The 57,069-nt window shown below is 69.8% G+C and carries 51 protein-coding genes, 1 pseudogene and 1 riboswitch; of the genes and pseudogenes, 15 read left to right on the forward strand and 37 right to left on the reverse strand.

Translation table 11 applies throughout. The annotated features are described in order from the left end of the window. Positions 1 to 71 precede the first annotated feature (71 nt). The 11 genes from AB0G17_RS14325 to AB0G17_RS14375 form a co-directional block, all read right to left on the reverse strand. Positions 72 to 2,306: an MMPL family transporter gene (locus AB0G17_RS14325; RefSeq protein ID WP_361380884.1), complete on the reverse strand. Its 2,235-nt coding sequence runs from the start codon at positions 2,304 to 2,306 to the stop codon at positions 72 to 74. Positions 2,307 to 2,525: 219 nt separating this feature from the next. Beyond that, on the reverse strand, positions 2,526 to 3,038 hold the full coding sequence (locus AB0G17_RS14330; RefSeq protein ID WP_361380887.1) for a hypothetical protein: 513 nt from the start codon (positions 3,036 to 3,038) through the stop codon (positions 2,526 to 2,528). Between the two features lie 197 nt (positions 3,039 to 3,235). Continuing rightward, the gene (gene gatB / locus AB0G17_RS14335; RefSeq protein ID WP_361380890.1) at positions 3,236 to 4,744 is read right to left on the reverse strand and encodes an Asp-tRNA(Asn)/Glu-tRNA(Gln) amidotransferase subunit GatB; all 1,509 of its coding nucleotides are present in this window, start codon (positions 4,742 to 4,744) and stop codon (positions 3,236 to 3,238) included. A gap of 16 nt (positions 4,745 to 4,760) precedes the next feature. Then, a complete protein-coding gene (locus AB0G17_RS14340; RefSeq protein WP_361380893.1) occupies positions 4,761 to 5,000 on the reverse strand; it encodes a hypothetical protein in 240 nt (79 codons plus the stop codon). After that, positions 4,997 to 6,490 (reverse strand): Asp-tRNA(Asn)/Glu-tRNA(Gln) amidotransferase subunit GatA, encoded by a 1,494-nt coding sequence (gene gatA / locus AB0G17_RS14345; protein WP_361380896.1) that lies wholly within the window; start codon positions 6,488 to 6,490, stop codon positions 4,997 to 4,999. Before gatA ends, AB0G17_RS14340 begins: the two co-directional genes overlap by 4 nt. Before the next feature lie 4 nt (positions 6,491 to 6,494). Continuing rightward, entirely contained in the window at positions 6,495 to 6,791 is a 297-nt protein-coding gene (gene gatC, locus AB0G17_RS14350; protein WP_073772988.1) for an Asp-tRNA(Asn)/Glu-tRNA(Gln) amidotransferase subunit GatC, read from the reverse strand. Between the two features lie 240 nt (positions 6,792 to 7,031). After that, complete coding sequence (locus AB0G17_RS14355) at positions 7,032 to 9,149, reverse strand: bifunctional diguanylate cyclase/phosphodiesterase (RefSeq protein ID WP_361380901.1); 2,118 nt, start codon at positions 9,147 to 9,149, stop codon at positions 7,032 to 7,034. A gap of 254 nt (positions 9,150 to 9,403) precedes the next feature. Then, positions 9,404 to 11,596 (reverse strand): NAD-dependent DNA ligase LigA, encoded by a 2,193-nt coding sequence (gene ligA / locus AB0G17_RS14360; RefSeq protein ID WP_361380904.1) that lies wholly within the window; start codon positions 11,594 to 11,596, stop codon positions 9,404 to 9,406. 31 nt (positions 11,597 to 11,627) lie between these two features. Next, entirely contained in the window at positions 11,628 to 12,683 is a 1,056-nt protein-coding gene (locus tag AB0G17_RS14365; RefSeq protein ID WP_361380907.1) for a methionine synthase, read from the reverse strand. After that, positions 12,680 to 13,369 carry an SDR family oxidoreductase gene (locus tag AB0G17_RS14370; protein ID WP_361380910.1) on the reverse strand — a complete coding sequence of 230 codons (690 nt, stop codon included), beginning with the start codon at positions 13,367 to 13,369 and terminating at the stop codon, positions 12,680 to 12,682. The genes AB0G17_RS14365 and AB0G17_RS14370 overlap by 4 nt, the downstream gene beginning before the upstream one ends. Before the next feature lie 16 nt (positions 13,370 to 13,385). Continuing rightward, positions 13,386 to 13,925: a TIGR00730 family Rossman fold protein gene (locus tag AB0G17_RS14375; RefSeq protein ID WP_361380913.1), complete on the reverse strand. Its 540-nt coding sequence runs from the start codon at positions 13,923 to 13,925 to the stop codon at positions 13,386 to 13,388. 104 nt (positions 13,926 to 14,029) lie between these two features. Between AB0G17_RS14375 and AB0G17_RS14380 the strand changes: the two genes are divergently transcribed. Beyond that, positions 14,030 to 14,440 carry a DUF427 domain-containing protein gene (locus tag AB0G17_RS14380; RefSeq protein WP_361380916.1) on the forward strand — a complete coding sequence of 137 codons (411 nt, stop codon included), beginning with the start codon at positions 14,030 to 14,032 and terminating at the stop codon, positions 14,438 to 14,440. 55 nt (positions 14,441 to 14,495) lie between these two features. On the opposite strand, the gene AB0G17_RS14385 is transcribed toward AB0G17_RS14380, so the two are convergent. The 3 genes from AB0G17_RS14385 to AB0G17_RS14395 all read right to left on the reverse strand — a co-directional run bounded on the left by AB0G17_RS14385 (position 14,496) and on the right by AB0G17_RS14395 (position 19,486). After that, positions 14,496 to 15,230: a YgjP-like metallopeptidase domain-containing protein gene (locus AB0G17_RS14385; RefSeq protein WP_361380919.1), complete on the reverse strand. Its 735-nt coding sequence runs from the start codon at positions 15,228 to 15,230 to the stop codon at positions 14,496 to 14,498. A gap of 41 nt (positions 15,231 to 15,271) precedes the next feature. Then, positions 15,272 to 18,886: a type I restriction endonuclease gene (locus AB0G17_RS14390; protein ID WP_361380922.1), complete on the reverse strand. Its 3,615-nt coding sequence runs from the start codon at positions 18,884 to 18,886 to the stop codon at positions 15,272 to 15,274. Between the two features lie 99 nt (positions 18,887 to 18,985). After that, positions 18,986 to 19,486, reverse strand: coding sequence for an ATP-binding protein (locus AB0G17_RS14395; RefSeq protein WP_361380925.1), 501 nt, complete (start codon positions 19,484 to 19,486; stop codon positions 18,986 to 18,988). A 258-nt stretch (positions 19,487 to 19,744) separates the two neighbouring features. Between AB0G17_RS14395 and AB0G17_RS14400 the strand changes: the two genes are divergently transcribed. Further along, a complete protein-coding gene (locus tag AB0G17_RS14400) occupies positions 19,745 to 20,596 on the forward strand; it encodes a helix-turn-helix transcriptional regulator (RefSeq protein ID WP_361380928.1) in 852 nt (283 codons plus the stop codon). An 11-nt stretch (positions 20,597 to 20,607) separates the two neighbouring features. Beyond that, positions 20,608 to 20,805 carry a DUF397 domain-containing protein gene (locus tag AB0G17_RS14405; RefSeq protein WP_361380931.1) on the forward strand — a complete coding sequence of 66 codons (198 nt, stop codon included), beginning with the start codon at positions 20,608 to 20,610 and terminating at the stop codon, positions 20,803 to 20,805. Between the two features lie 44 nt (positions 20,806 to 20,849). Here AB0G17_RS14405 and AB0G17_RS14410 read toward each other — a convergent pair whose 3' ends face one another. From AB0G17_RS14410 to AB0G17_RS14445, 8 genes are all read right to left on the reverse strand, one after another. After that, complete coding sequence (locus AB0G17_RS14410; RefSeq protein WP_361380934.1) at positions 20,850 to 22,088, reverse strand: hypothetical protein; 1,239 nt, start codon at positions 22,086 to 22,088, stop codon at positions 20,850 to 20,852. Then, positions 22,081 to 24,663: a class I SAM-dependent DNA methyltransferase gene (locus AB0G17_RS14415; RefSeq protein WP_361380937.1), complete on the reverse strand. Its 2,583-nt coding sequence runs from the start codon at positions 24,661 to 24,663 to the stop codon at positions 22,081 to 22,083. Before AB0G17_RS14415 ends, AB0G17_RS14410 begins: the two co-directional genes overlap by 8 nt. 105 nt (positions 24,664 to 24,768) lie before the next feature. Further along, entirely contained in the window at positions 24,769 to 25,599 is an 831-nt protein-coding gene (locus AB0G17_RS14420; RefSeq protein ID WP_361380940.1) for an RloB family protein, read from the reverse strand. Continuing rightward, a complete protein-coding gene (locus AB0G17_RS14425; RefSeq protein WP_361380943.1) occupies positions 25,596 to 26,870 on the reverse strand; it encodes an ATP-binding protein in 1,275 nt (424 codons plus the stop codon). The genes AB0G17_RS14420 and AB0G17_RS14425 overlap by 4 nt, the downstream gene beginning before the upstream one ends. Before the next feature lie 108 nt (positions 26,871 to 26,978). Beyond that, positions 26,979 to 28,106: a tRNA 2-thiouridine(34) synthase MnmA gene (gene mnmA, locus AB0G17_RS14430; RefSeq protein WP_361380946.1), complete on the reverse strand. Its 1,128-nt coding sequence runs from the start codon at positions 28,104 to 28,106 to the stop codon at positions 26,979 to 26,981. A gap of 88 nt (positions 28,107 to 28,194) precedes the next feature. Further along, complete coding sequence (locus tag AB0G17_RS14435) at positions 28,195 to 29,364, reverse strand: cysteine desulfurase family protein (RefSeq protein WP_361380949.1); 1,170 nt, start codon at positions 29,362 to 29,364, stop codon at positions 28,195 to 28,197. Positions 29,365 to 29,444: 80 nt separating this feature from the next. Then, positions 29,445 to 29,714, reverse strand: coding sequence for a DUF4190 domain-containing protein (locus AB0G17_RS14440; protein ID WP_361380952.1), 270 nt, complete (start codon positions 29,712 to 29,714; stop codon positions 29,445 to 29,447). 2 nt (positions 29,715 to 29,716) lie between these two features. Next, a complete protein-coding gene (locus tag AB0G17_RS14445; protein WP_358833228.1) occupies positions 29,717 to 29,875 on the reverse strand; it encodes a hypothetical protein in 159 nt (52 codons plus the stop codon). A 109-nt stretch (positions 29,876 to 29,984) separates the two neighbouring features. On the opposite strand from AB0G17_RS14445, the gene AB0G17_RS14450 reads away from it, so the two are divergent. Then, complete coding sequence (locus AB0G17_RS14450) at positions 29,985 to 30,632, forward strand: TetR family transcriptional regulator (protein ID WP_361380955.1); 648 nt, start codon at positions 29,985 to 29,987, stop codon at positions 30,630 to 30,632. Between the two features lie 243 nt (positions 30,633 to 30,875). On the opposite strand, the gene AB0G17_RS14455 is transcribed toward AB0G17_RS14450, so the two are convergent. From AB0G17_RS14455 to AB0G17_RS14505, 11 genes are all read right to left on the reverse strand, one after another. After that, positions 30,876 to 31,721 (reverse strand): thioesterase family protein, encoded by an 846-nt coding sequence (locus AB0G17_RS14455; protein ID WP_361380958.1) that lies wholly within the window; start codon positions 31,719 to 31,721, stop codon positions 30,876 to 30,878. 87 nt (positions 31,722 to 31,808) lie between these two features. Continuing rightward, on the reverse strand, positions 31,809 to 32,468 hold the full coding sequence (locus AB0G17_RS14460; protein WP_361380961.1) for a trimeric intracellular cation channel family protein: 660 nt from the start codon (positions 32,466 to 32,468) through the stop codon (positions 31,809 to 31,811). 63 nt (positions 32,469 to 32,531) lie between these two features. Beyond that, positions 32,532 to 33,938 (reverse strand): M1 family metallopeptidase, encoded by a 1,407-nt coding sequence (locus AB0G17_RS14465; protein ID WP_361380964.1) that lies wholly within the window; start codon positions 33,936 to 33,938, stop codon positions 32,532 to 32,534. A 96-nt stretch (positions 33,939 to 34,034) separates the two neighbouring features. Next, the gene (locus AB0G17_RS14470; protein ID WP_361381188.1) at positions 34,035 to 35,390 is read right to left on the reverse strand and encodes a dipeptide ABC transporter ATP-binding protein; all 1,356 of its coding nucleotides are present in this window, start codon (positions 35,388 to 35,390) and stop codon (positions 34,035 to 34,037) included. Positions 35,391 to 35,434: 44 nt separating this feature from the next. Beyond that, a complete protein-coding gene (locus AB0G17_RS14475) occupies positions 35,435 to 36,529 on the reverse strand; it encodes an ABC transporter ATP-binding protein (RefSeq protein ID WP_361380967.1) in 1,095 nt (364 codons plus the stop codon). Then, on the reverse strand, positions 36,526 to 37,536 hold the full coding sequence (locus tag AB0G17_RS14480) for an ABC transporter permease (protein ID WP_361380970.1): 1,011 nt from the start codon (positions 37,534 to 37,536) through the stop codon (positions 36,526 to 36,528). The genes AB0G17_RS14475 and AB0G17_RS14480 overlap by 4 nt, the downstream gene beginning before the upstream one ends. A gap of 101 nt (positions 37,537 to 37,637) precedes the next feature. Next, positions 37,638 to 39,395 (reverse strand): ABC transporter substrate-binding protein, encoded by a 1,758-nt coding sequence (locus AB0G17_RS14485; RefSeq protein WP_361380973.1) that lies wholly within the window; start codon positions 39,393 to 39,395, stop codon positions 37,638 to 37,640. A 66-nt stretch (positions 39,396 to 39,461) separates the two neighbouring features. Then, positions 39,462 to 40,460 (reverse strand): ABC transporter permease, encoded by a 999-nt coding sequence (locus AB0G17_RS14490; protein WP_361380975.1) that lies wholly within the window; start codon positions 40,458 to 40,460, stop codon positions 39,462 to 39,464. Between the two features lie 309 nt (positions 40,461 to 40,769). After that, positions 40,770 to 41,567: an enhanced serine sensitivity protein SseB C-terminal domain-containing protein gene (locus AB0G17_RS14495; protein WP_361380978.1), complete on the reverse strand. Its 798-nt coding sequence runs from the start codon at positions 41,565 to 41,567 to the stop codon at positions 40,770 to 40,772. A 165-nt stretch (positions 41,568 to 41,732) separates the two neighbouring features. After that, complete coding sequence (locus tag AB0G17_RS14500; protein ID WP_361380981.1) at positions 41,733 to 42,500, reverse strand: enhanced serine sensitivity protein SseB; 768 nt, start codon at positions 42,498 to 42,500, stop codon at positions 41,733 to 41,735. A gap of 156 nt (positions 42,501 to 42,656) precedes the next feature. After that, entirely contained in the window at positions 42,657 to 43,286 is a 630-nt protein-coding gene (locus AB0G17_RS14505) for an AAA family ATPase (RefSeq protein ID WP_361380984.1), read from the reverse strand. Positions 43,287 to 43,414: 128 nt separating this feature from the next. Then, positions 43,415 to 43,509, forward strand: a riboswitch (glycine riboswitch). Positions 43,510 to 43,662: 153 nt separating this feature from the next. On the opposite strand from AB0G17_RS14505, the gene gcvT reads away from it, so the two are divergent. The 8 genes from gcvT (at position 43,663) to AB0G17_RS14545 (ending at position 51,474) form a co-directional block, all read left to right on the forward strand. Continuing rightward, positions 43,663 to 44,775 carry a glycine cleavage system aminomethyltransferase GcvT gene (gene gcvT / locus AB0G17_RS14510; RefSeq protein WP_361380987.1) on the forward strand — a complete coding sequence of 371 codons (1,113 nt, stop codon included), beginning with the start codon at positions 43,663 to 43,665 and terminating at the stop codon, positions 44,773 to 44,775. 69 nt (positions 44,776 to 44,844) lie between these two features. Further along, entirely contained in the window at positions 44,845 to 45,222 is a 378-nt protein-coding gene (gene gcvH, locus AB0G17_RS14515) for a glycine cleavage system protein GcvH (protein ID WP_361380990.1), read from the forward strand. 23 nt (positions 45,223 to 45,245) lie between these two features. Continuing rightward, positions 45,246 to 46,508, forward strand: coding sequence for a serine hydroxymethyltransferase (gene glyA, locus AB0G17_RS14520; RefSeq protein ID WP_361380993.1), 1,263 nt, complete (start codon positions 45,246 to 45,248; stop codon positions 46,506 to 46,508). Positions 46,509 to 46,656: 148 nt separating this feature from the next. Then, positions 46,657 to 48,027 (forward strand): L-serine ammonia-lyase, encoded by a 1,371-nt coding sequence (locus AB0G17_RS14525; protein WP_361380996.1) that lies wholly within the window; start codon positions 46,657 to 46,659, stop codon positions 48,025 to 48,027. A gap of 176 nt (positions 48,028 to 48,203) precedes the next feature. Continuing rightward, positions 48,204 to 48,908, forward strand: coding sequence for an HIT domain-containing protein (locus AB0G17_RS14530; protein WP_361381000.1), 705 nt, complete (start codon positions 48,204 to 48,206; stop codon positions 48,906 to 48,908). Continuing rightward, positions 48,901 to 49,566 carry a (d)CMP kinase gene (locus AB0G17_RS14535; protein WP_361381003.1) on the forward strand — a complete coding sequence of 222 codons (666 nt, stop codon included), beginning with the start codon at positions 48,901 to 48,903 and terminating at the stop codon, positions 49,564 to 49,566. The genes AB0G17_RS14530 and AB0G17_RS14535 overlap by 8 nt, the downstream gene beginning before the upstream one ends. Next, entirely contained in the window at positions 49,563 to 50,663 is a 1,101-nt protein-coding gene (gene thiL, locus AB0G17_RS14540) for a thiamine-phosphate kinase (RefSeq protein ID WP_361381006.1), read from the forward strand. Before AB0G17_RS14535 ends, thiL begins: the two co-directional genes overlap by 4 nt. Positions 50,664 to 50,706: 43 nt before the next feature. After that, on the forward strand, positions 50,707 to 51,474 hold the full coding sequence (locus AB0G17_RS14545) for a hypothetical protein (RefSeq protein WP_361381009.1): 768 nt from the start codon (positions 50,707 to 50,709) through the stop codon (positions 51,472 to 51,474). Positions 51,475 to 51,523: 49 nt separating this feature from the next. On the opposite strand, the gene AB0G17_RS14550 is transcribed toward AB0G17_RS14545, so the two are convergent. Both AB0G17_RS14550 and AB0G17_RS14555 read right to left on the reverse strand, forming a co-directional pair. Next, positions 51,524 to 52,081, reverse strand: a complete 558-nt coding sequence (locus AB0G17_RS14550) for an HIT family protein (protein WP_361381012.1) — start codon at positions 52,079 to 52,081, stop codon at positions 51,524 to 51,526. A gap of 221 nt (positions 52,082 to 52,302) precedes the next feature. After that, a complete protein-coding gene (locus AB0G17_RS14555) occupies positions 52,303 to 52,515 on the reverse strand; it encodes an EF-hand domain-containing protein (RefSeq protein WP_190090946.1) in 213 nt (70 codons plus the stop codon). Positions 52,516 to 52,625: 110 nt separating this feature from the next. Between AB0G17_RS14555 and AB0G17_RS14560 the strand changes: the two are divergent. The 3 genes and pseudogenes from AB0G17_RS14560 to AB0G17_RS14570 all read left to right on the forward strand — a co-directional run. Then, positions 52,626 to 52,721, forward strand: a pseudogene (locus tag AB0G17_RS14560) (GNAT family N-acetyltransferase); the annotation flags it as partial. A gap of 219 nt (positions 52,722 to 52,940) precedes the next feature. Continuing rightward, positions 52,941 to 53,660 carry a tRNA-dependent cyclodipeptide synthase gene (locus tag AB0G17_RS14565; RefSeq protein WP_361381015.1) on the forward strand — a complete coding sequence of 240 codons (720 nt, stop codon included), beginning with the start codon at positions 52,941 to 52,943 and terminating at the stop codon, positions 53,658 to 53,660. Continuing rightward, positions 53,657 to 54,847 carry a cytochrome P450 gene (locus AB0G17_RS14570; RefSeq protein WP_361381018.1) on the forward strand — a complete coding sequence of 397 codons (1,191 nt, stop codon included), beginning with the start codon at positions 53,657 to 53,659 and terminating at the stop codon, positions 54,845 to 54,847. The genes AB0G17_RS14565 and AB0G17_RS14570 overlap by 4 nt, the downstream gene beginning before the upstream one ends. A 56-nt stretch (positions 54,848 to 54,903) precedes the next feature. On the opposite strand, the gene AB0G17_RS14575 is transcribed toward AB0G17_RS14570, so the two are convergent. Next, the gene (locus tag AB0G17_RS14575; RefSeq protein ID WP_361381021.1) at positions 54,904 to 56,085 is read right to left on the reverse strand and encodes a YncE family protein; all 1,182 of its coding nucleotides are present in this window, start codon (positions 56,083 to 56,085) and stop codon (positions 54,904 to 54,906) included. Continuing rightward, positions 56,085 to 56,891 (reverse strand): polysaccharide deacetylase family protein, encoded by an 807-nt coding sequence (locus tag AB0G17_RS14580; protein ID WP_361381191.1) that lies wholly within the window; start codon positions 56,889 to 56,891, stop codon positions 56,085 to 56,087. Before AB0G17_RS14580 ends, AB0G17_RS14575 begins: the two co-directional genes overlap by 1 nt. Positions 56,892 to 57,069 lie beyond the last annotated feature (178 nt).

Here is a 57,069-nt window from a genome sequence, read left to right on the forward strand (position 1 = left end):
GTGTCGTCGTGTCCCGTACGGCCAGGACCCGTCCTTCCCGTACGGCCAGGGCCCGTCCGGTGGATCAGGCCCTAGGCCACGAGTTCGTCCACCGGCTCCGCCGACTCCCTCGGCCCCACCGGATCGCTCGCGCGCGGCGCGGGAATCGTCGCACGGCGGCACTCGGGCGGCTCGATGCTGATCCGGGGAAGCCGCCGGTCCAGCCAGCCGGGCAGCCACCAGTTGGCGCCGCCGAGCATGTGCATGAGGGCCGGTACGAGCAGGGTGCGCAGGACGAACGCGTCGAGGGCGACGGCCGCCGCGAGCGCGATGCCGAACATCGCGATCACCCGCTCACCGCTGAGCACGAACGCCAGGAAGACCGAAATCATGATCACGGCGGCCGAGTTGATCACCCGGCTGGTCTCGGCGAGGCCGACCCGGACCGCGCGCCGGTTGTCGCCGGTCTCCAGCCACTCCTCGTACATCCGGCTGACCAGGAAGACCTGATAGTCCATGGAGAGCCCGAAGAGCACCGAGACCATGATCACCGGCAGGAAGGGCTCGATCGGGCCGGACCGGCCCAGGCCCAGGAGCTCGCTCCCCCACCCCCACTGGAAGACGGCGACGACGATCCCGAACGCGGAGGCCACCGCCGCCACGTTCATCGCGGCGGCCTTGAGCGGGATACCGAGCGAGCGGAAGGCGAGGAGCAGCAGGACGCAGCCGAGGGTGATCACCACGCCGACGAAGAGCGGCAGCTTCCCTATGATCACACCCGCGAAGTCGTCGTAGCTCGCGGTCACCCCGCCCACGCGGACGTCGAGCGAGGTGCCCTTCGCGGCGGCCGGGAGCACCTCGTGGCGCAGCCGGTCGACCAGCGCGCTGGTGTCCTGGGACTGGGGCGCCGAGTCGGGCACCACGGTGAGGACGGCCGTGTCGCCGCTGGCGTTGTACGTCACCGGGCTGACCGAGCCGACGCCCTCACTGGAGCGCAGTACGCCGGGCAGCCGCTCCATGGCGAGCCGGTCGTCGGCGCCGTCGAGCTTCGCGGCCAGGGTGAGCGGCCCGTTGACGCCGGGCCCGAACCCGTCGGCGAGCAGGTCGTAGGCGGTGCGGGTGGTCGTCTTCGCCGGATTGTTGCCCTGGTCGGAGGTGCCCAGATGGAGCGAGAACGTGGGCAGGGCGAGCACCAGCATCACCACGGCGGCGACCGCGCCGAGCAGCTTGGGGCGGCGCTCGACGAAGGCGGACCAGCGGGCCGCGAAGCCGGTGGGCGGCTCCGGCTGCGGCCCGTGCTCGGCGAGCCGGCGCCGCTCGCGGCGGCTGAGCGCCCGCGTCCCGATGAGCGAGAGCAGCGCGGGCAGCAGCGTCACGGACGCGGCGACGGTGAGCACGACGGTCAGCGAGGCGGCGACGGCGACCCCGTTGAGGAAGCTCAGCCGCAGGATGAGCATGCCGAGCAGCGCGATGCAGACGGTCGCACCCGCGAAGACCACGGCCCGCCCGGTCGTCGCGACGGCCCGGGTCGCGGCCTCGTCGACGGAGAGCCCCTGGCGCAGGCCCCGGCGGTGCCGGGTGACGATGAACAGGGCGTAGTCGATGCCGACACCCAGACCGATGAGCAGGCCGAGCATGGGCGCGAAGTCGGCGACGGCCATGGCGTGGCCGAGCAGCCCTATGCCGGCGTACGCGGTGCCGACGGAGATCACCGCGGTGACGATGGGCAGGGTGCTGGCGGCGAGCGAGCCGAAGGCGAGGAAGAGGACGACGGCCGCGACGACGACGCCGACGATCTCGCTGAGGTGCGCGGAGCTGGTCTCGGTGAGCGCGGCGGCGCTGCCGCCGACCGCGACCTGGAGCCCGTCGGCGGAGGCGGCCCTCGCGGTGTCGACGACGGCCCGCGCCTGGCCCTTGGGGATCGCCTCGACGGCCCGGTCGAAGGTGACGGAGGCGTAGGCGGTGCGTCCGTCCGCGCTGACCTGGGCGCCACCGTCACGTCCGTACGGGCCGGTCACGGAGGCCACGCCGGGGAGCTCGGCGATCGTGCCGAGGGCCTTGGACATGCGCTGCTGTACGTCGGGGGCGCGCACGGATCCGGGGTCGGCGCGCCAGACCACCGTGTCGGTGTCACCGCCGCGGCCGCCGTGGAATCCGGCGTCGAGCAGGGCGGTGGCGCGGCCGGACTCGGTGCCGGGGACTTCGTAGTCGTTGGAGTACGCCGAGCCCGCGGCGGCGGTGGCGGCCGTGGCGCCGCCGAACGCGAGGAGCCAGAGCAGGACGGCGACGAGGCGGTGCCTGATGCACCACCGTGCGATGGCTGCCAACGAATGTGCTCCCTGGAATGGTTCGTGGATCTTTGCCCGGGAACACCGGTACGACTCGAACAGCCCGCGGCGTGAACGGCCCGCAAAGAACGCATGACCTCATGACCTCTACGCGCTGCCACTCTGACAGCGAATACTGATCGTTTGTCCGTTTCGTGGGGTTACTCACAGGGCCGTGCGGGATTACTCACCGGACGGTCGGGGCAGCGGCCCCCGCCGTCACGTGCGGCGGGTGCAGGTGACGAGCAGATCCTCGGCGCCGTCGCCCCGGAAGGCGAGGGTCAGGACGCCCTTGCGGTACCCGGCCTCGACGGCGGTGCCGATGCTCGACCAGCCGCCGGAGAGCGTGAAGAGCTCGGAGAACGACCGGGAGACCTTCTCCGGCATGCTGGTCAGCGTGAAGGCTTCCTGATCCTCGGACTCCGCGTCGCCCGTCGGGGCGTCGGTGCTCACCGAGAGAACGGCGCCGTCCAGCATCCACTGACCGGACATTCCACCCCATTGGGTGACAGACCAGTGCCCCTCGGGATTGACCGTGAGGACGCCCTGATGGTTCTGGTTCGAGCGGTAGACCCACTCGCCCTTCACGAACGCCTTCAGCGCCTGCTTGCGGGGCCCTTCCGCGGCGCCCGCGCCGGTGCACGCCGCCACGGCACTGGCCGCCGTCCCCAGCGCCAGATACCGCAGCGCCGTCCGGCGCCCGAGCACTCTCACCGCTTCTCGCCCGTCCACGCTCGGCACCCTATAGACCTTCCGGAACGAGGTCACCCGCCAGGAGGGTTTGATTCCGCGCCACCGTGGCACATGAACCGGCCCCCGCATCCAGGGATGCGGGGGCCGGTTCGTCCACGTACTACGTACGTAGTTCGCACACGTACTACGTACGCAGGAGAGCGCGCTCCGGGGCCGGAGCCTTCGGGGTCAGGGGCTCAGCCCTCGACGCCCAGCTTCTCCAGGATGAGCTCCTTGACGCGGGCCGCGTCCGCCTGGCCGCGGGTGGTCTTCATGACCGCGCCGACCAGCGCGCCGACCGCCTGCACCTTGCCGCCACGGATCTTGTCCGCGATGGCCGCGTTGCCCGCGATGGCCTCGTCCACGGCCGCGCCGAGCGCGCCCTCGTCCGAGACGACCTTCAGACCGCGCTTCTCGACGACCGCGTCCGGGTCGCCCTCGCCCGCGAGGACGCCCTCGATGACCTGGCGCGCCAGCTTGTCGTTGAGGTCACCGGAGGCCACCAGCGCCGCCACCCGGGCGACCTGCGCCGGGGTCACCGGCAGCTCGTCCAGGGCGACGCCCTGCTCGTTGGCGTTACGGGCCAGCTCGCCCATCCACCACTTGCGGGCGGCCGCGGCGTCCGCGCCCGCCTCGATGGTGGCGACGATCGGCTCGACCGCGCCCGCGTTGAGGATCGACTGCATGTCGTGCTCGCTGACGCCCCACTCCTCGCGGAGCCGGTTGCGGCGCACCCGGGGCAGCTCGGGCAACCCCTTGCGGAGCTCCTCCACCCACTCGCGGGCCGGAGCCACGGGCACGAGGTCGGGCTCCGGGAAGTACCGGTAGTCCTCCGCGTTGTCCTTGATGCGGCCCGAGGTGGTGGAGCCGTCGTCCTCGTGGAAGTGACGGGTCTCCTGCACGATCGTGCCGCCGGAGGACAGCACCGCGGCGTGGCGCTGGATCTCGAAGCGGGCCGCGCGCTCGACCGAACGCAGCGAGTTGACGTTCTTCGTCTCGCTGCGGGTGCCGAACTTCTCGGTCCCGTTGGGGCGCAGCGACAGGTTCACGTCGCAGCGCATCTGGCCCTTGTCCATCCGGGCCTCGGAGACGCCGAGGGCCCTGATGAGCTCGCGCAGCTCGGCCACGTACGCCTTGGCGACCTCCGGCGCACGCTCGCCCGCGCCCTCGATCGGCTTGGTGACGATCTCGATGAGCGGGATGCCCGCGCGGTTGTAGTCGAGCAGCGAGTGCGAGGCGCCGTGGATGCGGCCGGTGGCACCGCCGACGTGCGTCGACTTGCCGGTGTCCTCCTCCATGTGGGCGCGCTCGATCTCCACGCGGAAGATCTCGCCGTCCTCCAGCTGGACGTCCAGATAGCCGTTGAAGGCGATCGGCTCGTCGTACTGCGAGGTCTGGAAGTTCTTCGGCATGTCCGGATAGAAGTAGTTCTTCCGGGCGAAACGGCACCACTCGGCGATCTCGCAGTTCAGCGCGAGGCCGATCTTGACGGCCGACTCGACGCCGATCGCGTTGACGACCGGGAGCGAGCCGGGCAGGCCGAGGCAGGTGGGGCAGGTCTGCGAGTTGGGCTCGGCGCCCAGCTCGGTGGAGCACCCGCAGAACATCTTGGTCTTCGTACCGAGCTCGACATGGACCTCCAGGCCCATGACGGGGTCGTACGACGCGAGGGCGTCCTCGTACGAGACCAGATCAGTGACGGTCACGGTGAAACAATCCCTCTCAGCCCAGCAGGACGTCGTCGTCACCCATGCGCTTGAGTTCGCGCAGCAGGATGGCGACGCCGGTGGCGATGGCGGCGGCGGAGACGACGGCGTCGAGCAGCTGGAGCTTGTCGTGCTCGGTGCGGGCCTTCCTGGCCTGCTTGAGCACGCTGATCGCGCCGAAGGCGGTGGTGCCGATGGACAGGTACGTACCGGCCTTGGACTTCTTGAAGCCCTTGGCCTTGGTCAGTGCACTCACAGCGACGGAGCCTCCTCAAGCAGCGGGTGTCCCCACTTTTCCACGAAGGCGGCCTCGACGGCGGCTCCCACCTTGTACAGGCGGTCGTCCTTCAGGGCGGGGGCGATGATCTGCAGCCCGACCGGCAGGCCGTCCTCCGGCGCGAGGCCGCAGGGCAGCGACATGGCGGCGTTGCCCGCCATGTTGGTCGGGATGGTGCACAGGTCCGCGAGGTACATGGCCATCGGGTCGTCGGCGCGCTCGCCGATCGGGAAGGCGGTGGTCGGGGTCGTCGGGGAGACGATCACGTCGACCTGCTCGAAGGCCTTCTCGAAGTCCCGCGTGATGAGCGTGCGGACCTTCTGGGCGCTGCCGTAGTACGCGTCGTAGTAGCCGGAGCTCAGCGCGTACGTACCGAGGATGATCCGGCGCTTGACCTCGTCGCCGAAGCCCGCCTCGCGGGTGAGCGCGGTGACGTCCTCGGCCGACTTCGTGCCGTCGTCGCCGACCCGCAGGCCGTAGCGCATGGCGTCGAAGCGGGCCAGGTTGGAGGAGCACTCGCTCGGGGCGATCAGGTAGTACGCGGAGAGCGCCAGGTCGAAGGAGGGGCAGTCCAGCTCGACGATCTCGGCGCCGAGCGACTTGAGCAGCTCGACCGACTCGTTGAAGCGCTGGACGACGCCGGCCTGGTAGCCCTCGCCGGAGAACTGCTTGACGACGCCGACGCGCATCCCGGCCACCGAGCCGTTGCGCGCGGCCTCGACGACCGGCGGGACCGGCGCGTCGATGGAGGTCGAGTCGAGCGGGTCGTGCCCGGCGATGACCTCGTGCAGCAGCGCCGCGTCCAGGACCGTACGGGCGCAGGGGCCGCCCTGGTCGAGGGAGGACGAGAAGGCGACCATGCCGTAGCGGGAGACCGCGCCGTAGGTCGGCTTGACGCCGACGGTGCCGGTGACGGCGGCGGGCTGGCGGATCGATCCGCCGGTGTCCGTGCCGATGGCGAGCGGGGCCTCGTACGACGCGAGCGCCGCGGAGGAGCCGCCGCCGGAGCCGCCGGGGATCCGGGTGAGGTCCCACGGGTTGCCGGTCGGGCCGTACGCGCTGTTCTCGGTGGAGGACCCCATGGCGAACTCGTCCATGTTGGTCTTGCCGAGGATGACGACGTCGGCGGCCTTCAGACGTTTGGTGAGCGTGGCGTCGTACGGCGGGATCCAGCCTTCGAGGATCTTCGAGCCGACCGTGGTCGGGATGCCCTCGGTGGTGAAGATGTCCTTGAGCGCCAGCGGGACGCCGGCCAGCGGGCCGAGCTTCTCGCCCCGCGCGCGCTTCTCGTCGACGGCGCGGGCCTGCGCGAGCGCGCCCTCGCGGTCGACGTGCAGGAAGGCGTGCACCTTCTCGTCGACCGCGTCGATCCGGGCCAGGTGGGCCTCGGTGACCTCGACGGCCGTGAGCTCGCCGGACGCGATCTTCGAGGCGATCTCGGCGGCGGTGAGCTTGATGATGTCCGTCATGTGATTAGTCCTCCCCCAGGATCTGCGGCACCTTGAAACGCTGCTGCTCCTGGGCAGGGGCGCCGGAGAGCGCCTGCGCGGGGGTGAGCGACGGACGGACCTCGTCCGCGCGCATGACGTTGGTCAGCGGCAGCGGGTGGGAGGTCGGGGGTACGTCTTGGTCGGCGACCTCGGAGACGCGGGCGACCGCGCCGATGATGTCGTCGAGCTGTCCGGCGAAGTGGTCCAGCTCTTCGCTCTTCAGCTCCAGACGCGCCAGCCGGGCGAGGTGGGCGACCTCCTCGCGCGTAATGCCAGGCATGCAGCGATCCTCAGGGGTGAGTGTGTGTGGTTTGGGGCCGGGGCTGGTGCACGGGAGCACCAGCCCCAATCCTATGGGGCGGGGCCGCGACTCGACTAAACGGTTTGTGGGGCGGCCCCTGGCGAGGGTCCGCGCGGCCCTGGTGGCGGCCGCCCGGAACGGTCTGCCGGGGTCCGGCCCGCCCCGGCCCCGCCCCGATCCCGGGGCCTGCGGTCGTGTCCCGTTCGAGGCAGTCCGCCGTCACTGGACCGGTGTGCCCGACGGCTCTTCGGCCGCGGCGGCGGTCCTGGCCGCCGCCTCCAGGTCGGCGGGGCGCTGCCAGCCGCGTGAGCCGCGGGCGAGCAGCCAGGCGGTGGCCTCGGCGGGCGGCATCGCGGCGGCGACCAGCCAGCCCTGGACCGCGTCGCACCCCAGGTCGCGCAGCCGCTCCCAGGTCTCGTCGTCCTCGACGCCCTCGGCGACCACGAGCAGGCCGAGGGAGTGGGCGAGGTCGAGGGTGCAGCGGACGATCTCGGCGTCCTCGTTGTCGACGGCGAGCCGGCCCACGAAGGACCGGTCGATCTTGAGCTCGCTGACGGGCAGCCGGCGCAGATGCACCAGCGACGAGTACCCCGTACCGAAGTCGTCGAGGGACATCTTCACGCCGTGGCCGGTCAGGCCCGCCAGGGTGTCGGCGGCCCGCTGCGGGTCCTCCAGGAGGACGTGCTCGGTTATCTCCAGCTGGAGGGAGCCCGCCGGGACCCCGTGCCGGGCGAGCCGGGCCGCCACCGCGCCCGCGAAGCCGGGAGTGTGCACGTCGCGCGGCGACACGTTCACCGCGACCGGGACCGTGAGCCCCTGCGCCCGCCACCGGGCGACCTGGGCGAGCGCGGTCTCCAGGACGTACTCGGTCAGGTGCGGCATCAGCCCCGAGGACTCCGCGATGGCGATGAACTCGTCGGGAGGGACCCGGCCGCGCTCCGGGTGCACCCAGCGCACCAGCGCCTCAAGCCCGGCCACCTGGCCGTCGAAGCGGACCTTCGGCTGGTAGTGGAGCTCCACGTCGCCCGCGTCGAGCGCGCGCCGCAGATCGCCCAACAGGCCCAGGCGGTCCGGGGTGTTGGAGTCCCGCTTCGACTCGTACACCTCCACGCCCGTGCGGTCCCGCTTGGCCTGGTACATCGCCACGTCGGCCCGGCGCAGCAGCCCCTCCGCGTCCAGCGCGTGGTCGGGGTAGACCGCGACGCCCGCGCTGGCCTCCAGGACCAGGGTGAGCCCGTCGAGGTCGAGCGGCGAGGAGAGCTCGGCGACCAGGCCGCGGGCTATCCGCATGGTGCTGGTCGCGGAGTCCGCCACGGGCAGCAGCACGGCGAACTCGTCGCCGCCGAGCCGGGCCGCCTCGGCGCCGCGCGGCAGGGCGAGCCGCAGCCGTTCGGCTATCTGGAGGAGCAGCCGGTCCCCGGCGAGGTGTCCGAGGGTGTCGTTGACCGAACGGAACCGGTCCATGTCGATCAGGACGAGGGCGGCCCGGTTGCCGGACCCTTCGGCCTCCTCCAGGGCCGCCCAGGTGCGCTCCAGCAGCCACAGGCGGTTGGGCAGACCGGTCAGCGGGTCGCGCAGCTGCTCCTCGGCGCGGGCGCGGGCGATCCACAGGGTGGAGTCGAGGGCGATCAGTGGCACCGCGAAGAGCGGCAGCAGGACCGGCAGGGCCATCGCGACCACGCAGATCAGCGGGGCGATGCCGAGCAGGGCGACGGCGACGAGGCCCTGCCGCAGCAGCGCCGTGCGCGCGACCGTGGGCAGGCCGCCGCCGCGCGGCGCCAGCGCGTACCAGAGCAGTATCCGGGTGACCACCAGATACGTCCCGGCGGCCAGGGCCACCACGGGGGCCGAGGAGACCGTCCAGTCGGTGGGCCACCAGGGTGAGCGGACGCTGGGATGGTGGCCGAACACGGCGAGCACCAGCGCGGCCGCCCCGATGCCCAGCACGTCGACCGCGCCGTGCAGCAGGCCCTGGCGCCAGCGGTGCCGGCGGGCCGCGCCGACGAGCACCACCACCGCCATGGAGACGAGCCCGGCCGGCACCCAGCCGTACAGGAGCAGCACGGCGAGGGTGAGGGCGGCGCCGGAGCCGGTGCCGCCCCACCAGCGGTCGCGCCCAAGCGCGACCAGATGGCCCACGATGATCCCGGTGAGCACGGCCAGCGCCCAGCCCGTGGTGGAACCGGGGAAGAGGGCGCGGCCCGAGCTGAGGGCCCCGTAGAAGCCCATGGCCAGGGCGAGGGCGGCGGTCCCGAGGACGCCGGCGGTCAGCCTGGAGGAGAATCCCGCGAACCCGCGCAGCCGTGCGGCCGGGGCGGCGCTCTCGGTCGGTTTCATTCCCGTCCCTCTCACAGCCGGCGGTGCCGATGCCACGCGATGGCCCCTTTGTCATGCCACCACGACTCGGGAACTCCCCCAAGCTCCCCGTTTCAGCCGTGCACGACTGGCGCTCATCCCAACAGTAGGCCGCGGAAGGCTCTGACGGGCAGCGGTCTACAGCTCTTGCCCGAATGCCACCTGGCCACCAAGGCACGTCTGCTATGCGCTGAACGGGTGATGTCGGACCGTCCGGGAGGAGCCCTCCACTCCTCTTATTCCCCCTCACCCGCGCTCGGCACAGCTGCTTCGCGAGCCGCTTCGGGACCCTGTTCCAGCAGGACAGCGAACCCGTCCTCGTCGAGAACCGGAACTTTCAGCTGCATCGCCTTGTCGTACTTCGAACCAGGGCTGTCCCCGACGACCACGAACGACGTCTTCTTGGAAACGGAACCGGTGACCTTGGCTCCACGGCTCTGGAGCGCTTCTTTCGCGCCATCTCTGGTGTGGTTGGCCAGGGTTCCGGTCACCACGACCGTCAGCCCCTCCAGCGGACGCGGGCCCACGTCCTCGCCGGAGCCCTCTTCCTCCATGCGGACGCCCGCGGCCTTCCACTTGCGCAGGATCTCGCGGTGCCACTCCTCCTCGAACCACTGCTTGAGGGAGGCCGCGATGGTCGGGCCGACGCCCTCGACGGCCGCCAGCTCCTCCTCGGTGGCCTGTTCGATGCGCTCGACCGAGCGGAACTCGCGGGCCAGCGCCTCGGCGGCGACCGGGCCGACATGACGGATCGACAGACCGGTCAGGACGCGGGCGAGCGGGCGCTCCTTGGCGGCCGCGATGTTCTCCAGCATGGAGACCGCGTTCTTGCGCGGCTCGCCGTTCATGTTGGCGAAGACCAGGGCGACCTTCTCCTCGCCGGTCTTGGGGTCGCGCTTGGGCAGCCCGCTGTCCTGGTCCAGGACGTACGCCTTGATGGGCAGCAGCCGGTCCATGGTCAGGTCGAAGAGGTCGCCCTCGTCGAGCAGCGGCGGCTCGGCCGGCTCCAGCGGCTTGGTGAGGGCGGCCGCGGCGACATAGCCGAAGTTCTCGATGTCCAGCGACTTGCGGCCGGCGAGGTAGAAGAGCCGCTCGCGCAACTGGGCAGGGCACGACTGGGCGTTGGGGCACCGCAGGTCGATGTCGCCCTCCTTCATGGGCCGCAGCGCGGTGCCGCACTCGGGGCACTCGGCGGGCATCACGAACTCCCGCTCGGTGCCGTCCCGCAGGTCCGTGACGGGGCCCAGGATCTCCGGGATGACGTCACCGGCCTTGCGCAGCACCACCGTGTCCCCGATGAGGACGCCCTTGGCCTTGACCACGTCCTGGTTGTGCAGGGTGGCGAACTCGACCTCGGAGCCCGCCACGGTCACCGGCTCCACCTGCGCGTACGGCGTGACGCGGCCCGTGCGGCCGACGCCGACGCGGATGTTGACCAGCTTGGTGTTGACCTCCTCCGGCGCGTACTTCCAGGCGATCGCCCAGCGCGGGGCGCGCGCGGTGGAGCCGAGGCGGCCCTGGAGGGGGATCTCGTCGAGCTTGACGACGACGCCGTCGATCTCGTGCTCCACGGAGTGGCGGTTCTCCCCGAAGTACGTGATGAAGTCGCGCACTTCGTCGAGGGAGCCGACCACCTTGTTGTGCTGGGCGGTGGGCAGGCCCCACTCGCGCAGCAGCTCGTACGCGTGTGAGAGGCAGTCGATGGTGAAGCCGTCGCGCGCGCCGATGCCGTGCACCACCATGTGGAGCGGGCGGGTGGCGGTGACCTTGGGGTCCTTCTGGCGCAGCGAACCGGCCGCCGCGTTGCGCGGGTTGGCGAACGGCTTGTCTCCCGCCTTCACCAGACGCGCGTTCAGCCCCTCGAACGCCTCCATCGGGAAGTAGACCTCGCCCCGGATCTCGACCAGGTCGGGGACGCGGTCGCCCTTGAGGCGGTCGGGGATGTCCGCGATCGTGCGGACGTTGGGCGTGATGTCCTCGCCGGCGCGGCCGTCGCCCCGGGTGGCGGCGCGGGTGAGCCGCCCGTGCTCGTACGTCAGGTTGACCGCGAGGCCGTCGACCTTCAGCTCGCACAGGTAGTGGTACGCGGCGGTGCCGACGTCCTTGGCGACGCGCTCGGCCCAGGCGGCCAGCTCCTCGTCGTCGAACGCGTTGTCCAGCGACAGCATCCGTTCGCGGTGCTCCACCGAGGCGAAGTCCGTCTCGTACGCCCCCGCGACCTTCTGGGTCGGGGAGTCCGGGGTGCGCAGCTCCGGATACTCCTCCTCCAGGGCCTCCAGGCCGCGCAGCAGCTTGTCGAACTCGCCGTCGCTGATGACCGGCTGGTCCTTCACGTAGTACCGGAAGCGGTGCTCCTCGACCTGCTCGGCGAGGAGCGCGTGCTTCTCCCGTGCGTCCGCGGGCACCACGTCGTTCTGTTCGCCAGCCACTGTCATGTCCTCCCGTTTCCCGTCTTCCCCGTCACTCAGGGTTGTCCGCGAGCGATCTCGCCGCCCGGACGCAGTGGGCGAGGGCCGCGCGGGCATACGCCGGCGAGGCACCCGCGAGACCGCACGACGGGGTGACCACCACGGACTCCGCGAGAGTCCCCGGTCGCAGCCCCAGCCTGCGCCACAACGTCCTGACACCCATGACGCTACCGGCAGGGTCTGACAATGGGCCGTCGGTGCCGCCGACCACCCCGGCGAACAGCCGGGTGCCGCTCTCCACCGCCTCACCGATCACGTCGTCGTCACGCTCGGTGAGCAGGGAGAAGTCGAACGAGACGGCCGCCGCACCTGCCCGGCGCAGCAGCGCGAACGGCACGTCGGGTGCGCAGGAGTGGACGACGACGGGGCCGTCGTGCACGGCGAAGACGTCCCGCAGCGCCGACTCGACGACCTGCCGGTCGACGGCCCGGTACGTGCGGTACCCGCTGGCGGTCCTGACCTGCCCGCGCAGCACGGCGGTCAGGGACGGCTCGTCGAGCTGGAGCAGGATCCGCGCGCCCGGCACCCGGCGGCGCACGTCCGCCAGGTGGGCGCGCAGGCCCTCCGCGAGCGAGCCGGCCAGGTCGCGGGAGGCGCCCGGGTCCCCGAGCGCGGCCTCGCCGCCGCGCAGCTCCAGGGCGGCGGCGAGCGTCCACGGCCCGACCGCCTGGACCTTGAGCGGGCCCCGGTACCCCTGGGTGAACTCCTCCAGGGCGTCCAGGTCCTCGCCCAGCCAGGAGTGGGCCCGCCGGGTGTCGCGGCCCGGCCGGTCACCGAGCCGCCAGCCACTGGGCTCCACGCGCGCGTACATCTCGACGAGCAGCCCGGCGGTGCGCCCGATCATGTCGGCGCCGGGGCCGCGCGCGGGCAGTTCGGGCAGGAACGGGAAGTCACCCGCCGATCCGTCGGCCCCGATGAGGGACCCGGTGACGGTCTTGGCGGCCTCGCGCGCGTCGCCGCCGGGCATGGAGCCGACGCCGGTGGCCGCGCCCCAGGGGAAGTCGCTGACGGAGCCGTCCGAGGGGGCGGAGCTGAGGGCGTCGCTCATCGGCCCGGCCGCACTGTCAGGTCGTTGACCTCGGCGTCGCGCGGCAGGTCGATCGCCATGACGATCGTCGTCGCCACCGACTCGGGGTCGATGAACTTCGCCGGGTCGTACTCCTTGCCCTCCTGCGAGTGCACCTTGGCCTGCATGGGGCTGGCGGTGCGCCCGGGATAGACGGAGGTGACGCGCACCCCGCCGGCGTGCTCCTCCTGGCGCAGCGAGTCCGCGAGCGCCTTCAGGCCGTGCTTGGAGGCGGCGTACGCGCCCCACTCGGCGTGCGCGTTGAGCCCGGCGCCGGAGTTCACGAACAGGACGTGGCCGCGGGCCGCGCGCAGCTGGGGCAGGAAGAGGCGGGTGAGCTCGGCGGGCGAGATCAGGTTGGCGTTGAGCTGCTGGTGCCAGGTCCTGGGGCGGAGCTCGCCGACGGGGCCGAGGTCGACGACGCCCGCGATGTGCAGGAGGGAGTCGAGGTGGTCCGGCATCGGCTGCATGCCGAGCGACTTGGAGATGCGGTCCGGGTCGGCGAGGTCCGCGACGAGCGTGCGGGCGCCGGGGAAGTGCCCCGCGAGCTGCTTGGCGCGGCCGGCGTCGCGGGCCAGCAGGACGAGCTCGTCGCCCCGCTCGTGCAGTCGGCGCGCGACGGCCGCGCCGATGCCGGAGCCCGCCCCAGTGATCAGGTGTGTAGCCATACCCGCCATGCTCGCATTACTGGATGCCCGCGGACTCCTCCAGGTAGGCGAGGGCGGCGACGGCGTCCTCGGCGAAGAAGACCAGGTCGGTGAGGGGCAGCGGCAGGAAGCCCTCGGCATCCATGCGGCGGAACTGCTCCTTGAGGCCGTCGTAGAAGCCCGCCGTGTTCAGCAGCACCACGGGCTTGGTGTGCTTGCCGTGCTTCTTCAGCTCCAGGATCTCGGTGGCCTCGTCGAGGGTGCCGGTGCCGCCGACCATGATGACCACGGCGTCGGCCTTCTCCAGCAGCAGCGCCTTGCGCTCCGCGAGGTCCTTGGCGAAGACCATCTCGTCGGCGTTCGCGCGGGCGCTGACCGCCAGGAAGTCGACGGAGACGCCGACCAGCCGCCCGCCCGCCTCCTGCACGCCGTCCGCGACGACCTTCATCAGCCCGCTCTCCGAGCCGCCCCACACGAGGGTGTGGCCGCCCTTGCCGAGCAGCTCGGCGAAGTCACGGGCGGGGCCGGTGTAGCGGTCGTCGAGGTCGGCGGCAGAGAGGAAGACGCAGATGTTCATGGCTCAACCGTACGCCGGGGCACCTCCCCCACTCGAACGGGTGAACAGTGGCCCGAACGGCGAATCGGGGGAACAAGCGGTGGGCGACGGGCCGTTGAGCGGGCATGACGACGACGATGCAGACCATTCTCGCCGAGCCCACGAACGCGGCCACGCCCCCGCCGGGCCCGCCGCCGCCCTACGACCCGGATCACCGCGTCACGGCGGAGACCGCCGAGGAGGGCGCCCTGCGCGTCCGCGTGCTGTGGGGCGGGCAGGTGCTCGCCGACAGCACCCGCCCGCTGCTGGTGCGCGAGGACGGCCTGCCGGTCCGCTATTACCTGCCGCCCGAGGACGTCCGGCTGGACCTGCTGAGCGCGTCGGACACCCGAACCACGTGCCCGTACAAGGGAGTTGCCTCGTACTGGTCGCTGCCGGACGCGCCGGACATAGCCTGGTCCTACCACGAGCCGCTGGCGACCGTGACGTTGATCAAGGACCATCTGTGCTTCATAGGCACGGAGTCGGCCGGATAAGCCAGCACACCAGCACAGTGGTGGCCGTGTCGGAGGCTCAACGCTGACGGCACGGCTACCGTACGGCCCCACGCCACAGTGATAGCGCCTCCCCGGCGAACCACCGCTCCCGCTCATCGACGTCCGGCAGCGCAAGACGCACTTCACGACGGAACGGGGGGCCATGACCAGCGACCCGCACGTGACACAGCTCATGGACGAGGACGAGGTCCACCAGCGCTGGAGGCAGCTGCATCACCGCCCAATGCACCGCGATCGCCCCCGAAGGCTCGCAAACACCCCAATGTCGTCCCAGGTCCCGCACATTTACTGCTCTCGCGGAGACCCCGACCCGCGTCAACCATGGCACGGCACGTGCCGCCAGCCAGCGGTTTCCGCACTGGGTGTACCACTCTGCTATCTGACGCGCCCCTTCATCGGGTGTCCGGGGCCGAGGCAGCTCCAGCCAGCCGCGGTTGAGCCGGACCCGTCGGTCTGGGCCTTCCGGCACGATCTTCAGCCGATACCGACGGCCGAGGTAGCTGAACCCTGTCCCGCCCACCAGCTCCTTGACCGGCTCGGCGGTGCGTTCCTGCCGACGTCTCACCTCGGCCGCCAGTCGCGGCAGCCGTGAGCGCACCGCCGCTACCACCGCGGCCGGATCGACATCCGCCGGGACGGCGAACAGCACGCCCCCGTCCTCGGCGACCTCAATGCCCAGCGTGCGGCGTTTCGGCCGGACGACGACATGCCACGTCCACTCCCCCGGAACCGGGAGGGACGCGATCGCCTGCTCGACGGAAACACTCACCGGGCATTCCTACCACCCGGCTGTGACACTTCCGGCCGATGTCACCGGCCGTGCTGTGTCCCGTACCGCAGAAACTCCTCGCGACTGGCGACGGCCAGCTCCACCAAACGGTTCGCGAGAGGTCCGGTGAGCGCCCAGTCCATGCCGGCGTGCCGCTCCAGCCGGTTCCTCAGCTCCTTGCGTACCCGGTTCTGGGTATCGGTCAGGGTCTTGATCTGGGGAGGACGCACAAGTTCCGCAATGCCCATGGTCAGCTCCCGGGCCGCTTGGAACAGGTCGACGCCGGGCGGTCCCGGCAGGTCCCCGGTCTCCTCCAGCTCCCTGCGCAGCAGCTCGTACACCGCACCTTCGGTCCGAGGGTCGAGTCCGCCGTCACCCTGCTCCTCGCGCTCCACGTCGATGACCTCACCCACCAGACCGGCCAGTTCGACAGCGGCCCGCTCAAAGTCCTGCCGCATGCGCTGGACGATCTCCTCCAGCCGCTCGCTGAACGACGCGTAGCGCGCCGGATTGGAATTGATCCTGGCGGTGATCTGCAGCCGCAGTGAACCCGACATGTACGCTGTACGCGCGCGGGCGTCCGGGTTGGCGTTCACCCGCTCCATGAAGTTGGGCGCGGTGAGCTCCACCGGCGGCACACGCTGTTCGATCCCGATCACTTTGAGGTGGCGGGAGATCAGCTGACGCACCTTGGCACCGTAGCGGCGTGGGCTGAACTGGTCCCGGCCGTCCAGGTAGCGGCGCCGAGCCAGGTACTGGATCTCCCCGAGATGCCCCGCGAGCTCCTCGTACACCAACGCCTTCGGGCGCGGCAGCACGGCGTTGAGCGCCGTCAGGAAATCCCGTACGAGCTCGTCGAACTCGCCGAGCAGCAGCGGGTCACCCAGCTGCTGCAGCAGGTCCTCGCGGCGCGACTCGTCCGCGAGCTCCGCGCCGGAAGTGATGCCGCCACGGCCCAGGAAGGCGGTCACCTTGCCGCTCAGGTCGGCGAGCAGGGCATCGGCGGCCACGTCCGTCTGCACCAACAGCCGGTCGCGGGTGGGCTGTTGACCCGTGTAGTCCGGGTCGAGATGATCCGCCGACACCTGGTCGAATCCGTACACATGGCGCAGGTGGGCCTGGTCGTAGGAGTGGAGCGAGCGGGCCAGCTCGGGGCCGATGCCGATGAAGTCGACGACCTGCCCCCACTTCTTCGCCGGGTAGGGTCGGTTGGTGCGGGCGACGGCCTGCAGCAGCCCGACCCCGGACAGGGCGCAGTCGAGGTACAGCACCTGTTCCGACGGCGCATCGAAGCCGGTAAGCAGCATCGACTGGACGACCAGGAAAGCCATCGGCCCGTCGTTATCCTGGCCGTCTCGCCCGCCGCCATTGCCCGATGTCGGCTCGGTGCCCCACTCGGGCTCGACGGCGGGCCACTCGTGCCAGACCTCCCCCGAGCCTGCGGCGGTCCCCCAGCCCGGCCCTGCGGTGCCGTGAGTCTGGGCCTCCCACGCAGGGTCGGCCGCAGCGGCACGCGGATTGCCGACGCCCTTCTTGAAGCGGGCGATGTAGCCGTCCTGCTTGGACTTCAGCGTCCAGCACTGCCAGGCCTCGGGGTCCTTGAGCCGGCTCCCGTCCGGCTGCTTGATCCCGTCCTCCGACTTGGAGATGACCACGGCGGCGTCGATGGAGGCGAGTACGGCCCGGTGATTGACCAGGTCGAGCAGCTCACGCTCCTCATCGGTGGCACTGTGCACCGCCATGGGATCGTGGACCAGTTCCGGATCGAGCGCGTCGAGCCGTTCGAGGAGCCGGTCACGGGCCGTGAGCAGCGCGTCGCGATAGCGGACGGCTGCCAGTCTGGACACGGCGACCAGCTGGGCGCCGAAGCCGTCCGGGAGTACGGTGCGTGCCCAGTGCCGCAGCATGTAGTCGGCCTTCTCCGCGATCACGGACGGCGCTTCGAGGATCTCCCTGCGCCGGGCGAAGGTCCGCAGCACTCGTTCACGGCGCTCCGGATCCTCGGGCACCTTCTCATCGAACTTGGCGTCCAGAGCCGCCTTCTCGACCACTTCCAACGGCACGCTGTACGCCTCGTACTGCACCGGAACGACCGACCGGTCGCGCTCCGCGTCCCGGAGGGTGTAGACGTCGGCGTAGCTCCCGAAGATCTCTTCGGTCGTCTTGACGGCTCCCGCAAGGATCGGGGTGCCGGTAAAGCCGACCACGGCGGCGTTCGGGAGCATGGCGCGCAGCCGGGCGTGCTGCCAGCGGGCCTGGCCCCGGTGGGCCTCGTCGATGAGGACGACGATGTCGGAGCTCGCGTTCTCGACGTGGTTGAGGAGGTACGCCTCTTCGCCCTCCTCCTCGTCGCCGAGGGTCTCTTCCCTGCCGTCGTAGGCGGTGTCGTCGCGGCGCGCCTTCTGGAGCATGACGAGCACAAGGTCGGGGACGTCGACCGCAAGGTACGTGCGGGCTCGCTTGACGCTGGTCGCCCGGTGCACCTTCTCGTCGCTGGCGCCGAGGCTCTCCCTGATCTGCTTCTCCAGGTCGAGCCGGTCGGTGACCACGACGACCTTGTGCCCCGCGAGCTCCTTGGTGCTGCGCAGATGGCGCACCAGGAAGGCCATGGTGAGGCTCTTGCCGGAGCCCTGGGTGTGCCAGACGACACCGCCGCGCTGGTCCACCGGCTCCCCGCCGGCGACCGCCCGCCGCCGGGCTTCGAGCCTGCGGGCGAGCTCCTTCACCGCCCGGAACTGCTGGTAGCGCCCGATCACCTTGACGGTACGGGCCCCGCTGCCCTTCTGGGTGGTGAAGTCCCGCACGAGCGTGAGGAGATGAGCGGGCCGCAGCACGCCCGCGACCAGAATCTCCTGATCACTGAGGGGTACGCCGCCCGCCTTCCCGACCTCCTGCCGTACCGCGTCCTCGCCGAGAGGATGCACGGTGCGCCACGGAGCGAAATGTTCCGGCTCGGCGGAGACGGTGCCGATCTCGGCGTGGTCGCGGTCAGTACCGATGAGTACCTGCGCGAACCGCACGAACTCCGGTACGGCAACAGGAGATTCGGCCCCGGCGTAGTCGATGACTTCCTCGACGGCCCGGTCGAGCGCGGCCCGACTGTCGGCCCCGGAGGTCAAGGGCGCCTTGCACTCGATGACGGCCCAGGGCAACCCATTGACGAACAGGACGATGTCGGGGGTGGCGGGCTGGACACCCTCCCGCTCTACCCGGAACTGCGAGACGGCGAGGAGGTCGTTGCCGAGCTCGAACTCCCCTTCCCAGTCAACGAGCTGCACGTGCTCGGGGTCGCCCTTGCGCCAGCCCGGGAGCGTACGGGCATTGACGCCCTCGCGAAGCAGCTGGGTGACTTCCAGGTTCCCCGCGATGCCACGCCCAACCGGCCCCTGGCCGGGGGCGGTCCCCCGTACGAGGTTGAGGATGTGGTCGAGCTGAGCTCCCGACAGCCAAGGCGCACCGTCCGCTCCCGGGTTGATCCGGGCCACGGCGGTCCGGAACCGGTCGGCGTAGAGGACTTGATCAAATCCCGCCCGGCCGGAGGCTCTCGCATCAGTCGCCGGCTCACCCGGCGGCCCGCCCTGGAGATGTTCCCACCCCATCGCGACGAGCTGCCTGGTCAGCGGCTTCTCGGTCTTCTCGTACTCCGGCTGACCCATCGCTGGTCTCCCCGCCCGCCCGACACCGTACGTTCCGCCCCGCTCGAAAAAGGGGTAAAGGGAACTCTACCTGCGGGCGGGAACGGGGTGACTGGGCGGTCAGGTGCGGTGGGCCAGCTCGAACCACATGGTCTTGCCGCCGGGCCGGGCCGGACCGTCGACTATGGCGCAGCCGCCCCACCGGTCGGCGACGAGGTCGAGGAGCACGAGCCCGCGCCCGCCGTCGCTGTCGCCGTCCGGCTCTGGTTCGCCGCCCGGCCTCTTCGCATCCAGTCTCTTCATGTCCGGCAGGTCGGGCCCCAGGTCCCAGACGCTCAGCCGGAGCACCGGGTGCAGCCACTGGAGCCGCATCGCGGCGGGCCCTTTGGTGTGCCGTACGGAGTTGGTGGCCAGCTCCGACGCCAACAGCTCTGCCCCGTCGGCGAGTTGGGCAAGCCCGTGGGCCTGGAGTACGGCACACAGGGTCACGCGGGCGATGCGGGGGCCGCGCGGATCGCAGGGGATGCGGAGTTCGTACTGCCAGGGGGAGGTGAAGGGGAGGGGGGCGGGGTGGTCGTCTTGACCGGTGTGGTTGATGTACGGAGTCGGATTCTGGCTCACGTGGCACCTCCTGGGGTGCGTGCGTGACGTGTTGTACGCGGACGTCGGCCACGCGGCGCCGGGCCGGGCGGTGGCATTGCCGCCCCGCGCTGGGCGGGCGGTGCGCTTCCGTGGGGCGGGGGCGAGTGGCTCGGGTCACACGCTAGGGCATCGATTACAACGCGTGCTACCTACTTCACTAAAACGAGTTTCCTTGCCCGTTCGGGTAGACCGCATGGACTCGTATGGGCAGACTGTGCGCGAGCAGGGGGAGGACGCATGGCACCACGGCAAGGCCCCACGATCCGACAGCGCCGCTTCGGCGCGGAGCTGCGGCGACTTCGCGAAGCGGCGGGGATGTCAGCCCCCACGGCCGCCGAGTTGCTGGGCTCGGATCGGACGATGATCTCCAACATCGAATCCGGGCGCTTCGGCATCAGCGAGGAGCGGCTGCGGCGGCTGGCCACCATCTACGAGTGCGATGATCCGGCGCTGGTCAATGCGTTGGCCGACATGACTGGCGGCCGCAAGTCAGGTTGGTGGGAGGAGTACCGAGGCAAGATTCCGCCGGATTTTCTCGACGCCTCCGAGCTTGAGCACGACGCCAAGAGCCTGCGCACGGTGCAGACCGCTCACATCCCCGGCCCTTTCCAGACCGAGGACCACGCTCGGGCCCTGTTCGACCTGTTCATCCCCGCACTGCCCCGGCTTGAGCTGGAGTTGCGCGTTGCCCACCGGACCGCGCGCAAGGAAGTGATCACGGGGGAAGCCCCCACGCCGTATCACGCTGTCGTCCATGAAGCCGCCCTGCGTATGCAGGTTGGCGGGCGGACCGTCGCCAAAGCTCAGCTCAACCATCTGCTGGACATCAGCGAGCACAGCAGCATCACGGTGCTCGCCCTCCCTTTCACGGCAGGTGGATTCCCTATGGCTGGGGACTCGGTCCTCTACGCGGAAGGGCCTACACCCCCGTTGGACACTGTCCTGCTGGACACTCCGACCGGCGCCGCCTTCCTGTTCTCGCCCACCCAACTGGTCAACTTTAGCCGGAGACTGGACGTAATCGAACAGTTGGCGTTCAATCCGAAGGAGTCGAGAGACTTCATCTCCACCATCGCCAGTGAAATGTAAGAGGGATTCCCTTGCCCGAGCTGAAGTGGCTCAAGTCGTCCTACTCAGAGGCCAGCGGCAACAGCTGCGTCGAGGTCGCGACGGTTGGGGACAGCGTGTCGATCCGCGACAGCAAGCAACAAGGGCCCGTACTGACGACGAGCCGGGCTATCTGGAGCGCACTCGTGCAGGCCGCGAAGGCCCACACCTTCGAACCTCCGGCACGCTGACGGCGGCTCATCGCCCCATCACCAGGACGCCGAGCCGCGCCCGGTCATTCCGCCGGTACGCGTACCTTGCCGCTCAACAAGTCTTCCACTACGCCCTGTTGGATGGTGCGGAGCTTGGCGATTTGGCGCTTCATGACATCTGAGCGCTGCCGGGTAGCAAGTACCAGTTCCACGAGGTCGCGCTGCTGCGCCGCAGCAATGTCTGGAAGAAGCAACCCCCGTACAGCAGCCTGGCTGATGTTCTTCATGCTGCCACTGGTCCCCGTGGCGCGAGCCCGCACCTGGCTACGAACCGACGGGCTCAGCAGAGCCAACTCAACGAATCTGGCATCCGCAGCTGCGGGATCGACCACCAGCCTCAGCGTCTTGTCACTCAGCATGAGACGCGGCGGTGGTGTCTGCGCCATGCAGGTCAGCCCCACCAGCGCTTCCGTGTTGGCCCGCGTCATGAGCAAATCGCCAGAGTTCACTTCGTACTCAGGATGAATGGCACTGGCGTCACGAATGACCTTGTTCTCGGCCGCGTTGAACCAACCAGCCTGCACCGCACTCACCTTGAGGACTCCCCACTCCCCGTCTCCCGCTGGGGTGTCCTCTGCCAGCGGGCTCTTGCCGGTCTCGATGCGTTCGAGCCAAGAGCCCAGCGGAACCTTTCGAGGCGCCCGTGCCATTGCCGAGGCGACGACAGCCTTTTCCACTGCCAACAGCTTGCTATGGACACGCTCCAGCGCACCGATCCGCCGCTCGAAGGCGGCATGCGCGGCGACGATTTGGCGCTGCTCGGCCAGCGAAAGATCCGGCACCTCAAGCCTGCGAATCTGCGCCTGACTGATGTTCTTCATGCCAGCACTCGTACCGGTCGCAAGTCCCCTAATCTGGCTGCGAGTTTCGGGCTGCAACAAGCTGAGCGCGACAAACGAAGGGTCAGCCAGCTTCTCATCGACCACAAGCCGAAGTGTCTTGTCACTCAGCATGAGCCGCATGGTCGGGGACGCCACGACACACGCCAACCCCACCAGAGCTTCAGTGTTGGCCCGCGTCATCAGCAGGTTGCCTTGGCGCACCTCGAACTCTGGACGGATGTGCGCCGCCTCGCGGACGACTTTGTTTTCGACCGGTTCGAAGCGTCCCGCTTGGACTGCGCTCACCTTGAGCACACCCCATTCGCCCTCACCGGCCGGGGTGTTCTCCGCAGCAGGACTCTTTCCTGTCTCGATGCCGCTCAGATACTTGGCGAGGGGCGTGCGCTTAACGGCCCTACCCGTACTGCTCATCTCAGGCATAGCCAAGCTCCTTCACCCAAGCCCCCAGCTCCCCCGCAGCCCCCGTGCTCTCCTCCTCCAGCACAGCCAACGACACCCCGTACTTCTCGGCCCACCGCCGGAACGACGCCACAACCTCCCGCCGCCCCGCTGCCACCGCGCCCTCCAGGCGGCGCGACAGGTCGCCGTCCAGGACCGTCAGGACCACGGCCTCGGGGCCGTCAGGGGTCGCCTTCGTGACCTCCGCCGCCGCGCGCAGATCCGGCAGGAAGCGGTCGTCCAGAACCTTTCGCTTCTTCTTCGCCGCCGTCAGTGCCTTCTTGCAGACGGCCAGGGACTTCTCCAGCGCCGCGATGGCCTCGGGGGACACCGGCTCCGCAATCGGCTCCTCCAAGTCCTCGGGCTCGGCGTCGTCCTCGTCGGCGTCCGCGACCGGCGTCGGCTTCGCCTCTGCCAGCTTCTCCTGGGCCGTCTTCGCCGCCGCGTCCGCGTCCGCGACCACCGCGTCCGCCGCCGCCACTGCCTCCAGGAACTCGGGGATCAGCGCACGTACCACCGGGTGGTCCATCGCCCGGCGGCGGTCGGCGGCCGAGACCGCGGTCTTTTTGGCGTTTTCGGATTCCCCGGCCGGCTCCACGGGGTCGACGATCGCCTCGACCGAGTCCACCCAGCCGTCCATCACCCGCTCGAAGCCACCGGCCGCCAGGGCCTTCATGTCGTAACGGTTCTCGGTCCACCAATCCGCGATGATCCCGGCCGTCGTGTACTCGTCCAGTACACCGACCCCACCGATCGTCTGCGTGAAACCGTCGAGCAGCCCGCTGCGCAGCTTCATCAGCTGCTGGTCCTCCGCGAGACGTGCGAAGAGCGGGCTGTGTGCGGTCCACCACCCCTCGTAGGCCTTCCGCAGCTTCGCCTCTTTGGCTGCGGCCAGAGCCGGGATGCGTTCCGCCGTCGCCTCCGGGCCCTCCCCAAGGAAGTCGTAGTAGTCCGGGGCGCCGTCCCGCTGGGTGAAGAGCGCCGACGCGTCCACTCCGTACGCACGGAACAGGTCGGCCTTCGCCGCCACTTCGGACTTCGGTACGCCGCCGTACAGGTGCGCCCGTACGTCCTGGGGCTCGGTCCGCGGTGAATTGTCCACCCAGCGGCGGATGTTGAGGTTGGACTCGGCGGCGAGCAAATCCTCTACCGGGACTGCGCGTGAGTAACCCGGGACCTGGCGCCATTCCTGGAAGACCGTGACGATCTTCTCCACGTGCTCGGGGCCGAGTTCGTTCTGGTTGCGGCCCACGACGAAATCGCGATCCGCGTTGATGAAGAGCACGTTCTTCGCCCGGTCCCCCACCTTCTGGTGAGGGCGCCGGAGCACCAGGACGCACGCCGGGATGCCGGTGCCGTAGAAGAGGTTGGGGCCGAGGCCGATGACCGCTTCGATGCAGTCGTCGTTCAGCAGGCGCTCGCGGATGTCGCGTTCCTTGCCGCCCCGGAAGAGCACGCCGTGCGGCATAACGATCGCGGCGATGCCCCGCTGCTCCAGTACGGCCAGCATGTGCTGGACGAACATGAGGTCGGCCTTCTTGCCGCTCTCGGGGGCCCACACCTTCATGCGGGTGCCGTGCCGCTGGTCCGCCGCGAGGACCTCCGCCGCGTCGTAGTTCAGCGAGAACGGCGGGTTGGAGAGAACCTTGGAGAACGTCCTCAGCCGGTTGCTCGCCGGGTCGAGGTGCAGCGGCTCGGTGAGCGTGTCGCCGTGCTGGAGGTCGAACTCCCGGATGCCGTGCAGCACCATGTTCATGCTGGCCATGGACCAGGACGGGCCGTTCTTGTCCTGACCGTTGACGGACAGCTCGTCCGGATTGCCGCCATGCTCCTCGACGTACTCGCGCGCCGCGATCAGCATGCCGCCGGAGCCGGCGCACGGGTCGTACACGGACTGCATCGGCTGCGGGTCGACGAGGCGGACCATCATCCGGACCACCGCGCGCGGCGTGTAGAACTCACCGCCCTTCTGCCCGGCCGAGTCCGCGAACCGTCCGAGCAGGTACTCGTACGCCGCACCCAGCATGTCCGGGAACTCGAAGTCCTCGTTGCGCAGCCGGTAGAGGCTGAAGTGGCGGATGAGGGACCGGAGTTCGGCGTCGGTGAAACGGGACTTCGTGCCGACGGTCTCGTTGAAGGTGATGTGGGAGGCGACCCCGGTGAGCCGGTCGTTGCCCTGCTGGAGAGCAACGAGCGCCTGGTCCAGGCCCTGGCCGACCTTGCTGGTCAGCTTCTGGATTCCTGGGGCGGGGCTGTCAGGTGCCTCGGGGTCGGGGTGCGGGCCGTTCCACCAGCGGGCGCGCGGCGGGACGTAGAACACCCGCGTGTACCGGTCGGGGTCGTCGGCCTGGAGGCGGGCCTTCGCCTTGTCGCCCGTGCTCTCCAGAACCTGCGCGTACACCCGCTCCCACTCGGGCTGGAACTCGTCCGACGCGCGCTTCAGGAAGAGCATCCCAAAGATGTAGTCGCGGTATTCGGAGGCGTCCATCCGGCCGCGAAGAATGTCCGCGGCCGAGAAGAGATGCCGTTCGAGCTCGGGCAGGGTGATTCTGGCCACGGGCTGGTCCTTCGTACGACAGTGAGGAGGATTGCTACGGCAGGGTAGACGCCACACGGGTCCTGGCGGTAACCGGGCAGGGCGGGCCATTCGGACAAGGCCGGATCAGCCGCTGCTCGTGACGATGCCCAGGCTTTCCAGTAGCCGCCACACATCGGTGGACGGATCACGGTCCAGCACCTCACAGGTTGCGGCGTGACCGGAACGCGCGGCCCATTTCATGGTCGATTCGGGCGCCGCGTCCCGCTCGACGGGTGTAATCCCGACGTTGTCGGGGCGGGCATTGCACAAACCGTGCTCGCACTGCTTGACGAGGCTCTTGGCGCGCTTGGCTGCCTCCGCCTCCTTGCCGTTCAGCGCCGCTCGCCGGTTTCCCTGAATGCTCTTGTCGTTCCGTACGTCGAAGTTCTTGAAGTCCTTGTGGGCGGCACGCAGCTTCTTGAGAACGTCATCGTTCTTGCCGCTCCGCGCCCCGCTGAACGGCTGGAAGTGCAGGAGCAACCACAGCTCGAAGGACGGGTGCGAGAAGCAGACCTCGATGTTGGACTCGGCGGCTTCCTTGAGTGCCTGGGGAATCTCGTGGTGGTCGTCTCTGTCGAAGAGGGCCCACGCTTCGTACTCCTTCGCAGCCGCACGGACAGCGGCTACGACATGGGACGGGATCAGACCGTTTGCGGCGGAGACCGCCTGGATACGAAAAGGCCGCCGTATGCCGTCCCCCTCGCCGAACTGTTTGTTGAGATAGTCGAGGTAGTGGGGCTCTGTGACTTCGCCCTCACAACCGACGTAAAGGACCCGCTGCTCCTTCGACTCCTCCCGGGGCGGCAGCCTCGGCGGCGCCGGCGGGCGCTGCTCGCCCTTCTGGCTCCTGCGCAGTCTGCGCTTCTCGGCCTTGCTCAACCCCTGGTTCTGCTGCTGCCCGCCCCGCTCGTTCACGCTGTCGCCTTCGCCTCCTGCCAGGACACCGCGCGGGCGATCTCGCCTGCGGAGACGCGCGGCACGCCTCCGAAGCGGCCGCGCAGATAGCCACGCTCCAGGTCTTCCCCTTCACCCGGGTGCGCTGCGAGGAGGGGGTAGAGCTCACTCGCCCCGAACTTGTTCTTCGCCGCGATCCACACCTGATCGTGACCGAGCGGCCGGTCCAGGACCGCGCTGCCGAGCAGTGTGGCGTCATGCGTGGTGAAGATCAGTTGGGCGTTGCGCGGGTTGGATCGCGGGTCCTGGAACAGGCGCACGACCTCTGCCGCGAGTGTCGGGTGGAGGCTGGAGTCCAGCTCGTCCACGAGCAGCGTCGCACCCTTGTCGAGCACGGTGAGCATCGGTCCCAGGAAGGCGAACCAGGCATGCGTGCCGAACGACTCCTCACTCAGGAAGTCCAGGTGTACCTCGCCGCCGTCAGCAGCTCGGTGGCGCAGTCGGATGTCACCCGTCTCGGGGTGGATGTCGATGCCGGTGAGGCCCAGATCGGCAAGGGCCAGCAGCTCGACGATGCGTTCCCGATAGTCGCTCTTGGGTGTGGGCTTGGCGAGGAGTTCCTGAGTCCAGGTAGTCCTGGCCCCGATGTCCGCACCCGGTGTCACCAGCCACAGGTTGTCCAGGAACCACCGGTGCAGCGCTGAGAGTTGAGGATCATTGAGAGTGGCACCGGTGGACAGGAACAAGGCATTGGGCCTTGTGACCTCGACCAGTTGGTCACGCCGCCCGGTGAAACCCTTGCCCTCGAAGACGTACTCGCCGCCTTCCTCATCGGGCCGGTCAGCCTCCCGGTCGAACCAGATCTCGCGCTCTCCGTTCGGGTAGGCATGCAGCCACTCGGCTTCCACCCGCTCGTTGGATAGCTCGAAGCCGTAGGTGTAACGGACGGGACTGCGCCCCAACGTGAGCTCCACCTCGAAGAGGCTCGTCTCCTCCGCGCAGGCCGGATCCAGCTTGAACGGCTGCCGTGGCACTTCCGGGTTCTTCGCCCAGTCCGCGAAGGAAGAACGCACCGCTGAGCGCATGTCGCGCAACGCGCTGAGCAGGTTGGTCTTCCCCGAGGCGTTGGCGCCGAACACTCCCACGACGGGCATCGCCCATAGCGACTTGTCCTGGTACCGCACGCCGACATCGCGGGCCGGGCCGTCAGCGGCCTCTGCGGCGATGAGCGACAGTTCACACTCGTCACGGATCGAGCGGTGATTGGCCACCCGAAAACGCAGCAGCACCATCGACCTCCCGACAGGACGGGGAAGCGACCCCCGCCGTACACAGCACGTTGCGGACACTCCGCACTGCGTAGCCTATGGCGTCCTTGCTGGCGGTGCCAGCCCTGTTGATCAGCCGAGCAGCGCCTCGGTACGGCGTGTGGTGGTCGCGATCGTCGCCGAGCCCACCACCCGCGTGCCGTCGTAGAGCACGATCGCCTGGCCCGGTGCGACGCCGCGCACCGGCTCGGCGAAGCTCACCACCAGTTCGTCGCCCACCGGCTCCGCCGTCACCGTCGTCTCGCCGCCGTGGGCACGCAGCTGGGCGGTGTACGTGCCGGGGCCGGCCGGGGCGTCGCCGCACCAGCGGGGCTTGATCGCGGTCAGCCCGGTGACGTCCAGGGCCTCGACGGGACCGACGGTGACCGTGTTGTTCACCGGGGAGATGTCCAGGACGTAGCGGGGCTTGCCGTCGGCGGCCGGGTGGCCGATGCGCAGACCCTTGCGCTGACCGATGGTGAAGCCGTACGCGCCCTCGTGGCTGCCGACCTTCGTGCCGGACTCGTCGACGATGTCGCCCTCGGCCTTGCCCAGGCGCTTGGCCAGGAAGCCCTGGGTGTCGCCGTCGGCGATGAAGCAGATGTCGTGGCTGTCCGGCTTCTTGGCGACGGCCAGACCACGGCGCTCGGCCTCGGCGCGGATCTCGTCCTTGGTGGTGAGGGTGTCACCGAGCGGGAACATCGCGTGCGCGAGCTGCTTCTCGTCGAGGACACCGAGCACGTACGACTGGTCCTTGGCCATGTCGCTGGCGCGGTGCAGCTCGCGGCCGCCGTCCTCGTTGAGGACGACCGTGGCGTAGTGGCCGGTGCAGACGGCGTCGAAGCCGAGGGCGAGGGCCTTGTCGAGCAGCGCGGCGAACTTGATCTTCTCGTTGCAGCGCAGGCACGGGTTGGGGGTGCGGCCCGCCTCGTACTCGGCGACGAAGTCCTCGACGACGTCCTCGCGGAAGCGTTCCGCGAGGTCCCAGACATAGAAGGGAATGCCGATGACATCGGCTGCGCGGCGGGCGTCGCGGGAGTCCTCGATGGTGCAGCAGCCACGGGCGCCGGTGCGGAAGGACTGCGGGTTCGCGGACAGGGCGAGGTGGACGCCGGTGACGTCGTGGCCCGCCTCGGCGGCGCGGGCGGCGGCGACGGCCGAGTCGACGCCGCCGGACATGGCGGCGAGCACGCGGAGGGGGCGCGGGGGTGTCTTCGTCATAGCACCCATAAGGGTACGTGGCGTGAGGGGCGGACAGCTCGCGAGTATCCCCGGCGCGGGGTGCGGGCCGCGCCGCACCCCGCCGGGGTCAGCTCAGCCCGGCTGTCCTCGCGCGCTCCACGGCCGGGCCGATGGCCGTGGCGACCGCCTGGACGTCGGCTTGCGTGGAGGTGTGGCCGAGGGAGAAGCGGAGGGTGCCGCGAGCCAGGTCGGGCGGGGTGCCGGTGGCGAGCAGGACATGGCTGGGCTGGGCCACGCCCGCCGTGCAGGCGGAGCCGGTGGAGCACTCGATGCCCTGGGCGTCCAGGAGCAGCAGCAGCGAGTCGCCCTCGCAGCCGGGGAAGGTGAAGTGCGCGTTCGCCGGGAGGCGGCCGCCCGGGGCCGGGTCGCCGCCGAGGATCGCCTCCGGGACCGCCTTGCGGACCGCGTCGACCAGCTGGTCGCGCAGGCCTCCGACCTCGCGGGCGAAGTCGGCGCGGCGCTCGGCGGCCAGCCGGCCCGCCACCGCGAAGGCGGCGATCGCCGGGACGTCCAGCGTGCCGGAGCGGACGTGGCGCTCCTGGCCGCCGCCGTGCAGCACGGGCACGGGGGTGTACTCACGGCCGAGCAGCAGCGCCCCGATGCCGTACGGGCCGCCGATCTTGTGGCCCGAGACCGTCATCGCGGCCAGGCCGGACGCGGCGAAGTCGACGTCGAGCTGACCCACGGCCTGGACCGCGTCGGCGTGCAGCGGGACGTCGAACTCCCGCGCCACGGCGGCGAGTTCGGCCACCGGCAGGACCGTGCCGATCTCGTTGTTGGCCCACATGACGGTGGCCAGGGCCACGTCGGAGGGGTCGCGCGCGATCGCCTCGCGCAGGGTGTCCGGGTGCACCCGGCCGTACCGGTCGACGGGCAGGTACTCGACGGTCGCGCCCTCGTGCTCGGCGAGCCAGTGCACCGCGTCGAGCACCGCGTGGTGCTCGACGGGGCTGGCCAGGACCCGGGTCCGGCGTGGGTCGGCGTCGCGGCGGGCCCAGTACAGGCCCTTGACGGCGAGGTTGTCGGCCTCGGTGCCGCCGGCCGTGAAGACGACCTCACTGGGCCGCGCGCCGAGTGCCTCGGCGAGCTCCTCGCGGGCCTCCTCGGCGGTACGGCGGGCCCGGCGGCCGGCGGCGTGCAGCGAGGACGCGTTGCCGGTGGCGGTGAGCTGGGCGGTCATCGCCTGGACCGCCTCCGGGAGCATCGGGGTGGTCGCGGCGTGGTCGAGGTAAGCCATGGTGGGCCCGATTCTACGAGCCACCCGGTCCGGCCTCGGGCGCCGAGCCCCCCGCAAGGGGGTCTCCCGGCGGGCGGCGCTCAGGCGCCGAGCCCCCAGGAGACGGTTCCGTCGGCCATCACCAGGCCTGCGAGCACCGCGAGATCGGCGACGCCGAGGGCGAGTCCGAGCCAGGCGCGGCCGCGCCGGGTGGTGCGGTACCGCAGGGCCAGTCCGGCGAGGACGATGGCCATTGGGCCGAGCACGATGTTCATGACCAGCAGGCCGAGCAGACCGAGGACGAAGGCGGCGACGGCCATGCCGTCGGCGTCCTTGTCACGGACACGGCGGCGGTTCAGGACGAGTTCCATGGTCAGGCCCTCCGGTGCGAAGAGACGCGTTCACGTACGGCGAAGACGATCAGCCAGAGCCCGATGGCGCCGGCGACGGCGAGGGTGACCGGGAGCGGAAGGTGCGCCGCTGAGCCCAGCACGACCCCCAGCAGGAGGAGGGCTGCGACGAGGAAAAGCATGACGTGCCTTTCTGGTCGATATCGGATCAGTCGCTTTCGGAGTACGACTGTTCACTGACTACCCAGTCTAGCCTTCCCAAAATCAGCGAACGGTTGTTTACTGAGTGGCATGAGCCACACTCTCGGGATCCGGCAGGCCCAGAAGCAGAAGACGCGTCAGGCCCTCCTGGACGCGGCACTCGGGCTGCTGGAGCACCAGAGCCTCAGCAGCCTGGGGCTTCGCGAGGTCACCCGGGCCGTGGGGGTCGCCCCCGCCGCGTTCTACCGGCACTTCAAGGACACCGCCGACCTCGGGGTGGCGCTGGTCGAGGGGGCGCTCGGGAGTCTGCACGAGACGATCCGGGCGGCGATCGTGACGACCGGCGGGAGCGAGGAGCGCATCGACCGGGCGGTCGATCTGCTCGCCTCTCATGTACGGGCGCACCCGGCGCACGTCCGCTTCATCGCCCGGGAGCGGCACGGCGGGGTGGCCCCGGTGCGCGAGGCGATAGGCGTCCAGCTGCGGCGGTTCGCCGACGAGGTGGCCGAGGCGCTGGGCGCGGACCCCGAGTCGCGGGGCTGGAGCGCGGCGGATCTGCGGATGCTGGCCGGGGTCTACGTCGACCACATGGTGATGACGGCCTCGGCGATCCTGGAGGCGGGCGCGGGCGCGGAGGGCGACGAAGCGGCCGCACGTCAGGCCGAGGAGGCCGTACTGGCCACGGCCCGGCGGCAGTTGAGGCTGGTCACGCTGGGCCGCCGCCACTGGCTGGACTGAGGGCGGCGGCCCGTCGGATGGGTACACGTAAGGGCTACGGGGTAACGGCTGACGGCTGACGGCTGACGGCTGACGGCTGACGGCTGACGGCTGACGGCTGACGGCTGACGGCTGACGGCTGACGGCTGACAGCTGACAGCTGACAGCTGACAGCTGACAGCTGACAGCCGACCACCGACCACCGACCACCGACCACCGACCACCGTCAGCTGACCACCGACCACCGTCAGCTGACCGCGAGGGCTACGGCGTGCGCAGGGCGCGGGCGAGCTGGCGGGACTGGGCGACCAGACGGTCGGCGCTGTCCCAGACCTCGGCGTCCTCCTCCAGGAAGCCGCCGGCCAGGTTGCGGGTGGTGATGGAGACCCGCAGCGGGCCGGGCGCCGGGCGGCAGCGGATGTGCACGGTGAGCTCGACGGTGGGGGTCCAGCCGGTCAGACCCATCTCGAACGCGGTGGGCGGGAGCGCGTCGACGGCCAGGAGCAGCGAGTACGGGTCGGCGTCGCGGCCGTCGGCCAGGCCGAACCAGCCGCGCATCTCGCCCTTGCCGGAGGGGGCGCCGACCGCCCAGCCGAGGGTGGTCGGGTCGAGCTTCAGCATCAGCCGGTCGGTGATGGCCGAGCTGCCCGGGATCGGGGCGGGGCCGTCGGCCGGGCCGAGACAGTGCTCCATCGGGGGAATCGCGGGCGGCTTGGCGGTGGTGCGTACGTCGTCCGGGAGCGCGTCCAGGTCGCCGTAGGAGGCGAGGACGCGGATGCGCTCGACCTCGGCGCCGCTCTCGTCGTACTGGAAGAGCGAGGCCTGGCCGGTGGAGAGCGTACGGCCGGTGCGGACGCGCTGGGTGCGGACGACGGCCGGGCCGGGGGCCGAGGGCGTGAGGTAGTGGGCCGTCACGCTGAAGGGATCGGCGTGCGGGAGAGCGCGGCCGAGGGTGCGGCCGAGGAGGGCGAGGAGGTATCCGCCGTTCACGGCGTGGATGATCGTCCACCCTGCCGAGAGGTGGGCGTCGTAGACGCCGTCTTCGTCTTCGCGCGGGGTGACGGCGGTGTCCCGGTCGAACTCGCTGTCCCCGATCGTTGCCTGTGCCATGCGGCAAAGGTACACCCGCACGTTACTGAGCGGTAGCTTTTTTTGCTTCTCCCCACCCTGCTCCGGCGTCCACCCCTCCCCCCGGCTCTACCCCTCCTCCGGCGTCGCGCTCCTGCGGTTCCATGCCCTCGGGGCGCGCCAGTGGTAGTGGAGGGCCGCCAGGCGCAGGAGGAACGCGGTGAGGATCGCGACGCCGCTCGTCGCCGCGTTCAGGGTGTCGAAGCGGATGCAGAGGGCCACGATCGTGGCGCCCACGATGGCCGGGACGGCGTACAGGTCGCGGTCCCAGCGCAGCAGGGACGGGACCTCGTTGGCGAGGACGTCGCGCAGGACGCCGCCGCCGACCGCCGTGGCGAGGCCGAGGGTCGCGGACGAGGTGAGGCCGAGCCCGTAGTCGTACGCCTTCGTCGTGCCCGTGACGCAGAACAGGCCGAGGCCCGCCGCATCGAAGACGTTGACCGCGTTCTGGGTCCGCTCGACCTGCGGGTGGAGGAAGAAGACCAGCACGGTGGCGAGCAGCGGCGTGATGAAGTAGCCGAGATCACTGAACGCGGCGGGCGGCACCGCGCCGATGATCAGATCCCGGAACAGCCCTCCGCCCAGCGCGGTGACCTCGGCCAGGACCGCGATGCCGAACACGTCGAAGTTCTTGCGTACGGCGAGCAGCGCGCCGGAGATCGCGAAGACGAAGATTCCGACGAGGTCGAGCGCATGCTGGACGGAGGGGGTGAACAGTTCATGGAGCACCCGACATTCTTACCCCGATACGTGTTCCCCGCTCGAACGTGCCGGGTGCTCCCGCTCTCCTGCCTACCAGGCCGGCTTGCCCGTCGTGTAGATCCACGTCTGGAAGAGGTCGTCCAGCTGCTGACCCGAGATCTTCTCGGCCAGCTTGATGAACTCGGCCGTGTTCGCGTTGCCGTACCGGTGCAGCTTGGTCCACGCGGGCAGCAGCTTGAAGAACGCGCCGTCACCGATGCGCTCGCGCAGCGCCTGGAGGGTGAGCGCACCGCGCCGGTAGACGGCCCCGTCGAACATCGTGTCGCGCTGCGGGTCCGCGACCTCCCGCTGCCAGAACGGGTCCGTGGCCGGGACCCGGTTGTAGAAGGCGCGGGCCAGGTCGTGCGCGGTGCCCCGCCCCTTGTGCTCCTCCCACAGCCACTGCGCGTAGCTCGCGAAGCCCTCGTTGAGCCAGATGTCCTTCCATTGCGCCACCGAGACCGAGTCGCCGAACCACTGGTGGGCGAGCTCGTGGACGATCGTGGTCTCGTTGCGCACCGCCGAGTACGCGGGCTTGGACTGCACTTCGAGCGAGAAGCCCGCCTGCGGCATGTCGTCGACGATCGCGCCCGTCTCCTCGAACGGGTACGGGCCGAAGACCTGCGACCAGTAGTCGGTCGCCTCGGCGGTGACCGCGTACACGTCGACCTGGTTCTGCCCCTTGAGCACCGGGTCGATGGCCACGTAGATCGGCGTCCCGGCCGGGGTCTTCCCGGTCTTCACGTCGAACTTGCCGATGGTCGCGGTGGCCAGGTACGTCGCCATCGGCCTGGTCTCGCGCCAGTGGGAGTACGAGCGGTCGCCGCGGTCGTAGGAGGAGACCAGGCGGCCGTTGGAGACGCCGGTCAGGCCCTTGGGAGCGTCGATGCGGATGTCGTAGGTGGCCTTGTCGGCGGGGTGGTCGCTGGAGGGGAACCAGGTGGAGGCGGCGTTCGGCTCGCAGGCCACGAAGACGCCGTCCTTGGTCTTCATCCAGCCGTAGTCGGAGCCGAAGACGATCGGGCCGTTGAGCGCGACCGGCACCCCGCCGTAGACGACGGTGACCTCGAACTCCTGCCCCTTGCGCAGCTTGTGACGGGGCGTCACCACGATCTCGTCACCGTTGCGGGTGAAGTCGGCAGGTCTGCCGTTCACCCGTATCGCGTCCACGGTGAGCTTCTGGAGGTCGAGGTCGAAGCTGGTGAGGGTCTGGGTGGCGCGGGCGGTGATCGTCGTACGCCCGTCGAGCCGCCCCGAGTCCGGATGGTAGGAGACCCCGAGGTCGTAGTGGAGGGCGTCGAAGCCGCCGTTGCCGAGGTCGGGGAAGTAGGGGTCGCCGATTCCGGCGGCGCCGGGCGAGCCGCCGCCGGGTGCGGCGGCGATGGTGAAAGCCGAGGCCGCCGCGGTGGCGAGGGCGAGCAGCCGTGAGGTACGGCGTGCCGAACGGGAGAGTGCCATGAGTCTGCCCTTCGAACGCGTTTCCGTGCGTACGGACACGCAGACTCTGCACTCTCCCGTTTCGGCGTGAACATGACTTTGCCGAACCGTCATGCGTTACTTGCCGGTTGACTCCTGAACCGTGGAGTCCGGTCCGGATGCCTCGGGCTTCGCCGCGGCCTTGGGCGCCTCGGGCTTCGCCGCGGCCTTGGGCGCCTCAGCCCCAGCCCCAGCCTCTGCCGCTTCAGGCTCAGCTTCTTCGGCCTCAGCCGCTTCGGGCTCGGCCGCTTCGGTGCTCGCCTCGGCCTCAGAAGCCTCAGCCGCAGAAGCCCCGACCTCAGCCACCTCAGCCTCAGCCTCAGCCACCGGCTCCGCCGCCGCGTCCGCCACCGGCTCCGCCGCGGCCGGCGTCGCGATCGACACGACCTCCCGCGCCTCCGGCAGCACCGCCTCGCCCGGGACCTGGTCCGGCGCGTTCTCCGGGTGGTGGCAGGCCACCTGGTGGCCGGTCTTCAGGGCGATCAGCGGCGGCTCCTGCGTCTTGCAGATCTCCGTCGCCTTCCAGCACCGGGTGTGGAAGCGGCAGCCGCTCGGCGGCGAGATGGGCGAGGGAACATCGCCCTTGAGCAGGATCCGCTCGCTCTTGGCGCCCTTGCGCTTGGGGTCCGGCACCGGCACGGCCGAAAGCAGCGCCTTGGTGTACGGGTGCATGGGCGACGAGTACAGCGACTTGCGGTCGGCGAGCTCCACGATCTTGCCGAGGTACATCACCGCGATCCGGTCCGAGACGTGCCGGATCACCGACAGGTCGTGGGCGATGATCACGTACGTGAGGCCCAGCTCGCTCTGGAGATCGTCGAGGAGGTTGACCACCTGCGCCTGGATCGACACGTCGAGCGCGGAGACCGGCTCGTCCGCCACGACCAGCTTCGGGTTGAGCGCGAGCGCGCGGGCGATGCCGATGCGCTGGCGCTGGCCGCCGGAGAACTCGTGCGGATAGCGGTTGTAGTGCTCGGGGTTGAGGCCCACGAGCGCCATCAGCCGCTGGACCTCCTTCTTCACCCCGCCCTCGGGCGTGACGCCCTGGAGCCGGAAGGGGGTGGAGACGATCCCGCCGATGGTGTGGCGCGGGTTGAGCGAGCCGTACGGGTCCTGGAAGATCATCTGCATGTCGCGGCGGAGCGGACGCATCCGCCCGGCCGACATGTGCGTGATGTCGTGGCCCTCGAACTCGACCTTGCCGCCCGTCGGTTCGAGCAGCCGGGTGATCAGGCGGCCCATCGTCGACTTGCCGCAGCCCGACTCGCCCACCACGCCGAGGGTCTCACCGGCCCGGACGTCGAAGGAGATGCCGTCGACCGCCTTGACCGCGCCGGTCTGCCGCCCGAACAGGCCCTTCTTGATGGGGAAGTGCTTGACGAGCCCCTCCACCTTGAGAAGCGGCTCGGGCGACGCGACCGACTGCTCCGGGATCGCCTTCTCGGTGCCCTCAGTGCCCGTAGGGGGCTTCTTGTCGCTCACAGCTTCGGCGCAATCTCTTCGGTCCAGATACGGGCCCGCTCCTCCTGCGACATGTGGCAGGCCGAGTAGTGCCCTTCGGCGTCGTCCCACTGCTTGAGCTCGGGACGCACGGTGCGCGTGACGTTGTCCTTGGGGAGGTCCGCGTACGGGCAGCGCGGGTTGAAGGCGCAGCCGGACGGCACGTTGATCAGCGACGGCGGCTGACCCTTGACCGGGATCAGCCGGTCGGTCTCCTCGCGGTCGATGCGCGGCATGGACCCCAGCAGGCCCCAGGTGTACGGGTGCTGGGGCTCGTAGAAGACCTTCTCCGCCGGGCCGCGCTCGATGCACCGGCCGCCGTACATCACCAGGAGGTCGTCCGCCATCTCGGCGACCACGCCCAGGTCGTGCGTGATCATGATGACGGCGGAGCCGAACTCCTTCTGCAGATCGCGGATCAGGTCCAGGATCTGCGCCTGGACGGTGACGTCCAGGGCGGTGGTCGGCTCGTCCGCGATCAGCAGCTCGGGGTTGTTGACCAGCGCCATCGCGATCATCGCGCGCTGGCGCATACCGCCGGAGAACTCGTGCGGATAGGAGTCCACGCGCTTGCCCGGCTCGGGGATGCCGACCCGGTCGAGCATCTCGATCGCACGGGTGCGGGCGACCTTCTTGGAGACCTGGTTGTGGACCCGGTAGGCCTCCACGATCTGCGCGCCGACCGAGTAGTACGGGTGCATCGCGGAGAGCGGGTCCTGGAAGATCATGGCCATCTTCCGGCCGCGCAGCCGCCGTACGTGGTCGGGGTCGGCGCCGATCAGCTCCTCGCCGTCCAGCCACACCTCGCCGGCGATCTTGGCGTTGGCGCTGCGGTGCAGCCCCATCACGCCGAGCGAGGTCACCGACTTGCCCGAGCCGGACTCGCCCACGATGCCGAGGGTCTTGCCGGGCTTGATGTCGAAGCTGACCCCGTCGACGGACTTGACCAGGCCGTCGTCGGTGTCGAAGTGGATGCGCAGGTCCCGTACGGAGAGAAAGGCCTCTCCGGCGTCGGCGGGGCGCTCGGCCACCGGCTCGCCGACGGCCGCGCCGGTCTTGTTCAGGTCGCTCACGAGAGCCTCACCCTGGGGTCGATCGCGGCGTACACCAGGTCCACCAGCAGATTGCAGAGAACGATGAAGAAGGCGGCGACCAGGGTCACGCCCATGACGACCGGGAGGTCGTTGTTCCGGACGCCGTCGACCGCGTAGAAGCCGAGGCCCGGGAAGGAGAAGACCTGCTCGGTGATGACCGCGCCGCCGATCAGCAGACCGAAGTCCATGCCGAAGATGGTGACGATCGGGGTGAGCGCGGCGCGCAGGCCGTGCTTGCCGATGACGGTCCGCTCCCGCAGGCCCTTGGCGCGGGCGGTGCGGATGTAGTCCTCGCCCATGGTCTCCAGCATTCCGGCCCGGGTGAGCCGGGCGTAGAGCGCGGAGTAGAGGAAGGCGAGGCTGCACCAGGGGATGAGCAGGTTCCAGGCCCACTCGGCCGGATTGTCCATGAACGGCACATAGTGCACGCCGGACCAGATGGGCCATTGGACGGTGAACAGTCCCTGGCCCAGCATCCCGGTGAAGAAGATCGGGAGGGACACGCCGGCGAGGGCGATGGCCATGAAGAAACGGTCCATGAACGATCCCCGCTTGAGGGCGGAGACGACACCGACCGCCACACCGGAGGTCAGCCAGATGACGGCCGCACCGATGGCGAGCGAGAAGGTGACCGGGATGCGGTCGGTCAGCTGCGGCCAGACCTCGACGTGGTTCTTGAACGAGTAGCCGAAGCAGGGGGCGTTGCAGACCGAGGCGTCGGGACCGAACTGGTAGGTCGCGCCGACGAAGATCTGCTTGATGAAGTGCCAGTACTGGGTGTAGAGCGGTTGATCGAACCCGAGGTTCTTCTTCACCGCGGCAATCGCACCGGCATTGGCGTCCTTGCCCACGTACTGGGCGGCCAACTGGTCCATCGTCTGGCCGGCCAGCCGGGGCACCAGGAAGTAAATCGCGAAGGTGACCGCGCTGACGATCAGCAGCAGGACCACCGCGCCGAAAGCGCGTCGGATGATGTACGCAGCCACAGCTGTCCGGCAACCGGTGCCCGCCAGGCCGGGGGTCTTCCCGACCCGGCGGGCACCGGAGCCTTCACCTGCCTTTCAAAGAACTCGGGGGCTCAGCCGCTTTACTTGGAGGAACCCATCAGCAGGTAGTCGTACATACCGAGGTACGCCTGGGTGACCGTGACGTTCGTCGCGGACGTCGGGCGGAACAGCAGGTTCTTGCGGTAGATCAGCGGAACGGCGGAGGCGTTCTCGGCGACCATCTTGTCGATGTCGCCCCAGGCCTTCTCACGGGCGGTCTTGTCCGTGTTGGAGATGGCGTCGTTCAGCGCCTTGTTGATCGCCGGGTCGTTCAGCTCCTGGACGTTGTTGCCACCGGACGGCTTGATGGCCGCGCCGTTGATGACCTGGTCCAGGAAGCCGAAGCCGGTCGGCCAGTCGGCACCCCACGCGGTCATGAGCATGCCGAGCTTGTGGTCGTGCACGTACTGCGGGTTGCCGGCGAAGTTCTGGAAGTACTTGCCCGCGGGGAAGGACTTGATCTCGGCGTTGATGTTGAGCTTCTTCAGCGACGCCTGGACCGCGGTGGCCATGGCCATCTCGGAGGGACGGTCGGAGCGGGCCGTCAGGTTGGTCGAGAAGCCGTTCGGCTGACCGCACTGCTTGAGCTCGTCCTTGGCCTTGGCCTCGTCGCCCTTGTCGCCCGGGGTCTCGTACAGGTTGAACTTGGCGTAGCCGTTGACCGACGGCGGCAGCAGCGTCGAGGCGACGTCACCCTTGGGCGCGCCACCCGCGGCGGCCTGGATCGACGCCTTGTCGATGCCCCACTGGACGGCCTTGCGGCAGTGGATGTTGTCGAACGGGGCGACGTTCACGTTCAGACCGATGTACGAGGTCGCGCCGGCGTACGAACCGTCCGTCTGCGACTTGTACTTGGCGTTGGTGATCACCTTGGGCTGGGTCTGCGGGGAGACACCGGTGCCGGCCGCGTCGACGGTCAGGTTGTCGGCGAGGAGGTCGTTGTCGACCGTGACCGCGTTGACCTTGAACCGGATGCTGATCTTGTCCGGCAGGGCCGGGCGGTTCGGGTCGGTCTTCGGGTCCCACTGCGTGTTGCGGACGAGGGTCGCGCCCTTGCCCTCCTCGTAGGACTCGAACTTGTACGGGCCTGAGGAGACGATGTGCTGGACGTAGGTCGCGCCCCCGTCCTTGGCCCGCGGCACGGGCGCCGTCTGCGAGAAGGTCGCCAGGTAGTCGAAGTCCGCGAAGGCGTCCTTCAGCTTGAAGACGATGGTGTTGTCGTCCGGCGTCTCGATGGACGCGATGCCCTTCGGGTCCTTGTTCTTGTACGGACCCTCGTACTTGTCGCCACCCTCCAGGTGGGACTTGAAGTACGTCGGGCCGTTGGACAGCGCCTCGGGGGCGAAGTTCGAGCGCTCGACGGCGTACTTGATGTCCTTCGAGGTGATCGGCGTGCCGTCCTCGAACTTCAGGCCCTTGCGCAGGGTGTACGTCCAGGTCTTCGCGTCGGCGCTGGGCTTGCCGAGCGACTCCGCGAGGTCCGGGACCACGGTCAGGCCGTCCTTGCCGGCGGCCGGCTTGAACGTGGTGAGCGTACGGCCGTACAGGCGGGAGAAGTTCTGCACCCAGCCGTAGTACGTGTTGCCCGGGTCCAGGGAGTCCGGCACGTCCGACATGGCGTAGGTGGCGGTGCCCCCCTTCTTGTCGGACTTGTTCACGATCTGGGAAAGCGCGGCGTCGGTGACGGACTTGCCGCCCTTACCGCTGCTGTCCTTGTCCTTGGAGTCGTTGCACGCGGTGGCCCCCAGTGTCAGCGCCACGGCGGTAGCGATCAGAACGGTCGCTTTTCTCGTCTTCACCTGAGGAATGCCCCCTCTATGGATGGTTGCGGCAGATGTGATGCGTATCTGGCAGGTGCCGCGTGCTTACTTGCCTCGCGGGTCGAGGGCGTCTCGCAGCCCGTCGCCCAGCAGGTTGAACGCCAGGACCGTGATGAAGATCGCCAGGCCCGGCACGATCATGTACTGCGGGTCCGCCTCGTAGAGGTCGGTCGCAGTGGAGAGCATTCCGCCCCACGATGCCTGCGGCGGCGAGATGCCGACGCCGAGGAAGCTGAGGCCTGCCTCGAACAGGATGTTCGTGGGGATCAGGAGCGTCGCGTAGACCAGGATCGGTGCGACCAGGTTCGGCAGCAGCTCCCGGATCAGGATGAACGGACCGCGGGCGCCGAGGCTCTTGGCCGCCTCGACGAACTCGCGTTCGCGCAGGCTGAGCGTCTGGGCCCGGACGATACGGCCCATGTACGGCCAGCTGAAGAAGCCGATCACGAAGATCAGCACGCTGATCCTCAGTGGCAGCCCGGTCAGTCCGAACGCCCCGTCCTGGAGGGACGCGGAGATCGAGATGGCGAAGAGCAGCAGCGGGAACGCCAGGAAGACGTCCATCGCGCGGCTGATCAGGGTGTCCGCCCAGCCGCCGTAGAAGCCGGCCGTGACGCCCATGATCACGCCGATGACGACCGAGAGCAGCGTGGCGCCGCCCGCGACGAGCAGCGACACCCAGGAGCCCTCGATGATCCGGGACAGGATGTCGCGCCCGTACTGCGGGTCGACACCCAGCGGGTGCTCCCAACTCATGCCGCCCCAGGCTCCCTTGGGTGCCAGCAGGGCCGGGTCGATCAGCTCCTGGTGGAACTCGTTCGGGTCGAGCCCGAACGCCCACTGGATGGGCTTGGAGAGAACGGCGAGCAGGACGAGCAGGACGACGACGACGCCACCGGCGACCGCGAGTTTGTCGCGCTTGAAGCGCGTCCAAGCGATCTGTCCGAGTGAACGGCCCTCGATCTGGCTCTGCTTGGCCCCCGTGAGTACTGCCTCCGGCGGCACCTCGGCAGCCGATCCGGTGGTCTCGAGCGGTGCGGTCACAGTGCCTCTGACCCCTCCTGGCCGGCGGATGGCCGGCCCGTACCAGCCGCTGTGGCGGCTTGTTCCATCAGGTGGTGCGGTGATCTGCGACGGGCCAACCGGCCCTTGTTAGCCGGGAGTCTTCAACGCGTTTGCGATCACCCGCCAGACCTGACGGTGAATGGTTGCCTAAACGTGATGCGGTCAGATGACTTCCGTTATGCGGACGTCGTGATCGTCTGAGCGGACCAGTCGGGCACTAACCGACCAGATCGGTCATGTCGCCCAACTGCGTTTATGTGCAGTGGTTTTTGGGCCCGAGGAGGCGGATCAGTACGCGCGCGGGGCGGCCGGGGGGTAGCCGTACCCGCCCGCCGGGGCCGCCGGGGCGGCGTGCGCCTCGCGGTCGTAGAAGGGGCGCCCGTTGGCGCGCAGCCACATGCCGACCGGGTCGTACTCGTCGGAGAGGGCCACCGTGGAGACCGGCAGCCCGTCGGGCACGGCGGCGATCGCCTGCTGCATCATCGCGCGCACCGCGTCCACGGACTGCGGCCCGGTGTCGTAGAGGTCGAGGCCGATGGCCAGGTACGGGGTGCCGAGCGCGGGCTGCACCCAGGCGCGGCGCAGCGCCCGGACGGCCGGGGTGCGGTGCGCGTGCTGCGCGAGCAGGGCGTAGAACTGCGGGATCTCCACGGCCGGTTCGGTGATCCGCAGCGGGCCCGCGGGCATCCGGTCGAGGCCGGTGGCGATCCGGCGCAGATCGGTCCAGGGGATGCCGACCCCGCCGCCCGGGGCGTGCGGGTTGAGCCAGATCCCGTACCGGTCGGGGTAGAGGGCGCGCGCGATGTCACCGCCGGTGACCACTTCGTGGGCCCGGTTCCAGCCACTGGCGGCGAGCTCCTGCGCGGAGGTCACACAGGGTGCGTACGCCACCCCGTCGACCTCCATGTTCCCGTACTGCGCGTCGGGGGCGCCGGGGCGGCCGTGCCAGAGCAGCATCCACAGCCGGCCGGACGAGGGGTCGCCGAGGGCGTGCAGCAGCGCCTCGTACGCGTCGTAGCGTCCGGGGGCCACCTGGCGCAGCATGTGCTCGACCTGCCCGGCCGCCGCGGTGCCTGACGCACTCACCCTGGGTCCCGCCCCTCTTCGGTCCCCCGCGCCGCCGGTACACAGGCGTGCCGCCGCGGGGGTCTACGGATTATGAAACCAGCTTATGCGGGAGGAGCCGGGGGGTGGCCGGTGGATGCGGCGGACTTCCGCCCGGATCGGCTTCGCGGTGCTGGTGAGCGGGGTCTACGGCCTGTCCGTGGCTCGCGTGTAGAAGGGGCGCACTCGCTCGCGCATCCAGTCGCCCACCGGGTCCTGGGCCACGTCGAGCAGCACCAGGTTCACCGGCCAGCCGACCGGCACCCGGCCCAGCGCGCGGCCCAGTGCCTCCATGGGGGCGTTGCGCCCGGCCCCGTCCCAGGTGGAGAACTCCACGCCGATGAGGAGCGTCGGGGCGTCGCCCTCGATGGAGGCGAGCGCGCGGCGGGCGGTGAGCACCACGCCGGTGGCGTCGAACTCGGCGGCCGCGGCGGTCAGGAAGTCGACCGGGTCCTCCTGCCAGTCGGGCTCGAAGAGCCGGACCCGGGCGCCGGAGGCGGGCCCGTCCAGGGCGGTGCGCCCGGTACGGCACAACTCGGCCACCGCGGGCGGCGGCAGCGGTACGCCGACCGCGCCCTCCGGGTTCAGCGCGATGCCCAGCTGCGGGGGCAGCCCCCGGGCGAACTCGACGGCGGGCGCCACGGCGAACGACATGTGCGGCCCGACGCACTGGAGGAACTGCTGCTCGGAGCTGTAGACGGGGACGTAGGGGGCGCCGTCGATCTCCATGGTGGGGAGGTCCAGGTCGGCGCTCTCACGGCTGCCGCCGTTGGGAAGGGGGACCCAGACGGGGTTGCGGCCCATGACCTCTATCAGGCGGGGGCCCGCACCCGGGACGCCGAGCGAGGCCGCCAGGGCCTCCTCCAGCTCGTTGCCCGGCCAGCCGCCGCCGCCCTGGGGGTGCGGGAATTCCATGTGCCTGTCCTTTGTCTGCTGGCCGTCTCTGGTTCTGCTGACCGTCTCTGGGTCTGCTGACCGTCTCTGGCTGGTCGTGCCCACGCGGCGGAGCCGCAATGTCACAGCCCCGCGCCCCTCGGAAGACGGGGGGTGCGAGTCCCCGGCACGGAAACCTTAGCGTCGGGCCGGGTTCTCCTCGAAGGCGAACCGTGCCACCGCCCCCGCCGCCTCCCGGTCCAGCAGAACCGCCGACGCGACCCCTCTGGGCAGGCGACCCTCGGCCACCGCGGCTATCAGGCGGGGCACCGCCCTGGCGTGGCGGGCGAAGGCGTACGCGGAGACCTTGCGGCCGCGGGCCACCTGGCCCGCCAGGGCCGTCTGCGGGGAGACGTCCAGGAGCACCAGGTGCAGCGAGCGCCCGCCCCGCGCCGCCGCCCTCGCCAGCGACCAGCGCACCCAGGCGTGGGTGCCGCAGTCGTGGACGGCCAGGCCGCCGCCCGCCCGCAGCGCCCGGTGCATCCGCAGGAAGTGGGCGACGCGGGCGACCGGGCGGTACAGCGCGTACGGCACCCCGGGCAGCCGGGCCTCCCAGGCCTTGCGGGTGTCCTGGGAGTCGATGCCCAGGCCCGGCGCGGCCTGCCGCAGCAGGGTCGTCTTGCCGCTGCCGGGCAGACCGGAGACCACCACCACGTCCCCCTCGGCGAACCGGAGCGTGTGCGGTGAGCGGCCGCCCAGGCCGCGCAGGTCCCGTACCACCGGAACCGGCGCGTCCGCCCGCGCCGCCGCCGTCGTGTGAACCGTCATGGGCCCTCCCCCTGTCGGGTCGTGCGACCCGTCCCCGATGAGCGTAAAGAGATGGTAATGAGACCTGAGTGATGTGTCGTTCCGGGGAGGCGTGCAATGATGTGCCCGCCAACTGCATACCGGCCGCTTGAATCCACGCGGGAGAGTCCTCGGTCAGTTCCCGGGGCGCCGAAGGAGCAAGTCCCTCCCTTGAATCTCTCAGGCCCCGTACCGCGTGGATGAGGCAGATCTGAAAAGCGGGCCGCGCGTTCCCAAACGGCGCGGCTCCACCCAAGGTGCAAGCCAGGACCCCGACGTGCGTCCGGCGAACCTCTCAGGTTCCGATGACAGATGGGGAGGATCGTCCTCGCCGTCATGCCCTGGGAGCCACACCCTCATGAGCAACCCCCGTCTCACCGCCCTCGACGCACTGCACCGTTCGCTGGGCGCGACCATGACCGACTTCGCCGGCTGGGACATGCCGCTGCGGTACGGCAGCGAGCGCGACGAGCACACCGCGGTCCGCACCCGGGCCGGTCTCTTCGACCTGTCCCACATGGGCGAGATCACCGTCACCGGACCGGAAGCCGTCAAGGCCCTGGACTACGCGCTGGTCGGCAACATGAGCACCATCGGCGTGGGCCGCGCCCGGTACACGATGATCTGCCAGGAGGACGGCGGCATCGTCGACGACCTGATCGTCTACCGCCTCGGCGAGCAGGAGTACATGGTCGTCGCCAACGCCGGCAACGCCCAGGTCGTCCTGGACGCGATCACCGAGCGCGCGGCCGCCTTCGACGCCGAGGTCCGCGACGACCGCGACAACTACGCGCTGCTCGCCGTCCAGGGCCCCGAGTCCCCCGCCATCCTCGCCTCGCTCACCGACGCCGACCTCGACGGCCTGAAGTACTACGCGGGCCTGCCCGGCACGGTGGCCGGTGTCCCGGCCCTCATCGCCCGTACGGGCTACACCGGCGAGGACGGTTTCGAGCTCTTCGTGGCCCCGGCCGACGCCGAGCGGCTGTGGCGCGCGCTGACCGACGCGGGCAAGGACGCGGGCCTGGTGCCGTGCGGTCTGTCCTGCCGCGACACCCTGCGCCTCGAGGCGGGCATGCCGCTGTACGGGCACGAGCTGACCACCGCGCTGACGCCGTTCGACGCGGGGCTCGGCCGGGTCGTGAAGTTCGAGAAGGAGGGCGACTTCGTGGGCCGCGAGGCCCTGGAGGCCGCCGCCGAGCGCGCCGCCGCCAAGGCGCCGCGCAAGCTGGTCGGCCTGGTGGCCGAGGGCCGCCGGGTGCCGCGGTCCGGATTCTCCGTGGTGGCGGACGGCGAGGTCGTCGGCGAGGTCACCTCGGGCGCCCCCTCGCCCACGCTGGGCAAGCCGATCGCCATGGCGTACGTGGACGCCGCGCACGCCGCACCGGGCACCTCCGGCGTGGGCGTCGACATTCGCGGTACGCATGAGGCGTACGAGGTCGTGGCGCTGCCGTTCTACAAGCGCCAGAAGTGACCCCTCGCACACGCACCGCATGACTTTTCCGTTCACCACCACTCCCCCTCGTACAGGAGAATTCAGGTCATGAGCAACCCCCAGCAGCTGCGCTACAGCAAGGAGCACGAGTGGCTGTCGGCCGCCGCGGACGGCGTCTCGACGGTCGGCATCACGGAGCACGCGGCCAACGCGCTCGGTGACGTGGTGTTCGTCCAGCTCCCGGAGGTCGGTGACACGGTGACCGCGGGCGAGACCTGCGGCGAGCTGGAGTCGACCAAGTCGGTCAGCGACCTCTACTCCCCGGTCTCGGGCGAGGTCGTCGAGGCCAACCAGGACGTCGTCGACGACCCGTCGCTGGTCAACTCCGCCCCGTTCGAGGGTGGCTGGCTGTTCAAGGTGCGCGTGGCGGAGGAGCCGGGCGACCTGCTCTCCGCCGACGAGTACACCGCCTTCTCCGCCGGCTGACCTACCACTCCAGGGATCTTCCGATGTCGCTTCTGAACCAGTCCCTCCATGAGCTGGACCCGGACGTCGCCGCCGCCGTCGACGCCGAGCTCCACCGTCAGCAGTCCACCCTCGAAATGATCGCCTCGGAGAACTTCGCTCCGGTCGCGGTCATGGAGGCCCAGGGCTCGGTCCTCACCAACAAGTACGCCGAGGGCTACCCGGGGCGCCGCTACTACGGCGGCTGCGAGCACGTCGACGTGGTCGAGCAGATCGCGATCGACCGCATCAAGGCGCTCTTCGGCGCCGAGCACGCCAACGTACAGCCGCACTCGGGCGCCCAAGCCAACGCGGCCGCGATGTTCGCGCTGCTGAAGCCGGGTGACACGATCATGGGCCTGAACCTGGCCCACGGCGGTCACCTGACCCACGGCATGAAGATCAACTTCTCCGGCAAGCTCTACAACGTGGTCGCCTACCACGTCGACGAGCAGACCGGTCAGGTCGACATGGCCGAGGTCGAGCGCCTGGCCAAGGAGTCCAAGCCGCAGCTGATCGTGGCCGGCTGGTCCGCGTACCCGCGCCAGCTGGACTTCGCCGCGTTCCGCCGCATCGCGGACGAGGTCGGCGCGTACCTGATGGTCGACATGGCCCACTTCGCGGGCCTGGTCGCCGCGGGTCTGCACCCGAACCCGGTGCCGCACGCCCACGTCGTGACCACCACCACGCACAAGACCCTCGGCGGTCCGCGCGGCGGTGTCATCCTGTCGACGCAGGAGCTCGCCAAGAAGATCAACTCGGCGGTCTTCCCCGGTCAGCAGGGCGGCCCGCTCGAGCACGTGATCGCGGCCAAGGCGGTCTCGTTCAAGGTGGCGGCCTCGGAGGAGTTCAAGGAGCGCCAGGAGCGCACCCTGGAGGGCTCCCGGATCATCGCCGAGCGCCTGATCCAGGACGACGTGACCGAGGTCGGCGTCTCGGTCCTGTCCGGCGGCACGGACGTCCACCTGGTCCTCGTGGACCTGCGCAACTCCGAGCTCGACGGCCAGCAGGCCGAGGACCGCCTCCACGAGGTCGGCATCACGGTCAACCGGAACGCGATCCCGAACGACCCGCGGCCCCCGATGGTCACCTCGGGCCTGCGGATCGGCACCCCCGCGCTGGCCACCCGCGGCTTCGGCGCCGACGACTTCCGCGAGGTCGCCGACATCATCGCCGAGACGCTGAAGCCGGACTTCGACAAGGACGCGCTCGCCGCCCGGGTCTCCGCCCTGGCCGCGAAGCACCCCCTGTACCCCGGCCTGAAGTAGTTTCGTACCCTTTTGTTCGTACGAACCTTCGGGGCACCGCGCACACTGGACAGTGAGTGCGGTGCCCCGAACCCTTGCACCTCCCGTTTTCCTGCTCTTCCGCACCACCCGGCAGACAACGGCGTCTACCCCCTCAAGGAGTCTTCTCGTGGCCATCTCGGTCTTCGACCTGTTCTCGATCGGCATCGGCCCGTCCAGCTCCCACACGGTCGGCCCGATGCGCGCTGCCCGGATGTTCGCGCGGCGGCTGAAGAACGAGGGCCTGCTGGCCCACACGGCGGCGATACGCGCGGAGCTGTACGGCTCGCTGGGCGCGACCGGCCACGGCCACGGCACCCCCAAGGCGGTCCTGCTCGGCCTGGAGGGCAACTCGCCGCGCACGGTCGACGTGGAGACCGCGGACGAGCAGATGGAGCGGATCAAGTCGGCGGGCCGGATCAACCTGCTCGGCGCCCACGAGATCCCCTTCGACTTCGACGAGGACCTGATCCTGCACCGCCGCAAGGCGCTGCCGTACCACGCCAACGGGATGACGATCTTCGCGTACGACAGCGAGGGCGCGCTGGTCCTGGAGAAGACGTACTACTCGGTCGGCGGCGGTTTCGTCGTCGACGAGGACGCGGTCGCGGGCGAGAACCCGATCGTGCCCGACGACACGGTCCTGAAGTACCCCTTCCGCACCGGCGACGAGCTGCTGCGGCTGGCGAACGAGACCGGTCTGTCGATCTCCGCGATGATGCTGGAGAACGAGAAGGCCTGGCGCACGGAGGACGAGATCCGTGCGGGTCTGCTGGAGATCTGGCGCGTGATGCAGGCGTGCGTCTCGCGCGGCATGTCCCGCGAGGGCATTCTGCCGGGCGGCCTGAAGGTCCGCCGCCGCGCCGCGACCACCGCCCGCCAGCTGCGCGCCGAGGGCAACCCGGACGCGCACGCGATGGAGTGGGCGACGCTGTACGCGATGGCGGTGAACGAGGAGAACGCGGCGGGCGGCCGCGTCGTCACCGCGCCCACCAACGGCGCCGCGGGCATCATCCCGGCCGTGCTGCACTACTACATGAACTTCGTGCCCGGCGCGGACGACGAGGGCGTGGTCCGCTTCCTGCTGGCGGCCGGCGCGATCGGCATGCTCTTCAAGGAGAACGCCTCGATCTCCGGCGCCGAGGTCGGCTGCCAGGGCGAGGTCGGCTCCGCCTGCTCGATGGCCGCGGGCGCGCTGGCCGAGGTCCTGGGCGGCACCCCCGAGCAGGTCGAGAACGCCGCGGAGATCGGCATGGAGCACAACCTGGGCCTGACCTGCGACCCGGTCGGCGGCCTGGTCCAGATCCCGTGCATCGAGCGCAACGGCATGGCGGCCGTGAAGGCCGTGACCGCCGCGAAGATGGCGATGCGCGGCGACGGCAGCCACAAGGTGTCCCTGGACAAGGTCATCAAGACCATGAAGGAGACCGGCGCGGACATGTCGGTGAAGTACAAGGAGACGGCGCGCGGCGGTCTGGCGGTCAACATCATCGAGTGCTGACGGGCCGGGCGGTCCCGAAGTCCCCGCACGTCGAATCGATTCTTCGATCAATATCGCGATCCGCCGCACGCCGGATACTCACCCCCACTTTGGCCAATTACCGTAGCTCGCTTGCGCATGGGCATCGGCTACAGTAAATTTTCGCCATATTTATCGGCTCCACCGGGGAGTGAGCCATGCCGCGTGCGGCGGAATGCTCTGGATCGGATCTCTGTGACGAAATCGCCGGGTCCCGGGACACTACATTCCTGCGCATATACGAGGGCGAGCCGTCCAGTCGGCTGATCTGCGCGACCGAGCATTTCCGATTACTGGCGGACCTGTCCCCCATGACCCTGGGGCATTTGTTGCTCCTGCCCGTGGCTCATTATTTCAGCTTTGCGCAGGTGGTCACCGACTTCTCCGCCGAACTCGATACGATCCTCGGCAGGCTGGAGCCGATGTACCGGGAAACCTTCGGCGATTTCACTCTCCTCGAACACGGCTCGTCCCCCGGCATGGACGCGAGCGCGTGCATTTCCCACGCCCACTGGCACATCCTCCCCATAGAGGGCCGCCGAATCGACGCCCTCATTGTGGCCGACGGGCTGGACACGACCGCTCTGACCGGCATGGACCAACTCGCCGAATTCAGCGGCGTTCCCTATTTCATGTGCTGGCACGAGGCCGGCCTGCGGGTGTACCGCCCCCGGCGCCCCCTGCGCAGCCAGTACCTCCGCTCCAAGGTCGGCACCCTCGTGGGCATCGCCGACCCCTTGTGGGACTACGCACTCGTCGTCCGCAAGGAACTCTTCCGCGAAACCGTCGCGCTGACGTCCGCGTGGGGCGCCGATGCCGACCGGAATCCGACCCGAGCCCGCCCGGAGGCACGGCGTGACTGAACTGTCCCTCTCCATCGACGGCCCTACCGCCAGCGGTAAGACCACCCTCGCCACCGCGCTCGCGCGAGAACTGGGCCTGGCGTTCCTCGACACCGGACTCACCTACCGCAGCCTGGCGTTCGCCCTCGACCACGAGCCCATCGAAACACTGGCGGCCGACCTCGGCGCCCTGCTCATCCACCGGCCCGAGGTGTACGCCCGGCACAGCGAGGAAGACCCCTGGCAGCGGCACGTCATTCTGTTCCGGGGGCAGGACATCACCGACCGGATCTTCCACACCTCGCTGGACCGGAACCTCAAGGCGGTCGCCCAGAACACGGCGTGCCGCCAGGCGATCCTCGCACTGCACCGGTCCATCGCCGAGAAACACGGGAACATCGTCGCCGTCGGCCGCGACGTGGCCACCTCACTGCTCACCGAAGCCACCTTGCACATCTATCTGACCGCCAGTGATTCCGTACGTGTGGAACGGCGCCGCGCGCAGTACCGGAACATGCCGGACCGCTCCATCAGGGTCGGCCCGGCGACGGAACGCGACCTCGAGAACCGCGATGCCATCCGGGCCATGCCGAACTCCCTGGAAGTGGACTCGACTTATCTGCCGGCCGCGGCGGTTCTGAAAGCCGCGCTGCGCGAGCTCGGGAAGTACACCGCATGAGCGGCCCGGTCTACTCGGACGAGCCGACCCGGGTCCAGCAGCTCATCACCGAATTCCTCAGCGGCCAGTCGGGCCGGAAAGTCGGCGCCGGAAGCCTCGACGTCGACCTGGTCGCGGGCGCCGACGCCAGGGACGACTGCGCCGTGTACGAGTTCAACTCCCCCCTGACCCTGGTCGTGGGGTCGGACTACGTCCGCGGCCCCAAATTCGTCCTCTACGAGCTGGGGCTGCTTTCCGGATTCGACATCGGGTATTACCTGGCGATCGCCAATGTCAGCGACGTCGCGGCCATGGGCGCCACCCCCATCGGGCTCCTCAGTGTCGTCCGCTACCCCCATGACGTGGACGACGCGGCCTTCCGCGAGGTCATCGCCGGAATCCACCAGGGGTGCACGGACTGCGGCACGCTCAATGTCGGCGGGGACATCGGCAATGCCGAGCGGATCATTCTGTCGGCCACGGCGTTCGGCGTCTGCCGCCCCGGCGGGGCCCTGATGCGCGGCGGGGCGCGGCCCGGGGACCTGCTCTGTGTCACCGGGGCGTGCGGGCTCCTGGGAGCCGCCGTCGCGTACTTCCCCAGGCGCGACTCGTTCGCCGGGAGCCTGCCCGACGAGACGGAGAAGCGGCTGCTCGACAGCTGGAAGCACCCCCGGGCGCGGGTCGCCGAAGGACGGATCCTCGGCGAGCGCGGCCACGCCACGGCGTGCCAGGACACCTCGGACGGGCTGAAAGCCACGGTCGAGCAGATCATGCGGGCGAGCGGGGTGGGCTTCCGGGTCGTCGAGGACGAGGTGCCCCTCGACCCGGCCGTCGAGCGGGTCGCGGAGCTGATGGGTGTGGAGCCGCTGGCCCTCGCGATGAGCGCCTCCTCCGACTTCCAGCTGGCGTTCACCATGAACCCGGGCAATCTGGAGAAGTGCCGGGCCGATTTCGCCGATGCGGGTCTGGAGTTCCATGTGATCGGTGAGGCGAATGAGACCGGGCGAGCGGAATCCGTGAACCGTAGAAATGTCTCGCGCCCACTGCCGGGCGTGGCCTGGAAGCATCAGAAAACGGACATCAGCCTGCTGGCTGCCGGGCCGCCGAAAGACCGGTGAATTACCTGGTCACAGACCGGTGGGTAGCCCCTACACTGGCCGGATGAGGTCCCTGACCGCCAAACTCCTGGATCGCACCACGCTGCTCGCGGCCAGCATATGCATGGTGGCACGCCAGTATGATTTCCCCGACCGGAAATTCTGGACCGGGATTTCCGACGGGCACGCCTATGTCATCGTGATCCTGATATGCGTCATCGGGATATTCGGGGCCTTCACCCCTTTCCAGGCCTTCTCCGGGCGGCGCCTCGTCGAGCGCCGCTCGGCCATTCGCCAGGAAATACTCACGTACTACGGAAAAATGGTCTCGCTGGGTACCCACGCCCACCCGGCGATCGAACTCCAGGACCTGGGCCTGCACATCTGGCGCATTCGCCGGTCAGTGCGCCACCCGGTCCACGGACATCTTCAGCGCATCGCCACCTACCGCCTGGGCAGTACCCCCGCGACCCGGTCGTTCGCCCCGCCGAGAGGTGTCGGTGTGGTGGGGCTGTGCTGGAAGCAGAACGCGGAGGTCTCGGTCGACGTGGCGAAACTGGCGGCCGATCTGAGCGACCAGGAGCGGTTCGAAGCGTACCGAACCGCGCACGGCCCGGCAGCGGTGATGGGCTTCACCTGGATGGAGTTCCGGCGCGTACGGCACCGAGGCGCGGTCTTCGCCAGCCCGATCAGGGGCGCGGCGGGGGCCTTTCGCGGCTGTATCAGTGTGGACGCGAGCAGCGGCCACGACGCGCTGGACGTGCCGGACTTCTGGCACGAGATCAATTCGCTCTGCTCCCGGCTCGGCCACGGCGGTCTCGACGACATCTGAGACCCGGGGGCGGGACCTGGGCGATCCAGCGAGGGGCCGCGGACAGGCCCTAGCGCCGCCCGGCCGCCGGCTCGGCGGGGGTCTCCGAGGGCTCGGGCATCCACTCGTCGGGCTCGCAGTTCGGCACGGCCTTGCGGATCCCGCCGCGCGGGTCCTCCACGTCCCCGTAGTGCCGGGGGATCAGATGGATGTGGAGATGGTCGATGGTCCGCCCGGCTGCGCGGCCCTCGTTGATGCCGATGGTGTACCCGTCGGGGTGGTGCTCGTCCGAAATGCTTTCCTTTGCCAGCTGAATCAGCGAGTACGCATCCCTGAGCTCGCGCGCCGTCAAATGGAAGAACGACTCCACATGCCGCTTCGGGACGATTTCCACGTGCCCCTCGGCCGCCGGGAAGTTGTCATAGCGCGCATAGAACGTCTTGTTCTGCTTCATGATGCGGTTGAGATCGGGACGGTCCTGTTCGCAGAAAAGACAAGTCCCGTTCACGGACTGCCCGTTGTCGACCGCGTCGCCGGACTCCGCCCCGCTCGATCCCGACCGATCGAAGAGACGGTGCACGATCCGCCCCAGTCCCTCTTTCGGTGCGAGTGGCAACGCGAAGGGCATGGGACCGGCTCCTCGTCATTTGGTCGTACGGGCTCGGGGCTGACAGCACACCGTCGAGTAACTTCCAAGAACGGTAGCGAAATCGCCAGTGCCACGCCAGCGATTCCGGCCCGTTGGGGCGGAAATCGCGGTGACGACGTATGCGGGGAACATTTTGTCGATCGTCTTTCGGGCGCCGGTCGGCGGCCCGCATCAGCGCGGGCCGCACACCGTGCGCCGGGTCACTTGTTGAGGGACGCCCAGAACTCCTCGAAGGAGAGCTTGCCGTCGCCGTTGGCGTCCTTGGCCCTGATGATGGCCTGCGCCACGGTCTCGGTGACGTGGAAGTCGCCCAGCTGGGCCATGACCTGCTTGTACTCGGTCGCCGTCACCTCGCCGTTGCCGTCGACGTCGAGCCGCGCGAACGCCTTGCGGGCCTCTTCGATGTCCGCCACTGGGTCCACCCCTATCTTGGTGCGATTTTGACGACGGTCAGACTAACCGGCAGGAGAGATGGCAGGGACATGGGGCGGGACCGGACGCCACGCCGGGCCGCACACCGGCCGCCGCCGCGCGCGGCCACTTCCCGCCGCCGGACGGGGCGACGACCGTCGTCCCCGGGCCCGACCCGCGCGGCGCGGGCGGGCCGGCGTTCACGGCTCTCCAGGCGGCGGGGTACCGGCCGGCCCGGGCGGAAGCGCCGCTGGTCGCGCGGTGGACTGGCTCAAACCTCCGCCCCGCGTGTCATGGGGTCGAGTTCTCGCCAAAAGTCCGGGGCCCTCTTCCCTACGCTCCGCCACCGGGCGATAACTTCGTGCTGTCGCCGCCACACCAGGAGCACAGGGCTCCCAGGGACTCGCGGCGCTGGGGCGATTCAGGAGTGACTGCCACCACTGAAGCAACCACCACGTTCACCTTCCAGCCGTTCACCCGGAGCTGCCGGCTCATCTGGGACGAGGGCGACCACGTCCTCATCGGGGTGAGTCCGGGAAACAGCTATTTCAGCGCCGACCGCATCGCCGGTCTCGTCCGCTGGGCCTCCGCGCGCTTCGACCGGGTCGACCTCGTCTACGCCGACCGCCATGTGGACCGGATGTTCGCGACGCTCGGCTACGACGACGAACACGCCCGCAGGCGCGCCGCCAAGGAGCTCAAGGCGGTCCGCAGAAGGATCGTGCGGGGCGTCGAGGAGGCCGGCCGCCCCGGGGCCCCGGTCGCCGTGCACGCGCTCTCGGAGTTCGAGGGGAACCCGGTGTACGACCTGCTGCACCGCCGGGTCCGGCACTTCCTCGCCACCGACAAGGAGTTCCGCACCGGCTGCGAGGAGATGGCCGCCGCGTTCCTGGCCGGAAAGGCCGGCGGCACCCCGATGAGCCAGGCGCAGACCGCCGCCTGCCTCGACTACATCGCCGCCGAACTCCCCTTCTTCCTGGACACCCCGGGGATCCTCCAGGTCCCGTCCTCGGTGTCCTGTTACCACGCGCTGATCCCGCTCACCGAACTCCTCTACGCCAGGGGCGGCGGCCTGCGCGCCTCCCGCAACCAGGCGTACGCGGTCGTCCGCCCGCACCTCCCGCACACCGAAGGAGCCGCCGCATGAGCGCCGACCGGCTGCTCGCGTTCCCGCTGGCCCGGCGCGGCGACGTGCTCCCCGAGGAGTGCGCCGCCCTGCGCGCCGAGGAGCCGGTGGCCCGGGTGCGCACCATGACCGGCGACACCGCCTGGCTGGTGAGCAGTTACGCGCTGGCCAAACGCGTCCTGGAGGACAACCGGTTCAGCCTCAAGGACACCGCGGCCCCGGACGCGCCGCGCCAGTACGCGCTGACGATCCCTCCGGAGGTCGTCAACAACATGGGCAACATCAACAGCGCGGGGCTGCGCGGCGCCGTGATGAAGGCGCTCAACCCGCGCACCGACGGCCTGCGCGACTGGCTGCGGGAGCGGGCCGACGAGTTCATCGACGGCCTGCTCGCCGAGGGCCCGCCGGCGGACTTCCGGGCGGGGTTCGCCGACCCCTTCTCGGCGGCTCTGCACTGCAAGGTGGTCGGGGTGCCGTTCGCGGACTGGCGGCGGCTGATGAGCGGCCTGGACATCGCGTTCATGACCAGCCCGCACGCCTTCGAGGGCTCGCGTCTCAACTGGTACAAGGACCTCGGCTACATGGTCGAGCGGCTCAACGCGCCCCAGGACCAGCGCGCGGGTCTGCTCGGACGCCTCGCGGAGCTGCGTACGGAGGAGGAGTCCGCGCACCTCACCGACGAGATGCTGGCGACGGTCGCGGTCTCGCTCTTCGGCGCGGGCGCCGTCTCCACGTCCGCGTTCCTGGTCCTCGCGGTGCTCGCGCTGCTCCAGCACCCGGAGCTGATCGGGTACCTGCGGGCGCATCCGGACCGCATCGGCCGGGCGGTGGACGAGCTGCTGCGCTGGAACCTCTCCATCGGGGACGGCCTGCCGAGGCTGGCCACCGAGGACGTCCGGGTCGGTGACGTCCTGGTCAGGAAGGGCGAGTTGGTGCTCGTCCTGGTGGAGGGCGCCAACTTCGACCCGGAGGTCTTCACCGACCCCGAACGGCTCGATCTGGACCGCGAGGTCAATCCGCACCTCTCCTTCGGCGCGGGCCGCCACTTCTGCCCGGCCACCGGCCTTGGCCGGACGCACGCGGAGATCGCGCTCGCCGCGCTGGTGGAGCGCCTCCCGGGGCTGCGCCTGGCGGTCCCGCCCGAGCAGCTGGTGTGGCGCACCGGCTTCATCAAGCGCCTGCCGGAGCGGCTGCCGGTGCTCTGGTGAGAACGCGGCCGCCCCCGGGAGGACATCCCGGGGGCGGCCGTGCGTTCCGTACGGGCTCAGCGGAAGATGCCGGTGTGGCCGAGCGAGTAGCGGCCCGGCTGCGGGTAGACCGCGAGGCCGTGCGGGCCCGAGCCGACCGGGATGCGGGCGATCTCGTGCCCGGTGGTGGTGTCGATGGCGTACACCTCGGCGTCGTATCGGCCGGACAGCCACAGGACCTTGCCGTCGGCCGACACCCCGCCCATGTCGGGGCTGCCGCCGTCCGGCAGGTGCCACTTCTTGGTCAGCTTGTTCTGGGCGAAGTCGAAGATGGAGATGGTGCCCTCGCCCCGGTTGGAGATGTACATCTCCTTGGAGTCGCGGCTGACGTACAGGCCGTGGCAGCCCTTGCCGGTGGGCAGCAGCGTCGGCGTGCTGAACCGGTCGCCGTCCAGGACCCACATGCCGTGCGCCATCATGTCGGCGACGTAGAAGGTCCTGCCGTCCGGGGACATCTTCACGTCCTGCGGCATCGCCCCTTCGAACGGCAGCTTCTGATGGGCGATGACCTGCATCTTCTCGGTATCGACCTTGAGCAGTTCGCCGGAGAACTCGCAGGAGACGATGAAGTAGCGCCCGTCCATGGAGAAGTCGGCGTGGTTGACGCCCGCGCAGTGCACCGGGACGGTCTTGACCCGGTTCATGTTGACGGGCTCGCGGAACACCAGCTCGCGGTCCATCGACGCCATCACGACCGCGTACTTGCCGTTGGGCGTGAAGTAGAGGTTGTACGGGTCGGAGACCTGGACCGTGCGGCCCGCCTTGCCGGTCGCCGGGTCGATGGCGGTGAGGCTGTCGCCCAGGTCGTTGTTGACCCACAGCGTCTTCATGTCCCAGGAGGGGACGACGTGCTGGGGCTGGTGGCCGACCGGAATGGTCTCGATCACCTTGTACGTCTTGGGGTCGATCACCGACACGGTGTTGGAGTTGGTGTTGGGCACGTAGACGCGTTCGAGGAAGTTCTTGACGGCCGGCTGGAGGGCGTTCGGGCGGTCCGCGGCGTACGCGTCCTTGGGGTCGAGGACCGGCGGCATCCCGGGCAGCCCCTGCGGCACGGCCTGCTTCGGCACGGGGCGCTCGGGGCCCTTGGTGCCCAGAGCCTCGTTCCCTCCCTTGTCCGCGGACGAGCCGCAGCCGGCGAGCGCGGCGAGCAGGAGGCCGCACAGCAGCGCGGTGGTCCTCTTGGTGGGGGTCGGCATCAGGTCAGCAACTCCGTGGTCGTCACCGCGCGCAGTCCGCGGCGGTCGAGGTCGGCGAGGAGGGCCGGCAGCGCGGCGACCGTGTCCGCGTAGCCGAAGTGCAGACTCACCACGGATCCGTTGCGGATCCGCCCGGTGACGTTGCGCGTCACGGCCGAGGCGCCGGGCGAGGTGAAGTCGAGCGAGTCGACGTCGTACGAGAGCACGTGCGGGTACCCGGCCCGCCGGGCCAGTCTCTGAACGAGCGGCGTCGCGTACTGGGTACGGGAGGGCCGGAACCAGGTCCCGATGGAGCCGGTGAGCCGGCGCAGCCGGTCCGCGCAGCCGGTGATCTCGGCGTACGCGTCCTGTTCCGCGAGCGCGGAGATGTCGATGTGGCGCTGGGTGTGGTTGCCGAGGTCGTGGCCGCCGTCGAGGATGCGGCGGGCCATGCCGGGGTGTTCGTCGAGCCAGCTGCCGACGGCCAGGACGGTGACGTGGGCGCCGGCCCGCTCGGCCTCGGCGAGGACGGCGGTGGCGTCCTTGGGGTCGCCCTGGCCGTGGAAGGTGAGCGCGACCTTCGGCCGGTCGCGGGGGCCGTGTGCGATCTGGGTGGGCTGCGCCGGGAAGGCGCGGGGGGCCGGGGCGGCGCGGGTGGTGCCGGGGCGGGCGGAGGCGGGGGACGCGGTGGGCGTCGCGGCGGCGGGCGGCGGCCCGGCGCCGCCCTCGGCGTCGGTGCAGCCGGCCGCGAAGGCCCCCACGACGGCCGCCCCCGCCCCGGCACGCAGTGCGCTGCGGCGGTCGACCCCACGGGGAGATGGATTCAGCACATGGACATTTAAGTGCGCCGACGGGCGGAAGGTAATGATTGACCCATTTCAGGACCTTTGCGGGTCGCCAGGACACGCCATGTATCGGCCCGCCCGTTTCAGTGAATCACGCATCGACACCCATACCTATGCACTAATTAAAAGGCGCGTGCTTCAGCTCACCTACGATTCACAG

The sequence above is a fragment of the Streptomyces sp. NPDC023838 genome (assembly GCF_040639555.1).
GTDB lineage: Bacteria > Actinomycetota > Actinomycetes > Streptomycetales > Streptomycetaceae > Streptomyces.

What these genes read in the sequence shown, in the direction of transcription:
- AB0G17_RS14370 (WP_361380910.1), bottom strand. Translation starts at nt 13,369, where the DNA reads ATGGCTACACACCTGATCACTGGGGCGGGCTCCGGCATCGGCGCGGCC.
- AB0G17_RS14530 (WP_361381000.1), top strand. Translation starts at nt 48,204, where the DNA reads ATGCCGCGTGCGGCGGAATGCTCTGGATCGGATCTCTGTGACGAAATC.
- AB0G17_RS14375 (WP_361380913.1), bottom strand. Translation starts at nt 13,925, where the DNA reads ATGAACATCTGCGTCTTCCTCTCTGCCGCCGACCTCGACGACCGCTAC.
- AB0G17_RS14400 (WP_361380928.1), top strand. Translation starts at nt 19,745, where the DNA reads ATGGCACCACGGCAAGGCCCCACGATCCGACAGCGCCGCTTCGGCGCG.
- AB0G17_RS14500 (WP_361380981.1), bottom strand. Translation starts at nt 42,500, where the DNA reads ATGGAATTCCCGCACCCCCAGGGCGGCGGCGGCTGGCCGGGCAACGAG.
- AB0G17_RS14455 (WP_361380958.1), bottom strand. Translation starts at nt 31,721, where the DNA reads ATGGCACAGGCAACGATCGGGGACAGCGAGTTCGACCGGGACACCGCC.
- AB0G17_RS14355 (WP_361380901.1), bottom strand. Translation starts at nt 9,149, where the DNA reads ATGAAACCGACCGAGAGCGCCGCCCCGGCCGCACGGCTGCGCGGGTTC.
- glyA (WP_361380993.1), top strand. Translation starts at nt 45,246, where the DNA reads ATGTCGCTTCTGAACCAGTCCCTCCATGAGCTGGACCCGGACGTCGCC.
- AB0G17_RS14465 (WP_361380964.1), bottom strand. Translation starts at nt 33,938, where the DNA reads ATGGCACTCTCCCGTTCGGCACGCCGTACCTCACGGCTGCTCGCCCTC.
- AB0G17_RS14365 (WP_361380907.1), bottom strand. Translation starts at nt 12,683, where the DNA reads ATGAGCGACGCCCTCAGCTCCGCCCCCTCGGACGGCTCCGTCAGCGAC.
- thiL (WP_361381006.1), top strand. Translation starts at nt 49,563, where the DNA reads ATGAGCGGCCCGGTCTACTCGGACGAGCCGACCCGGGTCCAGCAGCTC.
- AB0G17_RS14550 (WP_361381012.1), bottom strand. Translation starts at nt 52,081, where the DNA reads ATGCCCTTCGCGTTGCCACTCGCACCGAAAGAGGGACTGGGGCGGATC.
- AB0G17_RS14505 (WP_361380984.1), bottom strand. Translation starts at nt 43,286, where the DNA reads ATGACGGTTCACACGACGGCGGCGGCGCGGGCGGACGCGCCGGTTCCG.
- AB0G17_RS14380 (WP_361380916.1), top strand. Translation starts at nt 14,030, where the DNA reads ATGACGACGACGATGCAGACCATTCTCGCCGAGCCCACGAACGCGGCC.
- AB0G17_RS14445 (WP_358833228.1), bottom strand. Translation starts at nt 29,875, where the DNA reads ATGCTTTTCCTCGTCGCAGCCCTCCTCCTGCTGGGGGTCGTGCTGGGC.
- mnmA (WP_361380946.1), bottom strand. Translation starts at nt 28,106, where the DNA reads ATGACGAAGACACCCCCGCGCCCCCTCCGCGTGCTCGCCGCCATGTCC.
- AB0G17_RS14440 (WP_361380952.1), bottom strand. Translation starts at nt 29,714, where the DNA reads ATGGAACTCGTCCTGAACCGCCGCCGTGTCCGTGACAAGGACGCCGAC.
- AB0G17_RS14390 (WP_361380922.1), bottom strand. Translation starts at nt 18,886, where the DNA reads ATGGGTCAGCCGGAGTACGAGAAGACCGAGAAGCCGCTGACCAGGCAG.
- AB0G17_RS14450 (WP_361380955.1), top strand. Translation starts at nt 29,985, where the DNA reads ATGAGCCACACTCTCGGGATCCGGCAGGCCCAGAAGCAGAAGACGCGT.
- AB0G17_RS14570 (WP_361381018.1), top strand. Translation starts at nt 53,657, where the DNA reads ATGAGCGCCGACCGGCTGCTCGCGTTCCCGCTGGCCCGGCGCGGCGAC.
- AB0G17_RS14435 (WP_361380949.1), bottom strand. Translation starts at nt 29,364, where the DNA reads ATGGCTTACCTCGACCACGCCGCGACCACCCCGATGCTCCCGGAGGCG.
- gcvH (WP_361380990.1), top strand. Translation starts at nt 44,845, where the DNA reads ATGAGCAACCCCCAGCAGCTGCGCTACAGCAAGGAGCACGAGTGGCTG.
- gatC (WP_073772988.1), bottom strand. Translation starts at nt 6,791, where the DNA reads ATGCCTGGCATTACGCGCGAGGAGGTCGCCCACCTCGCCCGGCTGGCG.
- AB0G17_RS14545 (WP_361381009.1), top strand. Translation starts at nt 50,707, where the DNA reads ATGAGGTCCCTGACCGCCAAACTCCTGGATCGCACCACGCTGCTCGCG.
- gcvT (WP_361380987.1), top strand. Translation starts at nt 43,663, where the DNA reads ATGAGCAACCCCCGTCTCACCGCCCTCGACGCACTGCACCGTTCGCTG.
- AB0G17_RS14425 (WP_361380943.1), bottom strand. Translation starts at nt 26,870, where the DNA reads ATGGTGCTGCTGCGTTTTCGGGTGGCCAATCACCGCTCGATCCGTGAC.
- gatA (WP_361380896.1), bottom strand. Translation starts at nt 6,490, where the DNA reads ATGACGGACATCATCAAGCTCACCGCCGCCGAGATCGCCTCGAAGATC.
- AB0G17_RS14410 (WP_361380934.1), bottom strand. Translation starts at nt 22,088, where the DNA reads ATGCCTGAGATGAGCAGTACGGGTAGGGCCGTTAAGCGCACGCCCCTC.
- AB0G17_RS14575 (WP_361381021.1), bottom strand. Translation starts at nt 56,085, where the DNA reads ATGCCGACCCCCACCAAGAGGACCACCGCGCTGCTGTGCGGCCTCCTG.